Source organism: Streptomyces sp. TAA040, from assembly GCF_000424845.1.
In genome coordinates this window covers 287,864-344,609 of the sequence record NZ_AUKR01000002.1, presented here as the reverse complement: position 1 = coordinate 344,609, position 56,746 = coordinate 287,864, and the positions used below count along the sequence as shown (strand labels likewise).

The 56,746-nt window shown below is 71.8% G+C and carries 54 protein-coding genes and 1 pseudogene (2 of these 55 cut by a window edge); 33 read left to right on the top strand and 22 right to left on the bottom strand.

Annotation, left to right across the window (positions count from 1 at the left end; translation table 11 throughout):
* From H300_RS0103550 to H300_RS24725, 10 genes are all read right to left on the bottom strand, one after another.
* Positions 1-533, bottom strand: the 5' portion of a protein-coding gene (locus H300_RS0103550) for a sn-glycerol-3-phosphate ABC transporter ATP-binding protein UgpC (protein ID WP_028426337.1). It extends 658 nt beyond the left edge of the window; the window shows 533 of its 1,191 coding nt (coding positions 1-533); it begins with the start codon at positions 531-533; the stop codon falls past the left edge of the window.
* Between the two features lie 14 nt (positions 534-547).
* Entirely contained in the window at positions 548-1,453 is a 906-nt protein-coding gene (locus tag H300_RS0103545) for a carbohydrate ABC transporter permease (protein ID WP_078515684.1), read from the bottom strand.
* Complete coding sequence (locus H300_RS24730) at positions 1,453-2,337, bottom strand: carbohydrate ABC transporter permease (RefSeq protein WP_051269399.1); 885 nt, start codon at positions 2,335-2,337, stop codon at positions 1,453-1,455. The genes H300_RS0103545 and H300_RS24730 overlap by 1 nt, the downstream gene beginning before the upstream one ends.
* A 128-nt stretch (positions 2,338-2,465) precedes the next feature.
* Entirely contained in the window at positions 2,466-3,836 is a 1,371-nt protein-coding gene (locus H300_RS0103535; RefSeq protein ID WP_199779122.1) for an ABC transporter substrate-binding protein, read from the bottom strand.
* A 310-nt stretch (positions 3,837-4,146) separates the two neighbouring features.
* Entirely contained in the window at positions 4,147-5,988 is a 1,842-nt protein-coding gene (locus H300_RS0103530) for a thiamine pyrophosphate-requiring protein (protein ID WP_028426334.1), read from the bottom strand.
* 382 nt (positions 5,989-6,370) lie between these two features.
* Complete coding sequence (locus H300_RS0103525) at positions 6,371-6,634, bottom strand: DUF4235 domain-containing protein (protein WP_028426333.1); 264 nt, start codon at positions 6,632-6,634, stop codon at positions 6,371-6,373.
* A 2-nt stretch (positions 6,635-6,636) separates the two neighbouring features.
* On the bottom strand, positions 6,637-7,071 hold the full coding sequence (locus tag H300_RS0103520) for a DUF3618 domain-containing protein (RefSeq protein ID WP_028426332.1): 435 nt from the start codon (positions 7,069-7,071) through the stop codon (positions 6,637-6,639).
* Entirely contained in the window at positions 7,068-7,382 is a 315-nt protein-coding gene (locus tag H300_RS0103515; protein ID WP_486583542.1) for a phage holin family protein, read from the bottom strand. The genes H300_RS0103520 and H300_RS0103515 overlap by 4 nt, the downstream gene beginning before the upstream one ends.
* Before the next feature lie 236 nt (positions 7,383-7,618).
* On the bottom strand, positions 7,619-8,623 hold the full coding sequence (locus H300_RS0103510; RefSeq protein WP_028426330.1) for a Gfo/Idh/MocA family protein: 1,005 nt from the start codon (positions 8,621-8,623) through the stop codon (positions 7,619-7,621).
* Positions 8,623-9,036 carry an SseB family protein gene (locus H300_RS24725; protein ID WP_051269393.1) on the bottom strand — a complete coding sequence of 138 codons (414 nt, stop codon included), beginning with the start codon at positions 9,034-9,036 and terminating at the stop codon, positions 8,623-8,625. The genes H300_RS0103510 and H300_RS24725 overlap by 1 nt, the downstream gene beginning before the upstream one ends.
* Before the next feature lie 259 nt (positions 9,037-9,295).
* Between H300_RS24725 and H300_RS0103500 the strand changes: the two genes are divergently transcribed.
* Positions 9,296-9,583, top strand: coding sequence for a hypothetical protein (locus H300_RS0103500; protein WP_028426329.1), 288 nt, complete (start codon positions 9,296-9,298; stop codon positions 9,581-9,583).
* 246 nt (positions 9,584-9,829) lie between these two features.
* Here H300_RS0103500 and H300_RS0103495 read toward each other — a convergent pair whose 3' ends face one another.
* The 3 genes from H300_RS0103495 to H300_RS24715 form a co-directional block, all read right to left on the bottom strand.
* Positions 9,830-10,789 (bottom strand): permease, encoded by a 960-nt coding sequence (locus H300_RS0103495; RefSeq protein ID WP_078515682.1) that lies wholly within the window; start codon positions 10,787-10,789, stop codon positions 9,830-9,832.
* A complete protein-coding gene (locus H300_RS24720; protein ID WP_158678310.1) occupies positions 10,782-11,138 on the bottom strand; it encodes a metalloregulator ArsR/SmtB family transcription factor in 357 nt (118 codons plus the stop codon). The genes H300_RS0103495 and H300_RS24720 overlap by 8 nt, the downstream gene beginning before the upstream one ends.
* 736 nt (positions 11,139-11,874) lie before the next feature.
* Positions 11,875-14,019: a neutral/alkaline ceramidase gene (locus H300_RS24715; RefSeq protein ID WP_106966669.1), complete on the bottom strand. Its 2,145-nt coding sequence runs from the start codon at positions 14,017-14,019 to the stop codon at positions 11,875-11,877.
* A 157-nt stretch (positions 14,020-14,176) separates the two neighbouring features.
* Between H300_RS24715 and H300_RS24710 the strand changes: the two genes are divergently transcribed.
* The 25 genes from H300_RS24710 to H300_RS0103360 all read left to right on the top strand — a co-directional run bounded on the left by H300_RS24710 (position 14,177) and on the right by H300_RS0103360 (position 39,321).
* On the top strand, positions 14,177-14,689 hold the full coding sequence (locus H300_RS24710; RefSeq protein WP_078515680.1) for a response regulator: 513 nt from the start codon (positions 14,177-14,179) through the stop codon (positions 14,687-14,689).
* Positions 14,690-14,740: 51 nt separating this feature from the next.
* Positions 14,741-15,535: a DALR anticodon-binding domain-containing protein gene (locus tag H300_RS0103475; RefSeq protein ID WP_028426327.1), complete on the top strand. Its 795-nt coding sequence runs from the start codon at positions 14,741-14,743 to the stop codon at positions 15,533-15,535.
* Positions 15,536-15,552: 17 nt separating this feature from the next.
* Entirely contained in the window at positions 15,553-16,947 is a 1,395-nt protein-coding gene (gene lysA, locus H300_RS0103470) for a diaminopimelate decarboxylase (RefSeq protein ID WP_028426326.1), read from the top strand.
* 176 nt (positions 16,948-17,123) lie between these two features.
* Positions 17,124-18,425, top strand: coding sequence for a homoserine dehydrogenase (locus H300_RS0103465; protein ID WP_028426325.1), 1,302 nt, complete (start codon positions 17,124-17,126; stop codon positions 18,423-18,425).
* 14 nt (positions 18,426-18,439) lie between these two features.
* Entirely contained in the window at positions 18,440-19,555 is a 1,116-nt protein-coding gene (gene thrC, locus H300_RS0103460) for a threonine synthase (RefSeq protein ID WP_051269389.1), read from the top strand.
* A gap of 327 nt (positions 19,556-19,882) precedes the next feature.
* On the top strand, positions 19,883-20,815 hold the full coding sequence (gene thrB / locus H300_RS0103455; protein ID WP_028426323.1) for a homoserine kinase: 933 nt from the start codon (positions 19,883-19,885) through the stop codon (positions 20,813-20,815).
* Between the two features lie 357 nt (positions 20,816-21,172).
* Entirely contained in the window at positions 21,173-23,191 is a 2,019-nt protein-coding gene (rho, locus tag H300_RS0103450) for a transcription termination factor Rho (protein ID WP_028426322.1), read from the top strand.
* 445 nt (positions 23,192-23,636) lie between these two features.
* Positions 23,637-24,716 (top strand): LCP family glycopolymer transferase, encoded by a 1,080-nt coding sequence (locus H300_RS24705; RefSeq protein WP_051269386.1) that lies wholly within the window; start codon positions 23,637-23,639, stop codon positions 24,714-24,716.
* 149 nt (positions 24,717-24,865) lie between these two features.
* Entirely contained in the window at positions 24,866-25,081 is a 216-nt protein-coding gene (gene rpmE / locus H300_RS0103440) for a 50S ribosomal protein L31 (protein WP_028426321.1), read from the top strand.
* Between the two features lie 120 nt (positions 25,082-25,201).
* Positions 25,202-26,272, top strand: a complete 1,071-nt coding sequence (prfA, locus tag H300_RS0103435) for a peptide chain release factor 1 (RefSeq protein ID WP_028426320.1) — start codon at positions 25,202-25,204, stop codon at positions 26,270-26,272.
* A 32-nt stretch (positions 26,273-26,304) separates the two neighbouring features.
* Positions 26,305-27,150, top strand: coding sequence for a peptide chain release factor N(5)-glutamine methyltransferase (gene prmC / locus H300_RS0103430; protein ID WP_028426319.1), 846 nt, complete (start codon positions 26,305-26,307; stop codon positions 27,148-27,150).
* On the top strand, positions 27,150-27,797 hold the full coding sequence (locus H300_RS0103425; RefSeq protein ID WP_028426318.1) for an L-threonylcarbamoyladenylate synthase: 648 nt from the start codon (positions 27,150-27,152) through the stop codon (positions 27,795-27,797). The genes prmC and H300_RS0103425 overlap by 1 nt, the downstream gene beginning before the upstream one ends.
* Positions 27,794-28,435: a low molecular weight phosphatase family protein gene (locus H300_RS0103420; protein ID WP_028426317.1), complete on the top strand. Its 642-nt coding sequence runs from the start codon at positions 27,794-27,796 to the stop codon at positions 28,433-28,435. The genes H300_RS0103425 and H300_RS0103420 overlap by 4 nt, the downstream gene beginning before the upstream one ends.
* A gap of 90 nt (positions 28,436-28,525) precedes the next feature.
* Positions 28,526-29,899 carry an MraY family glycosyltransferase gene (locus H300_RS24700; RefSeq protein ID WP_078515679.1) on the top strand — a complete coding sequence of 458 codons (1,374 nt, stop codon included), beginning with the start codon at positions 28,526-28,528 and terminating at the stop codon, positions 29,897-29,899.
* A gap of 381 nt (positions 29,900-30,280) precedes the next feature.
* On the top strand, positions 30,281-30,712 hold the full coding sequence (locus tag H300_RS0103410; protein ID WP_028426316.1) for a Cg1360 family ATP-synthase-associated protein: 432 nt from the start codon (positions 30,281-30,283) through the stop codon (positions 30,710-30,712).
* A 246-nt stretch (positions 30,713-30,958) separates the two neighbouring features.
* Positions 30,959-31,786: a F0F1 ATP synthase subunit A gene (gene atpB, locus H300_RS0103405; protein WP_028426315.1), complete on the top strand. Its 828-nt coding sequence runs from the start codon at positions 30,959-30,961 to the stop codon at positions 31,784-31,786.
* A gap of 86 nt (positions 31,787-31,872) precedes the next feature.
* Positions 31,873-32,103 (top strand): ATP synthase F0 subunit C, encoded by a 231-nt coding sequence (atpE, locus tag H300_RS0103400; RefSeq protein WP_028426314.1) that lies wholly within the window; start codon positions 31,873-31,875, stop codon positions 32,101-32,103.
* A gap of 42 nt (positions 32,104-32,145) precedes the next feature.
* Entirely contained in the window at positions 32,146-32,691 is a 546-nt protein-coding gene (locus tag H300_RS0103395; RefSeq protein ID WP_028426313.1) for a F0F1 ATP synthase subunit B, read from the top strand.
* Positions 32,688-33,512, top strand: coding sequence for a F0F1 ATP synthase subunit delta (locus H300_RS0103390; protein ID WP_028426312.1), 825 nt, complete (start codon positions 32,688-32,690; stop codon positions 33,510-33,512). The genes H300_RS0103395 and H300_RS0103390 overlap by 4 nt, the downstream gene beginning before the upstream one ends.
* A gap of 94 nt (positions 33,513-33,606) precedes the next feature.
* A complete protein-coding gene (gene atpA / locus H300_RS0103385; protein ID WP_028426311.1) occupies positions 33,607-35,178 on the top strand; it encodes a F0F1 ATP synthase subunit alpha in 1,572 nt (523 codons plus the stop codon).
* Positions 35,179-35,180: 2 nt separating this feature from the next.
* Positions 35,181-36,116 (top strand): F0F1 ATP synthase subunit gamma, encoded by a 936-nt coding sequence (locus tag H300_RS0103380; RefSeq protein ID WP_028426310.1) that lies wholly within the window; start codon positions 35,181-35,183, stop codon positions 36,114-36,116.
* Positions 36,117-36,118: 2 nt separating this feature from the next.
* Positions 36,119-37,573: a F0F1 ATP synthase subunit beta gene (gene atpD / locus H300_RS0103375; RefSeq protein WP_028426309.1), complete on the top strand. Its 1,455-nt coding sequence runs from the start codon at positions 36,119-36,121 to the stop codon at positions 37,571-37,573.
* A 104-nt stretch (positions 37,574-37,677) separates the two neighbouring features.
* On the top strand, positions 37,678-38,064 hold the full coding sequence (locus tag H300_RS0103370) for a F0F1 ATP synthase subunit epsilon (protein WP_028426308.1): 387 nt from the start codon (positions 37,678-37,680) through the stop codon (positions 38,062-38,064).
* Positions 38,065-38,198: 134 nt separating this feature from the next.
* Entirely contained in the window at positions 38,199-38,651 is a 453-nt protein-coding gene (locus H300_RS0103365; protein ID WP_028426307.1) for a DUF2550 domain-containing protein, read from the top strand.
* Between the two features lie 229 nt (positions 38,652-38,880).
* Positions 38,881-39,321, top strand: coding sequence for a peptidoglycan-binding domain-containing protein (locus H300_RS0103360; RefSeq protein WP_028426306.1), 441 nt, complete (start codon positions 38,881-38,883; stop codon positions 39,319-39,321).
* A 279-nt stretch (positions 39,322-39,600) separates the two neighbouring features.
* Here H300_RS0103360 and H300_RS0103355 read toward each other — a convergent pair whose 3' ends face one another.
* Positions 39,601-41,202, bottom strand: coding sequence for a glycosyl hydrolase family 18 protein (locus tag H300_RS0103355; RefSeq protein ID WP_028426305.1), 1,602 nt, complete (start codon positions 41,200-41,202; stop codon positions 39,601-39,603).
* A gap of 1,049 nt (positions 41,203-42,251) precedes the next feature.
* Between H300_RS0103355 and H300_RS24695 the strand changes: the two genes are divergently transcribed.
* Complete coding sequence (locus tag H300_RS24695) at positions 42,252-43,136, top strand: MHYT domain-containing protein (protein ID WP_078515678.1); 885 nt, start codon at positions 42,252-42,254, stop codon at positions 43,134-43,136.
* Positions 43,137-43,200: 64 nt separating this feature from the next.
* Here H300_RS24695 and H300_RS0103340 read toward each other — a convergent pair whose 3' ends face one another.
* Together H300_RS0103340 and H300_RS0103335 are read right to left on the bottom strand one after the other, a co-directional pair.
* Positions 43,201-43,773 (bottom strand): cob(I)yrinic acid a,c-diamide adenosyltransferase, encoded by a 573-nt coding sequence (locus tag H300_RS0103340; protein WP_028426303.1) that lies wholly within the window; start codon positions 43,771-43,773, stop codon positions 43,201-43,203.
* Positions 43,774-43,836: 63 nt separating this feature from the next.
* Positions 43,837-44,790, bottom strand: a complete 954-nt coding sequence (locus H300_RS0103335; protein ID WP_486583521.1) for a VanZ family protein — start codon at positions 44,788-44,790, stop codon at positions 43,837-43,839.
* A gap of 216 nt (positions 44,791-45,006) precedes the next feature.
* Here H300_RS0103335 and H300_RS24690 point away from each other — a divergent pair.
* From H300_RS24690 to H300_RS0103315, 4 genes and pseudogenes are all read left to right on the top strand, one after another.
* Positions 45,007-45,646 (top strand): annotated as a pseudogene (locus tag H300_RS24690) (TetR/AcrR family transcriptional regulator).
* Between the two features lie 110 nt (positions 45,647-45,756).
* Positions 45,757-46,605, top strand: coding sequence for a 3-hydroxyacyl-CoA dehydrogenase family protein (locus tag H300_RS0103325; RefSeq protein WP_028426301.1), 849 nt, complete (start codon positions 45,757-45,759; stop codon positions 46,603-46,605).
* A gap of 296 nt (positions 46,606-46,901) precedes the next feature.
* Positions 46,902-47,213: an STAS domain-containing protein gene (locus H300_RS0103320; RefSeq protein WP_028426300.1), complete on the top strand. Its 312-nt coding sequence runs from the start codon at positions 46,902-46,904 to the stop codon at positions 47,211-47,213.
* A 120-nt stretch (positions 47,214-47,333) separates the two neighbouring features.
* Entirely contained in the window at positions 47,334-49,799 is a 2,466-nt protein-coding gene (locus H300_RS0103315; protein ID WP_028426299.1) for an ATP-binding protein, read from the top strand.
* Positions 49,800-49,913: 114 nt separating this feature from the next.
* Here the strand turns inward: H300_RS0103315 and nucS are convergent, their stop codons facing one another.
* Positions 49,914-50,573, bottom strand: coding sequence for an endonuclease NucS (gene nucS, locus H300_RS0103310; protein ID WP_028426298.1), 660 nt, complete (start codon positions 50,571-50,573; stop codon positions 49,914-49,916).
* A gap of 233 nt (positions 50,574-50,806) precedes the next feature.
* Between nucS and H300_RS0103305 the strand changes: the two genes are divergently transcribed.
* Positions 50,807-51,199: an SCO5389 family protein gene (locus tag H300_RS0103305; RefSeq protein ID WP_028426297.1), complete on the top strand. Its 393-nt coding sequence runs from the start codon at positions 50,807-50,809 to the stop codon at positions 51,197-51,199.
* 32 nt (positions 51,200-51,231) lie between these two features.
* Here H300_RS0103305 and H300_RS0103300 read toward each other — a convergent pair whose 3' ends face one another.
* Positions 51,232-52,284 carry an LLM class flavin-dependent oxidoreductase gene (locus tag H300_RS0103300; protein WP_028426296.1) on the bottom strand — a complete coding sequence of 351 codons (1,053 nt, stop codon included), beginning with the start codon at positions 52,282-52,284 and terminating at the stop codon, positions 51,232-51,234.
* Between the two features lie 232 nt (positions 52,285-52,516).
* Here H300_RS0103300 and H300_RS0103295 point away from each other — a divergent pair, with 232 nt between their 5' ends.
* A complete protein-coding gene (locus tag H300_RS0103295; RefSeq protein ID WP_028426295.1) occupies positions 52,517-52,843 on the top strand; it encodes a hypothetical protein in 327 nt (108 codons plus the stop codon).
* 103 nt (positions 52,844-52,946) lie between these two features.
* On the opposite strand, the gene H300_RS0103290 is transcribed toward H300_RS0103295, so the two are convergent.
* From H300_RS0103290 to scy, 4 genes are all read right to left on the bottom strand, one after another.
* Entirely contained in the window at positions 52,947-53,726 is a 780-nt protein-coding gene (locus H300_RS0103290) for an ABC transporter permease (protein ID WP_028426294.1), read from the bottom strand.
* 4 nt (positions 53,727-53,730) lie between these two features.
* Complete coding sequence (locus H300_RS24685; protein ID WP_037978949.1) at positions 53,731-54,690, bottom strand: ATP-binding cassette domain-containing protein; 960 nt, start codon at positions 54,688-54,690, stop codon at positions 53,731-53,733.
* A 201-nt stretch (positions 54,691-54,891) separates the two neighbouring features.
* Positions 54,892-55,833: a hypothetical protein gene (locus H300_RS0103280; protein ID WP_028426293.1), complete on the bottom strand. Its 942-nt coding sequence runs from the start codon at positions 55,831-55,833 to the stop codon at positions 54,892-54,894.
* 145 nt (positions 55,834-55,978) lie between these two features.
* On the bottom strand, positions 55,979-56,746 hold the end of the coding sequence (gene scy, locus H300_RS0103275; RefSeq protein WP_028426292.1) for a polarized growth protein Scy. The gene runs 2,664 nt beyond the window's last position; only the last 768 of its 3,432 coding nucleotides appear in the window; its start codon lies beyond the right edge, outside the window — the gene reads right to left on this strand; its stop codon occupies positions 55,979-55,981.

The following is a 56,746-nucleotide window of genomic DNA, read 5'->3' as shown; positions in this document are numbered from 1 at the left end:
GAGAGCGAGGTGCGCATCTGGCCGCGGAGTTTGGCGTCCAGGTTGGACAGCGGCTCGTCCATCAGGAACGCCTTCGGGCTGCGGACGATGGCCCGCCCCATCGCGACCCGCTGGCGCTGCCCGCCGGAGAGGTTGGCGGGCTTGCGGTCCAGGTGCTCGGTCAGGTCCAGGACGGCGGCGGCCTCGCCCACCTTCTCGCGGACGGTGTCCTCCGCGACCTTGGCCAGTTTCAGCGGGAAGGAGATGTTCTCCCGCACGGTCATGTGCGGGTAGAGGGCGTAGGACTGGAAGACCATGGCGATGTCCCGGTCCTTGGGGGCGCGTTCGTTCATGCGCGTGCCGTCGATGCGCAGTTCGCCCGCGGTGATGTCCTCCAGCCCGGCCACCATGTTCAAGGTGGTGGACTTCCCGCACCCGGAGGGGCCGACGAGGATGAGGAACTCGCCGTCCCCGACGGTCAGGTCGACCTCGGACACCGCCAGCGAGCCGTCGGGGAAGCGCTTGGACACCTTGTCGAGCACGATCTCAGCCATGGCAGAACCCCTTGTCAACCCTTCACGGCGCCGGAAGTCAGCCCCGCGACAATGCGGCGCTGGAAGAAGAGCACGAACAGGACGATCGGAACGGTGATCACCACGGCCGCCGCCGAGATGGTGCCGGTCGGATCCTCGAACTGGGAGGAGCCGGTGAAGAACGACAGCGCCGCGGGCACCGTGCGCGAGGCCTCGGACGAGGTCAGCGAGATGGCGAAGAGGAAGTCGTTCCAGCAGAAGATGAACACCAGGATCGCGGTGGTGAAGACGCCGGGCGCGGCCAGCGGCGCGATCACCCGGCGGAACGCCTGGGCGGGGGTGGCGCCGTCCATCTTGGCGGCCTTCTCCAGTTCCCAGGGGATCTCCCGGAAGAAGGCCGAGAGGGTGTAGATCGCCAGGGGCAGGGCGAAGGTGATGTACGGCAGGATCAGCCCCGGCCAGGTGTCGAACAGGCCCAGTTCCCGCTCGATGTTGAACAGCGGGGTGATCAGGGAGATCTGCGGGAACATCGCGATGAGCAGCGAGACGCCGATCAGGGCCCGCTTCCCGGGGAAGTCGAGCCGGGCGATCGCGTAGGCGGCCATGGTGGCGAGGACGACGGCGAGGAACGTCGCGATGAGCGCGATGCCGATGGAGTTGACCAGCGCCCGGATGAACTCGTCGGTCCGGAAGATGTCCCGGTAGTTGGCCAGGGTCCAGGAGCGCGGAACGAAGTTGCCGTCGGTGACCGTCTCCTTGGTCTTGAAGGAGAGCGAGGCGATCCACAGCACCGGTGTCAGGGCGTAGATCACCACGACGGTGTTGACGAACGCCCACTTGCTCCTGCGCCGGTTCAGCGCCCGCTGCCGGAGGCCGGTGCCGGGCCCGGCGGACTGCTCCTCGGCCGCCGGGCGGGCCGCGGCTGTACTCTCGGCGGACATCAGCCCCTGCCTCCCTGGTCACTGCCTGGTGCGGCGGTGCCGAACAGTTTCACGAACAGGAACGCGATGATCGCGACGGCGAGGAAGATCAGCACCGACATGGTCGAGCCGATGCCGAGGTTCAGCCCCCTGATCAGGTTGTTGTAGGTGATCATCGAGACCGAGGAGGTGTCGTTGGCGCCGGAGGTGAGGACGAAGATGTTGTCGAAGATCCGGAACGCGTCCAGGGTGCGGAACAGCAGCGCCACCAGGATGGCCGGCTTCATCACCGGCACGGTCACCTTGACGAACCGCTGCCAGCCGCCCGCGCCGTCCATCGCCGCCGCCTTCATCAGGTCGTCCGGCACCAGCGCCAGCCCGGCCATCAGCAGCAGCGCCATGAAGGGCGTGGTCTTCCACACCTCCGCGAGGATGATGATCGCCAGCGAGGCCGTCCGCTCGGTGAGCGGGGCCGAGCCGGAGGCGAAGGCCTCCGCCAGGTACCCGGTGTCGGGGGTCCAGGCGTAGAACCAGGAGAAGGCGGCGACCACGGTGACGATGCCGTACGGGATCAGCGTCACCGTCCGCACCAGTCCGCGGGCCAGCAGCGTGCGGTGCATGATCAGCGCCAGCGCCATGCCGAGCACCAGCTCCAGCACGACCGACACCACGGTGATGATCACCGTCACGCTGAACGCCGACCACCAGTAGGAGTTGGTGAGGACCACGAGGTAGTTGTCCAGCCCGACGAACTCCTGCTCGCCGGGGAAGCGCAGGTCGAAGCGGTGCAGCGACAGCCAGACCGAGTAGACGATCGGCCAGCCGGTCACCGCGACCATCACCAGGGCCGCCGGGGCGCACAGCAGCCAGCCCAGCCGCCGCTCGGCCCGCTTGCCCTCGCTCATCGCGGCCCCGCCGCGCTTCCTCCCTCCCGGCTTCCCGGCCCCGGTCGGCGGAGGCGCCGCGGTTCCGGCGGCGGCCCGGCCGCCCGCGCCGGGCCCGCCCGGGGCGCCGGGCTCGGGGGAGGAGGACGTCATGGCAGGACCCCCTGGGACTCGAGCGCCGCGTCCAGCTCCTCGCGCAGCTCGTCGGCCGTCCGTTCCGGGTCGATGGACGAGGGCGGCGAGAGGATCTTCGCGGTCACGGTGGAGAGGTTCTGGTAGACGGGCGTCAGCGGCCGGACGGCCGCGTCCTCCAGGGCCGCCCGGATGGTCTCCCGCGGCGGGTACTCGCTCGCCATCGTCGGGTTGGTCTCCGGGTCGGCGGGCTTGTCCGGGTCGAGCGGGGTCTCGTCCCCGTAGACGGTCTCGATGCTGGGCGGCAGACCGGACCGCAGCGCCTGGAACTTCTGGCTCTCCGGGCTGCGCAGGCACAGCGCCGCGTCGAACGCCTCCGGCTTGTTCTGCGAGTAGCTGCTCACGGCCAGGTTGTAGCCGCCCGCGGTGGCCCGGCTGACGTCCCCCTCCTCGACCGTGGGATAGCGGGCCCACTTGAAGTGCTCCAGGTCGTCCGGCTTCTCCTGGGCGTAGGAGGCGTAGACGAAGGGCCAGTTGAACTCGAAGGCACCGCGCCCGTTCTGGAACGCCAGCCGGACCTCGTCCTCCTGCTGGTTCGACAGCGACGGGCTGGTGATCCCGGAGGTGGAGATCTCCTTCAGGATGCGCAGCGCCTCGACCACTCCCTCGTCGACGACGGCCTCCGAACCGTCCTCGGAGAGCAACTGCCCGCCGGCCGAGGCCACCAGGCTGTTGAAGAAGACCACCAGACCCTCGTACTGCGCGCCGGTGAACAGCACCTGGTGGGGTTCACCCGCCTTCTTCAGCTCCTTGGCGGTGGCGATCACCTCGTCCCAGGTGTCCGGCGGTTCCGGCGTGATCCGGTCGTCGTACCAGAGGAGCTGGATGTTGGTGTTCTTCGCCGCCCCGTAGACGCGGTCGTCCCAGCGCGCCGTCTCCAGCGGGCCCGGTAGCACGTTCTCGACCGCCTCCGCGCGGTTCCCGCCCGTCCACTCCTCGACCCAGCCTGCCTCGGCGAACTCCGGCATCCAGGTCACGTCCAGCCCGAGGACGTCCAGCCCGGTGTCCTCCGCGGCCAGCCGCCGCACCATCTGCTCCCGCTGCCCGTCGGCGTCGCGGGGGAGCTGGTGGTAGACGATGCGGTAGCGGCCGTCGGCCTCGGTGTTGCACTTCGCCACGACGTCCGGGAGGCTCTCCTCGGGCGAGAGGTACAGGTTCACCTCGGTGGTGCCGCTGTCGCTCCCGCAGCCGGCCAGCAGGCCGGCGGCGAGCACCGCGGCGCCGGCCGCGGCGCCGATCCGGCCCCGCGGCGTCCGGCCTCCGCGCAGGCGGCCCTGTGCCCCCGCGGCTCGGCCCGGCCGCGGCTTCCTCCACGTTCTCACCCTCACCGACCAGGCCTCCTTGCCTGCGCCGTCCTGTCCGGGGGCAGTCCCTCATCCGGTGTGCGGCGGTCTCGCAGCACCCTCGTGCCGTTGCCGCCGGGCGTCAAGCGCTGCGACCCCGATGGCGTAATCCGGTGCCTCCTCGCACCGGTGTCCGCGCCGGTGTCCCGCGCGGCTCCGCGAGGGCCCCCGGCGCCCCCGTGGAGCCGCGTGGATACCACCTGTCAGCGTCCCGCGGGTCCCCCGGACCGCGCATCCCGGCGGCGGTCCGTCCAGCGCGCTCACCCGGTGCTCGGTCACTCGGCGGCGGGGCGCGTCACCGCTCCTCGCCGGTGCTGTCCTCGGTGGCGCCGGGACGGTCGTCGCGCTCCCGGTTCCCGGGCAGGAACTCCTGCGCCTTCGCCTTGACGCCCTGCCGGATCACGTCGACGCGGTCGCTGTCGCCGCCCAGGATCGCCGAGGCGGTGGACTCGATCTGCTCCAGCGAGGCGTGCGGCGGGATCGGCGGCACCGAGGGGTCGGTGCGGAAGTCGATGACGAAGGGGCGGTCGGCCGCCAGCGCCTGCCGCCACGCGTCCTCGACCTCCTCCGGCTTCTCCACCCGGACGCCGGCCAGGCCCATCGCCCGCGCGAACTCCGCGTACGGGAGATCGGGGAGATGCTGGGACTCCTCGAACTGCGGCGCCCCGGACATGGCGCGCATCTCCCAGGTGACCTGGTTGAGGTCCCCGTTGTTCAGCACCGCCACGATCAGCCGCGGATCGGCCCACTCCCGCCAGTACTTCGCGGCGGTCGCCATCTCCATCATGCCGTTCATCTGCATCGCGCCGTCCCCGACGAGCGCGATCGCCGGACGGTCCGGGTGGGCGAACTTCGCGCCGATGGCGTACGGCACGCCGGGGCCCATGGTGGCGAGGGTGCCGGAGAGCGAGCCCCGCATCCGGCCGCGCAGGCGCAGGTGGCGGGCGTACCAGTTGGCGGCGGAGCCGGAGTCCGCGCTGAGCACGGCGTCGTCCGGCAGCATCCCGTCGAGCGCGTGCACCACGTACTCGGGGTTGACGGGGTCGGCTTCCACGGCGGCACGCCGCTGCATGACCTCCCACCAGCGGGACACGTCGCTCTCCACCTTCTCCCGCCAGCGCCGGCTCTCCTTGCGGTGCAGGAGCGGCAGCAGCCGGCGCAGCGTCTCCCGGGAGTCGCCGACGAGGTTGACCTCGAAGGGGTAGCGCATCCCGATCATGTGCGGGTCGATGTCGATCTGCACCGCGCGCGCCTGGTCCAGCTCGGGCATGAACTGGGTGTAGGGGAAGCTGGAACCGATCATCAGCAGGGTGTCGCAGTCCTGCATCAGCTCGTACGACGGCCGGGTGCCCAGCAGCCCGATCGCGCCCGTCACGTACGGCAGGTCGTCGGGGAACGCGTCCTTGCCCAGGAGGGCCTTCGCCACTCCCGCGCCGAGCAGGTCGGCCACCTGCTCCACCTCGATGCGGGCGCCGCGGGCGCCCTGGCCGATCAGCACGGCGACCTTCTCGCCGGAGTTCAGCACCTCCGCGGCCCGCTCGATCTCCTCCTCGACCGGGACCGGTGCGTAGTGGGCCATGCCCATGCTGGACGGCACCATCTTGAACTCGTGCGTCGGCGGGCTGTAGTCCAGCTCCTGCACGTCGCCCGGGACGATGATCGCGGTCACCGTGCGCCGGGCGTAGGCGGTGCGCATCGCCCGGTCGATGAGGTTCGGGAGCTGCTCGGGAACGGTCGCCGTCTCGCAGAAGTCCGAGGCCACGTCCTTGTAGAGCGAGGCCAGGTCCACCTCCTGCTGGTACGAGCCGCCCATCGCGCTGCGCGCCGTCTGGCCGACGATCGCCACCACCGGGACGTGGTCCAGCTTGGCGTCGTACAGGCCGTTCAGCAGATGGATCGCACCGGGCCCCGAGGTGGCGGCGCAGACACCGACCTTGCCGGAGAACTTGGCGTAGCCGACCGCCTGGAACGCCGACATCTCCTCGTGGCGCGACTGGACGAACTTCGGCTGGTTCCCGGCCCGGCCCCACGCCGCGAGCAGGCCGTTGATGCCGTCCCCCGCGTAGCCGAAGACGTGGCTCACGTCCCATTCGCGCAACCGCTGGAGGATGTAGTCGGCAACCTTCGTACTGGCCATTGCTGGTCCCTTCTCACTGCCCGTCGCGGTCGGCCCGGACGGCTGCTGGTCACGCGTTCCGTCCGCGGCCCCCGCGCCGGCGGATTCGGCGGCGGGCGGCGGAGCACGGAGCCCCGCCGCCCCGTTCCCGCGAACTCCCCGGGTGTCCGGCGGCGGGACCCGGAAACGTCCCGCCGGGGCCGAAGGCGCGGCCCGGCGCGGAGCCACCGGGGCGGGAAGGCGGGGGCGGGCAGGGTTCAGGAGCTGCCGAAGACCTCGTGGGTCACGGCGTCGGGTCCGTCGTACCGCCGAACGTCCGCCGCACCGCCGAGCGCCCCCGGCGCCGGGGGAGCCGGTGCCGGGGGCGCTCGGTGAGTGCGGGCGGGTCGCCCGTGCGGGCGGGTCAGCCCGGCCAAGTTCCGGTGACGCGCCGGACGGCGGTGGCGCCGCCGCGGTTCACCGCTGCTCTGACCAGCGCGAACACCGCCCCCTGGAGGGCTGCCGCGGGCAACACCTCGGACCAGCTCCGCGCCTCGTCCAGGGGCTCGGGCGCCTCGGAGTCGCCGCCGACCACCTTCCAGACCTGGTTGAACACCGCTCCGGCGGCCATACCGGCGGCCATGCCGACCGCGATGCCGACGGGCTTGTAGAGGAGTCTGCTGTTCATGGTCACCGCCTGCCCTTGCACCCGCGGAGCAGCACCACGGCCACCAGGACGGCCGCGCCCGCCGCCAGCAGCGGTCCGGGGTTGCGCCGTCCGGCCTCCGCTGCCTGGAGGGCCGTGTCCCGCACCTGCTCCGGGGTCTTCTCCTGGAGGGAGTGGACGGCCTTGCCGGCCTTCTCCTTCGCCTGGGCGCCGCCGCGGGAAGCCTTCTCCCGGGCTCCCGCGGTCTTCGCCTTGGCCTGCTCGCGAGCCTCCGCCGTCTTGACCTTGGCCTGCTCGCGGGCCTCGGCGGTCCGCTGCTTGAGCTGTCCCTTCACGTCTGCCTTGCCCGCGAGGGCCTCGACCGTCTCGCCGAGCCGCTCGCGGGTGTCCTCGACCTGCGCCCGCAGTTCGGCCTGGCTGTCTGCGTCGGGGCCGCCACCCTCGGGTGTGGTCGTCATCGCCGTGCCCTTTCCTTGATCTCGTCGACGTCTGTGCGCACGCTGCTCATCGTCTGCCCCGGTGTGGGCGGAACAGCCTTGTCGATCTGCTTCTTGCCGCTCATGGCCATGACCGCGGTCACCACGAGCAGGACGGCCGCCACGACGAGCGCGGCCGCCCACACCGGCATCACGAGTGCCAGCGCGGCGCCTGCCGCGACCAGCAGCGCCTGAACGGCGAGGAACCCGGCGACTCCCGCGCCGCCGAAGAGCCCGCCGCCGAGTCCGGCTCGCTTGCCCTTCTCGGTCAGCTCCTGCTGGGCCAGCCGCATTTCGCTGCGGACCAGTTCCGAGAGCTGCTCCGAGGCCTGTTTGACCAGTGCGCCGGTGGACGCCTCGACGTCCTGGCCCGGCGCCTCGCTGTCGGTTCCACGCACCTTGCCTCACCTCTTCCGTGCGGTGACCGGCCGGGTACCCCGTCGTCCCGGGTTCACCCCTGCTGTTGCAGGCGCCGTTCCGTGGCAGGGAGGGCGGGAGGCGGCGGAGACCGCGGCCGGGCGCAGGCGTGTCAGTCCTCGCGGACCTCCGACATCGCCACCGGCCGGTGCTCGCGCAGCGAGCGGACGCAGGCCTCGGCGATCCACTCCGCCTCCACGGCGTCGGCCACCGTGCACGGCGACTCGGCACGCCCCGCCGCCATCTCGACGAAGGCGGCCAGCTCGGCGCGGTACGCACCGTGGAAGCGGTCCATGAAGAAGTGGTGCGGCGCTCCCGCGGGGAAGTGTGCTCCCGGCTCGACCGACCGCAGCGGCAACCGGTCGTCCAGGCCGACCGCGACGCTGTCCCGCAGGCCGTGCAGCTCCATGCGCACGTCGTACCCCCGCGGGTTGTGGCGGCTGTTGGAGACGAGCACCAGGGTGCCGTCGTCGAGGGTGAGCACGGCGGCGGAGGTGTCCACGTCGTCCACCTCGGCGATGTACGGGGCGCCACGGTTGCCGCCGGTGGCGTACACCCCCCGGACCTCGCGGCCGGTGACCCACCGGACGGCGTCGAAGTCGTGCACGGCGCAGTCGCGGAAGATGCCACCGGACGCGGCGACGTAGGCGGGCGGCGGTGGTTCCGGGTCGAGTGTGGTGCAGCGGACGGTGTGCAGCGGGCCCAGCTCCCCGCTGCGCACCGCCTCCCGGGCGGCGGTGAAGCCCGGGTCGAAGCGCCGGTTGTAGCCCATCTGCACCCGGCCGCCGTTCTCCCGCACGGCGCGGAGTACCTGGCGGCTCTCCTCCGCGGTGCGGGCGACGGGTTTCTCACAGAAGACGGGCAGCCCGGCCTTCACCGCGTTCCGCAGCAGCTCGGGGTGCGCGTCGGTGGCGGCCGCGATCACCACCGCGTCCACGCCCGCCGCCAGCACCGCCTCCGGGGATTCGACGGCCCGGCCGCCGAAGCGTGCGGCGGTCCCGGTGGCGGCGGCGGTGACCGGGTCGGTGACGAGGAGCGAGTCGACGGTGTCCAGGGCGGCGAGCGTCTCGGCGTGGAAGGCGCCGATCCGGCCGCAGCCCATGATTCCGATGCGCATCAGGGGCGCTCCCCTGCTGAGGTGGTGCGCGTGGTGCGTGGCCCCGCGGTGGCCTCCCCGGGCGGGACGGCCTGCACGGGCGGGAACATCATCGAACCCTCCTCGTCCGCGACGTTGAGGGCGACCCCGGCCGGCACCCCCAGCGCGGGCACCACGATGTCCAGCAGTTGCGAGCCGAGCACCGTGCGGTACTCCGACTCGGTGTCCGGCTCCTCCTCGCGCGCGAGGACGAAACGGGCGAGCGCCGGCTCGTCGGTGAACGCGTAGAGCCAGCGGATGCCGTCGAAGGACGCGGAGAGGAAACCTTCGTCCACCACCGGCGTCAGAACCGCCGTACGTCTGAACCGGCCGAGCAGGGCCTCCGGATCACCCGTTCCCGCTCGCACTGCCGCGATGTGCTCGGTCAACTCCACAACAGACCCCGTGTCCCTCGATCCCCGATGCACCGGCCGTGCGGAGCAGGTCTCGCATGGTGGCCGGTGGTCAGCACGATAGCTGTCCGGCGTGCCGCCGTCCGCCGTGATCCGGACACTGGTGCAAAGCCACCGCCGTGCTCCCGGAGGTGTCCGGGCCGCCCGCGAGCCTCCGGGCCGCGGGCAGACCGCATGCTGTTCGAGCCGGTGGGGCGGACGGAAGGGGTTTCCCCAGGAGCCGAGCGGCAACAAGGGTGTCATGTCCAGTAGGAGCAATTACGGAAGCGCGGCGAGGATCATCGCCGTGATCGCGGATGTGGCGGCCCTGATCCTGGGCCTGTGGATTCTCATGTATCTCCTCGACGCAAACCGGGCCAACGCTCTGGTGAGCTTCGTGCAGGACGCCGCCCGCTGGTTGGCGGGCTGGTCCCACGATCTGTTCACCTTCGACGAGGAGTGGGCACGCGTCGTCGCCGGCTACGGACTCGCGGCCGTGGTCTACCTCGCCATCGGGCACCTCTTCGCCTCCCGGCTGCGCCGCTCCTGACAGCGTCCTGGAGATCTTGGAAGCGCGCCCGGCTCGGACCGGTTCATGGCGAGCGACGTCTACCGGTGGTCCGGTGTGAGCCGGGCGGCCGGAGCAAGGCCTTCAGCGGTGTCTCCTCGATGGCCGGTTCCAAGGGGTTCAGTGGTCGAAGCCGGGCAGCGTGCGGGTCGGTCGCGGCATGCGGACGTCCTGCTCGGCCCTCCGGTGCCCGATCGTGCGGTGTCGCGCAGGTCGCGGGACCGGTTGTCACTGCACTGCGACGGGCACGAGGTAGCCGGCGGCCACGGCGACGCCGACGATGGCGAGAGTGTAGGCGGCCAGCAGCCGGGGCGACAGCAGCCGGCTGAGGAGGCCCAGTTCGGGGACGTTGACTCCCGCTGCGGAGATCACCAGGGCGAACACGGCGCCGAGGGCCATGCCGCCCGAGTGGAGAGCGGAGGCGATCGGCAGGAACGCCTCCGTGGAGACGTAGAAGGGGATGCCCAACAGGGCTGCGACCGGCACCGCGAAGGGGTTGTCCGAGCCGGACCAGCGGGCAACGAGGTCCTGCGGAACGAAGCCGACGACCGCGGCGGCGATGACCACCGCGAGCACCATCGGCACTGCGAGCCCCCTTATCAGATCCAGCGCGTAGCGCAGTGACGGCCGGGTCTCGGCGCGCCAGCCCCGCCAGGGGGTCTCGTCGCTGAACGGGTCCGGCCTGCGGCAGTCGTGGGCGCGGCCGGGCGTCCGCTCCTCGGCAGGTGGCGCCGCCTGCCCGGCCGGTGCCCGGGCGGGCAGCAGGTGGCGCTCCAGACGGGCGGCGTCCGCGGAGAGCGCGGCCAGCAGCACGGCGGTGAAGGTCACCACCGCGTAGGCGAGTGTGGCCTGCCATCCGAACAGGGCGAGCAGCACCACCACCACGATCGGGTCGAGCAGCGGGGAGGCCAGCAGGAACCCGGCGATCGTGGCGGTCTGAATTCGGGCATTGACCATCCCCGACACCACGGGGACCGCTGAGTACGAGCAGAAGGGCGTGACGAAGCCGAGCAGGATGCCCTTCAGCGCTCCGCGCAGCCGCCCGCCGCCGAGCCAGCCGCGCAGCCTGGCCACCCCGACCCGCCGGGCGGCGAGCGCCAGCAGCATCGCGACGGCCACCATCAGGACCGTCAGTTCGGCCAGCAGCACCACGAACTGCAGGGCCGCATCCACGATCCGCTCACTCATCCCCGACCCCTGCCTGCCACGGAGCCAGCGTGTGTCGCCTGTTCTCGGCCCGTACCGGAGCCCGTCCCATGACCACCTCGGCGGCGGAGGGGAACTCGGCCAGGCAGTCGGGGTTCACCCGCACATGGCTGGCGGTGCCCACGCGCTCGACGCACACGAACCCCAGCTCGGCGAGCCGCCGCACATGGCCGGAGACGGTGGGCTGGCCCACCCCGACCTCGGCCGCGAGCGTGCCGATGTTCACGGGCTGCCGGGCGGTCGCCAGCAGGTGGAGCAGCTGCAGCCGTGTCGGGTCGGCCAGGCACCCGAACCAGCTTGCGTACGCCTCGGCGTCGGCGCGGTCCAGCATGACAACCTCCTTTAATCGTTCATCGCCGATGGTAGATGAAAGAGTCGGCAGGCGACACATGCTGTGGGGCAGCGATGGCGGGGCTGTGCGGAACGACTGCGCGGGACGCAGACGGGGAAGCCGTTCCCAGGGGGAGTCCCCACCCTGTTCGTCCACGGCCCGCGGCAGACGCATGACCGGCGCACGGTCGCACCCGGCGGCCTACGGGCCCGTTGCCCTCCTGGCGGAGCCCGGTTCGGTTTCATGGCCTCCAGGGCCGGTACGACTCCTTGCCCGTGTCCTTGCCCGGACAGACAGAAGCACCCCCGGACGGGCCCGGGCGGCATGAGAGAGGCCGACCCCGCCAGGCGCAGGCGGGGACGAGCGGCGACGCGACGGCGACGCGTGAGGAGATCCGTGCGCCGCTCGACGGCCTGGCGCAGCAGCGCGCCCACCGCCTCGGGGTGGTCGACGGCCGCCGCCGCGGGCAGCCGCCGCAGGTAGCGGCCCTCGCCGCACAGGAGCCCCGCCGGATCGTCCAGCAGCGCGCCCTTGTGCAGCATCAGGCTCACGCCCCGGCCCGACCGCGACCGCGCAGAGCCACTGGTGCCAGTCCTCGTCCAGGGTGAAGGTCAGCCGACGCCATTTCACGGCCTCGTCCGCCGCCGGTACGTGGGCCCGCACCCGCTGGGCCAGGAGCTCCGCCAGGCGGCGCTGCTCCGGATCGCGTCCGGACGGGCCGGGGCGGCTCCCCGGTTCAGGGGGCCACGGTGAAGGTGCGGCTGGTGCCCGTGAACGGGGTGAGCGTGCCGAGAAGGCTCTTGGCGTCCCCGCGGTAGCGGAGGCGGTACACGCCGGGAGCGGCGTCGGGGGGCACGTCCCACTCGACGGTCACCCGTGAGGCGCTGACACCGTCCCTGGCCCAGCGGAAGAAGGTGGAGAAGTCGCCGTCGTCGGCGACCCGCCGCCAGTCGCCCGCCACCCGGTGCTGCACCTCCAGGTAGCTGCCGTCGTGCTTGAGGTCGTTGTTGGGGTGGGCGCCGGCGAACACCGCGGACACCCGCTCGCCCGGTGCGGCGCTCGCCGGCGGCTGGGTCAGCACGTCGCCGAACCGCCGGAAGAGCGGCGGACTGTCCAGGACCACCCCCGGCGGCCTGATGAGCTGCTTCCCGGAGAGGTCGGCCGGCCGCGGTCCGGCGGGGGCCGGGCGGCCGTCCCGCATCCGTTCGGCCAGCTCGACCGCGGTCTGCTGGAGCGCGGGCAGCTGCCAGCGGCCGAACAGGGTGCTGCCGCCCTCGTACTGCTGGGCGTCGTACTCCTCCGGGGTGGTGAGGTAGTGCAGATAGGCGTTGGAGTAGCCGGCGACGAGCACGTCACCGACGTCCGCGCCGGCGACCTCGGCGACGCTGCGCCGCAGCCGCAGCCCGGCGGCCGCCGTCACCTCGTGCGGCAGGGCGATCAGGTGCAGGCCGCCGATCCGGACCACCTGCACGGGCGCCTCCTCCTGCACCCAGGGCAGCAGCCGGTTCATCTCCCCGAGCGGGAGCAGCAGCCCCTTGGGGGACTGGCAGTCCCGCAGCTCGGGCGAGAAGCGGTAGAGGACGCCGTGCGAGACGGCGTCCCAGAAGGGGTTCCCGCCCTCCCGGAAGACGGGCAGTGCCGGGCCGTCCTCGGTGCTGCCGGCCGCGGCGCTGGTGCCGTACGCGGGCTCGCAGGTCCGGTGGGTGCGGCCGTCGCCGGTGAACTCCGGCCGGACCTCCACCTCCGACAGGTCGACGTAGGTCAGACGGGAGTCCACGCCGCCGTCGAGCACGGTGCCCTCCTCGTCCAGTTGGGCGGCGGCCGCCTCGTACTGGCGCATCCCGATGGTCCGGGTGTTCTCGAACTGCTGCGCGGGCAGCTCGTCCGCGGGGTCCAGCGCGACGTTCGGCGACATGTCGCCGGCATTGGTCTGGGCGAACGCGGACACGAAGTCGAGCGGCTGCCCGTCGGTGTAGTCGCCGCCCTCGACGTGCCGCTCCCAGTGGTGCGCGGCGAACCCCTTGTTGTCCGCACTGATCAGCCGGTTCTCGCCGGTCATCGAGGTGTTGTGGGTGGCGAACCAGTTGATCGCGCCGACCGGTCGGCCCCCGCGCTCGATCCGCAGCAGCGTGGTGCGCGGATCGCGGCCCTCGGGGAAGTACGCGCGGTCGGCGGCAGGATTGCGGTCGAAGGCGGTCCGGGAGCGGTTGACGCTGGCGTCGTGGAGTTCGCCGTGGGTGAGGGTGAGCGAGGCGGGGGCCAGGTCCTCGTGGGCGCGCTCCACCGAGGCGAGCATCCCCTCGGTGACGGCCTCGAAGGTGTCCTCGCGGTATCCGGCGCTGGTCACGTTGTAGAGGGTGTGGTGCGAGTAGCCGCCCGGACCCGAGTGCGAGTGGGTGGCGGTGATCAGCACGTTCTGCTCCGAGTACCGGTCGCCGTACTCCTCGCGGAGGCCGCCCAGCACCCGCTGGTGCACGCTCTCGAAGATCATCGGGGAGTCCGCGACGATGAGCAGCACCCGCTCGTCGGTCTCCCGGTCGGCGATCACGAACGCGCGGGAGCGCATCCGGGTGTGCAGCCCCTCGGCCACCTGGTCGGGGCGGGCGTAGCCCATCATCCCGGCCTCCGCGACCTCCCCGGTGGCGTCGGCCACCCCCCGCCCGACCAGATACGGCTCCTCGGCCCCGGAGGCCGTGTCGGAGGGCGCGTCCGAGGCCGTCCCCGAGGGCGGGCCGGAGTCGGGACCGGTGTCCGAGGGGGCCCCGGAAGCGGTGCCGGCCGCGGGCGGTGGTGCGGCCGGGGTGTCGGCGTACGCGGTCGGGGCGAGCAGCAGGGAGGCGGCGAGGGTGAGCACGAGGGAGGTGCGCGGAGTGAGAGCCACCTCACTGTCGTACCAGCGGCCGGCGACTTGTTGAAGCCCCCCGCGCACGTCGCGGGCCGGGCGGCGCACGCCGGTGGTGCGGCAGCGCTCCGGCCCGCGCCGGTGGAAATGGGGAAAACCGGCGCACGGAGAGGGCCGCCGGCCTACCCTTTGGTACGTGCCTGGGGCGTCGGGCCGGGTCCTTGTGGTGGACGACAACAAGGTCATCCGGCAATTGATCAGGGTCAACCTCGAACTGGAGGGCTTCGAGGTCGTGACCGCTGCCGACGGTGCCGAGTGCCTGGAGGTCGTACACCGGGTGAGGCCCGACGTGATCACCCTGGACGTCGCCATGCCCCGGCTGGACGGGCTGCGCACCGCACAGCGGCTGCGGGCCGACCCGCGGACGCGACGCGTCCGGGTCGCGTTCGTCAGCGGGTGCAGCCGGCTCGGTGCGGACGGCGCGGCCGTCGACGCCTTCCTGGCCAAGCCGTTCGAGCCGGCGGACCTCGTCCTGATGGTCTCGCGGCTGCGGTACGCCGCCCGCGAGGGCCTCGCCGCGCCCGAGGAGCGCCTTGCCGAACCGGAGGAGCCCGGCCCCGCCCCGGGAGGCTGCGGCCCCGCTCCGGGCGGCCGGTCGCCGTCGCGTCCGGTCACCGGCGGTGCACGGCCCGCGGCCCGGCGGTCTTGAGGAGCGAAACCGATTCGCGCCCGACCCGGCCCTCTCCCATAGTCTTGCCCCGTGACCCCCGACCAGCTCTCCCGTACGGTCCTGCGCTCGCTGGACCGTGCCGTCGCAGCGGGTCGGCTGCCCGCCGCGCAGCCGCCCGAGCGGGTCACGCTCCGTAGGCCGCCGCATGGCGGCGCCGACTATGCCTCGAACATCGCCCTCCGCCTGGCGCCCGCGCTGGGCCGCCCGGCCCGGGAGGTCGCCGAGATCCTCCGGCCGACGCTGGCCGAGCAGCCCGGCATCGCGGCCGTCGCGGTCGCCGGGCCGGGATTCCTGAACATCAGCGTCCGGGAGTCGGCGCGGACCGCGCTGGTCAGGGAGCTCCTGGCCGCCGGGTCCTCGGGCGGCCGCTCCCCGGAGCCGCCCCCCGAGGACCCGGCGGCCGACGCCGCCCGCTGGGCCGCCGTCACCGGCGCGCGGCCCAGCTGGGAGCGGCGGGCGGCCCGTCCGCTGTTCCGCGTGCAGTACGCGCACGCCAGGACGGCGGCGCTGCTCGTCAACGCACGCGACCTGGGGTTCACCCCCGAGCCGGGTGACTACGACCGGCGCGCCGAAGCCGTGCTGGTCTCCCAGCTCGCCGAGGCCGACCGGAGCGCCGCCCGCGGCGGCGATCTGCGGCTGGCCCGGCAACTCGAAGCAGTCGCCGACGCCTTCTTCGACTTCCACGACGCCCACCCCGTACTGCCCCGCGGTGACGAGAAACCCACGGCCGCCCACCGTGCCCGGCTGGCTCTTGCCGAAGCCACCGGAGCGGTGCTGGCCGGCGGCCTGGCCCGACTCGGCATCAGCGCACCACGCCACCTCTGAGGGGATCGCCACCCGCCATGAGCCGTTCCGCCCACCCCGCCGGGCCCCGCCACGCCGACGTCCTTCCCGACGGCCGGCACGCCGGGAGTCCGCCCACCGACCTCAACGCACTCAATGCCCGGATCTGGCCGCGGACGGTCGTCCGCGACGAGCGCGGCGCACTCACCGTCGGCGGGCTGAGCGCCACCGACCTCGCCGAGGAGTTCGGCACCCCCGCCTACCTGCTGGACGAGGCCGACTTCCGGGCGCGCTGCCGCGCCTGGCGCGAGGCCTTCGGCAGCGAGGCCGACGTCTTCTACGCGGGCAAGGCCTTCCTCTCCCGCGCGGTGGTGCGCTGGCTCCACGAGGAGGGGCTGAACCTCGACGTCTGCTCCGGTGGCGAACTGGCCACCGCGCTCGCCGCCGGGATGCCGGCCGAGCGGATCGCCCTGCACGGCAACAACAAGTCGACCGAGGAGATCACCCGGGCGGTCCGGGCCGGCGTCGGCCGGATCGTGCTGGACTCCTTCCAGGAGATCGTCCGGGTCGCGCACGTCGCCGAGCAGGTGGGGCGACGCCAGCCGGTGCAGCTGCGGGTCACCGTCGGCGTCGAGGCGCACACCCACGAGTTCATCGCCACCGCGCACGAGGACCAGAAGTTCGGCGTGCCGCTGGCCGGCGGCCAGGCCGCCGAGGCGGTGCGCAGGACCCTCGCGCTGGACTGGCTGGAGCTGATCGGCGTCCACTCGCACATCGGCTCGCAGATCTTCGACACCTCCGGCTTCGAGGTCGCCGCCCACCGGGTCGTCGGGCTGCTGGCCCAGGTGCGCGACGAGCACGGAATCGAGCTGCCGGAGATCGACCTCGGCGGCGGTCTGGGCATCGCCTACACCGCCGAGGACGACCCCAGCGAACCGCACGACATCGCGAAGGCGCTCTTCGAGATCGTCACCCGGGAGTGCGAGTCCGCCGCACTCGCCGTGCCGCGGCTCTCGGTCGAGCCGGGGCGGGCGATCGTCGGGCCGACGGCGTTCACGCTCTACGAGGTCGGCACGATCAAGCCGCTGGAGGGGCTGCGCACCTACGTCAGCGTGGACGGCGGGATGTCCGACAACATCCGCACCGCGCTCTACGACGCGGACTACACCGTCTCCCTCGCCTCCCGCACCTCGACGGCGGAGCCGATGCTCAGCCGTGTGGTGGGGAAGCACTGCGAGAGCGGCGACATCGTGGTCAGGGACGCCTTCCTCCCCGCCGACACCGCTCCGGGCGACCTGCTGGCCGTGCCCGCGACGGGTGCCTACTGCCGGTCCATGGCGAGCAACTACAACCACGCGCTGCGTCCGCCGGTGGTCGCGGTGCGGGACGGCGCGGCGCGGGCCATCGTGCGCCGGGAGACCGAGGAGGACCTGCTCGGCCTGGACGTCGGCTGAGACCGGCGCCCGCGCGGCACGGCACCGGGAGCCCCCGGGGGCCGTACCGCACCGGACACCAGGTGGGACAGCCGTTCCACATCATGGACGGAACGGGGGATCACCCGGTACGTGCGTGAGACTTGCACCGTTGAACCTGCCGGTGCACCAGACGACAACCGAGTGAACGAGGTCAGATGATGCGTACGCGTCCGCTGAAGGTGGCGCTGCTGGGCTGTGGGGTCGTCGGCTCAGAGGTGGTACGCATCATGACGACGGACGCGGAGGACCTCGCCGCCCGGATCGGCGCCCCGGTGGAGCTGGCGGGTGTCGCGGTCCGCCGCCCCGGGCGGGTCCGCGCGGGGGTCCCCGAGGAACTCGTCACCACCGACGCGGCGGCGCTCGCGGCGCGCGAGGACGTCGACGTGGTGGTCGAGGTCATCGGAGGCGTCGAACCGGCGCGGGCGCTGATCACCAGCGCCTTCGAGCACGGGGCCAGCGTGGTGTCCGCGAACAAGGCGCTGCTCGCCGAGGACGGCCCCGCCCTCCACGAGGCGGCCGAGAAGTACGGCGCCGACCTCTACTACGAGGCCGCGGTCGCCGGGGCGATCCCGCTGGTGCGCCCGCTGCGCGAGTCGCTCGCCGGGGACAAGGTCAACCGCGTGCTCGGCATCGTCAACGGCACCACCAACTTCATCCTCGACCGGATGGACTCCTCCGGCGCCGGCTACAGCGAGGCGCTCGACGAGGCCACCGCGCTGGGCTACGCGGAGGCCGACCCGACGGCCGACGTCGAGGGCTTCGACGCGGCGGCGAAGGCGGCCATCCTGGCCGGCATCGCCTTCCACACCCGGGTCGGCCTGGACGACGTGCACCGCGAGGGCCTGACCGAGGTCACCGCCGCGGACATCGCGTCCGCCCGCCGGATGGGCTGCACGGTCAAACTGCTGGCGATCTGCGAGCGGGCCGCCGACGGCCGCTCGGTCACCGCCCGGGTGCACCCGGCGATGATCCCGCTGAGCCATCCGCTCGCCTCGGTGCGCGAGGCGTACAACGCGGTCTTCGTCGAGTCGGAGGCCGCCGGCCGGCTGATGTTCTACGGCCCGGGCGCCGGCGGCGCGCCCACCGCCTCGGCGGTGCTCGGCGACCTGGTCGCGGCCTGCCGCAACAAGCTGAGCGGGGCACGCGGGCCGGGCGAGTCCGCGTACACCCGGCTGCCGGTGAGCCCGATGGGCGAGGTGGTCACCCGCTACCACATCAGCCTGGACGTCGCGGACAAGCCCGGCGTGCTCGCCCAGTGCGCGCAGATCTTCGCCGAGCACGGGGTCTCCATCGACACCGTCCGGCAGCAGGGCAAGGAGGGGTCGGAGGGTGACGCGTCGCTCGTCGTCGTCACCCACCGTGCCTCCGACGCGAGCCTGAGTGCGACGGTCGAGGCGCTGCGCAGTCTGGACACCGTACGGGGTGTCGCGAGCATCATGCGGGTCGAAGGGGAGTGAGGGCCATCAGCACCATGTCCGGAACATCAGTCGGTCAGGCGGGCGCCGCCGGAGTGGCCGGCCGCTCGCGCACCAGCGCCCAGTGGCGCGGCATCATCGAGGAGTACCGGGACCGGCTGCCGGTCGGCCCGGACAGCCCCGTGGTCAGCCTCCGGGAGGGCGGCACCCCGCTGGTGCCCGCGCAGGTGCTCTCCGAGCGCACCGGCTGCGAGGTGCACCTCAAGGTCGAGGGCGCCAACCCCACGGGCTCGTTCAAGGACCGCGGGATGACGATGGCCATCTCCGAGGCGAAGGGCCGCGGAGACCAGGCCGTCATCTGCGCCTCCACCGGCAACACCTCGGCCTCGGCCGCCGCCTACGCGGTCCGGGCCGGCATGGTCTGCGCGGTGCTGGTGCCGCAGGGCAAGATCGCCCTGGGCAAGATGGGCCAGGCCCTGGTGCACGGCGCGAAGATCCTCCAGGTGGAGGGCAACTTCGACGACTGCCTCACCCTCGCCCGTGAGCTGTCGGAGAACTACCCGGTGGCGCTGGTCAATTCGGTGAACCCGGCCCGCATCGAGGGGCAGAAGACCGCTGCCTTCGAAGTGGTCGACATGCTCGGCGACGCGCCCGACATCCATGTGCTGCCGGTCGGCAACGCGGGCAACATCACCGCCTACTGGCGCGGCTACCAGGAGTACGCCGCTGACGGCACCGCCTCCCGGGCTCCCCGGATGTGGGGCTACCAGGCCTCCGGGTCCGCCCCGATCGTGCGTGGCGAGCCGGTCAAGGACCCCCACACCATCGCCACGGCCATCCGGATCGGCAACCCGGCGTCCTGGACGTCCGCGGAGCAAGCCCGGGACGAATCCGGCGGTTTCATCGACGAGGTGACAGACCGTCAGATCCTCGCCGCGTACCGGCTGCTCTCCTCCCAGGAGGGGGTGTTCGTCGAGCCCGCCTCGGCGGCCTCGGTGGCCGGGCTGCTGAAGGCGGCCGAGCAGGGGAAGGTGGAGCCCGGCGGGCGCATCGTCTGCACCGTCACCGGGAACGGACTCAAGGACCCGGACTGGGCGGTGGCGGGAGCTCCGCAGCCGGTGACCGTGCCGGTCGACGCGGCCGCGGCCGCCGAGCGTCTGGGCCTGGCCTGAGGCCCCGGCGGGCAGTGCCGCACGGTGCCGTACCCCGTACACATCACCCCACACGCCCTCAAGGAGCACAGAACAGACGTCGACACGCATCGTGCGCCTCCCGTGCGCCCTGTGTCGTGACTGAACCTTCCTTCGATAGGCTGGGATTCATCCCACCCGGCACACTCGCATGTGCCACGGGTACGTGCCGCGCTGCCTCGAAGCTTCCCGCGGCGCGCCGCGCCTCACCGCGGTGCCTCGGCCGGGTACGCCCGGCGCGGTAGTCCGGTACCCGGCCGCGGTACCGGGGGAGTTGCTCGCACATCAACCAAGGAGAGTCATCGAGCGATGGCCGGTCCAGCGTTCCGCGCCGCCGCCGTCCGGGTGCGCGTACCCGCCACCAGCGCCAATCTCGGTCCGGGCTTCGACGCCCTCGGGCTGGCGCTGGGGCTCTACGACGACGTGGTCGTCCGCGTCGCCGAGTCGGGTCTGCACCTCGACATCGCCGGGGAGGGCGCCGACAACCTCCCCAGGGACGAGAGCCACCTGCTGGTCCGCTCCCTGCGGACCGCGTTCGACCTGCTCGGCGGCCAGCCGCGCGGGCTGGAGGTCGTCTGCGCCAACCGCATCCCGCACGGGCGCGGCCTGGGCTCGTCCTCGGCGGCCATCTGCGCCGGCATCGTCGCCGCCCGCGCCGTGACCACCGGGGGCGCGGAGAAGCTCGACGACACGGCACTGCTGGAGCTGGCCACCGAGATCGAGGGCCACCCCGACAACGTCGCCGCCTGCCTGCTGGGCGGTTTCACGCTCGCCTGGACGGACGGCGGCGCCGCGCGGGCGATCCGGATGGACCCGGACCCGTCCGTCGTTCCGGTGGTCTTCGTGCCGGCGGACCCGGTGCTCACCGAGCGCGCCCGCGGGCTGCTGCCCCGGACGGTCCCGCACGTGGACGCCGCCGCCAACGCGGGCCGCGCCGGACTGCTCGTGGAGGCATTGACCAGGCGGCCCGAGCTGCTGCTCGCGGCCACCGAGGACCGCCTGCACCAGGAGTACCGGGCCCCCGCGATGGCGGAGAGTTTGGAGCTGGTGAACCGTCTGCGGGCCGACGGCGTTCCCGCGGTGATCTCCGGCGCGGGGCCGACGGTCCTGGCCCTGACCTCCCGGGACGCCGCGGACAAGCTCGCCGCGGCCGCCGGCGAGGGCTGGGCGGCCAACCGGCTGGAGATGGACGCCGACGGCGCCGGAGTGCTGCCGCTCGCCGCTCCGGACCCGGTGCGGTGACGCGGATGCCGGCCACGGAGAGGGGGAATGTTTGGCGGATCCGGTAGTGTTAACCTCATGTCTGCACTCGCAGCCGAAACGCTGCGGTGCACGGTGTCCCACTCCGGGACCACCCCCCTCTTCCGGGAGCTCCCCACACTGTCTGAGCAACCTGCCGAGCAGTGTTGATCACGCTCCGGAACCGGCGCGACTGACGCATGTCATCCTCTCGCGCCACTTCAGTGAATTGATTCCTCTGCTGTAAGCACAGGCGGGACCACCGCCCCGGCCCGGTCAGCCACACCAGGACCGCCGCCGGACAGCACAACCGGTCGCCGAGCCAGACAGGCCGACGTCCGCTCCAGGGAAGGACCCTTCGTGAGCGACACCACCGATCTGATGGGCGTGAACGCCGACGCGCCTGCCAAGGACGCCTCCGCCACGCCTGCCTCGGGCGCCGGCTCCACGACCGCCGGCCGTCGGCGCCGCTCCGGTACCGGCCTTGAGGGCATGGTCCTGGCCGAGCTCCAGCAGGTCGCTTCCGGCCTCGGTATCAGGGGCACCGCACGGATGCGAAAGAGCCAGCTCATCGACGTCATCAAGGAGAAGCAGGCCGGGGCCGGCGGCCAGAGCGCTGCCGCGGCCGCGCCCGCCGCCTCGGACGAGCCGGCGGCTGAGACCAAGCCCAAGCGCCGCGCCACCTCCAAGGCCCGAACGGGCGACTCGGCCGAGGCCGCGCAGTCCGAGCAGCCCGGCTCCCAGCAGCAGATCGACATCCCCGGTCAGCCGGTGAACGAGGAGCAGCCCGCGGGCCGTCGTGCCAAGCGCGGCGACCGGGACAACGGCGACGCGCCGCAGGCCTCGGACACCACCGGTTCCGCCGGTGAGGGCGACACCCGCGGGAGCGACCGCGACAACCGCGGCGGCGACGGCCGGAACGCCGACGCGCGCGGCGGGGACAACCGCGGCGGCGACGGCGGCGGCAAGGGCGGCAACCAGAACCAGCAGAACAACCAGGACCGCCAGAACAAGCGCGACCGCCAGCGCGACCGCCGCAAGGGCGGCGACGGCGGCGGCAACCAGAACCAGAACCAGAACCAGCAGCAGGGCGGCGGCCAGGGCGGTCGCCCGTCCCGCAACGACGATGACGACTTCGGCAACGGTCCCGACGGGCGCCGCGGGCGCCGCGGCCGGTACCGGGACCGGAGGGGCCGCCGCGGACGCGAGGACTTCGCCGCCGAGCCGCAGGTCTCCGACGACGACGTGCTGATCCCTGTCGCAGGGATTCTCGACATCCTCGACAACTACGCCTTTGTGCGCACCTCCGGCTATCTCCCGGGCCCGAACGACGTGTACGTCTCGCTCGCCCAGGTCCGCAAGAACGGCCTGCGCAAGGGCGACCACGTCACCGGCGCCGTGCGGCAGCCCAAGGAGGGCGAGCGTCGCGAGAAGTTCAACGCACTGGTGCGCATGGACTCCGTCAACGGCACGGAAACCGGCCGCGGCCGCCCGGACTTCACCAAGCTGACGCCGCTGTACCCGCAGGACAGACTCCGTCTGGAGACCGACCCGGGGGTGCTGACCACCCGGATCATCGACCTGGTCGCGCCGATCGGCAAGGGGCAGCGGGGGCTGATCGTGGCGCCGCCGAAGACCGGCAAGACCATGATCATGCAGGCGATCGCCAACGCGGTCACCCAGAACAACCCCGAGTGCCACCTGATGGTCGTCCTGGTCGACGAGCGGCCGGAAGAGGTCACCGACATGCAGCGGTCGGTGAAGGGCGAGGTCATCTCCTCGACCTTCGACCGCCCCGCCGAGGACCACACCACGGTCGCCGAGCTCGCCATCGAGCGGGCCAAGCGGCTGGTGGAGCTGGGCCACGACGTCGTGCTGCTGCTCGACTCCATCACCCGTCTGGGCCGCGCGTACAACCTCGCGGCCCCGGCCTCCGGGCGCATCCTGTCCGGTGGTGTGGACTCCACCGCGCTCTACCCGCCGAAGAAGTTCTTCGGCGCGGCGCGGAACATCGAGGACGGCGGCTCGCTGACCATCGTGGCCACCGCGATGGTGGAGACGGGCTCCCGGATGGACGAGGTCATCTTCGAGGAGTTCAAGGGCACCGGCAACATGGAGCTCAAGCTCGACCGGAAGCTCTCCGACAAACGCATCTTCCCGGCGGTGGACGTGGACGCGTCCGGCACCCGCAAGGAGGAGATCCTGATGGGCAACGACGAGCTGGCCATCACCTGGAAGCTGCGCCGGGTGCTGCACGCCCTGGACCAGCAGCAGGCCATCGAGCTGCTGCTGGACAAGATGAAGCAGACCAAGTCGAACGCCGAGTTCCTGATGCAGATCCAGAAGAACACCCCGTCCCCCGGCAACAGCGGGGACTGACCCGGCACCGCGCGGGGGTTTTCCCCGCGCCCGACCGGCACACCGACGGCCGCCTCACCCTCCACGGGTGGGGCGGCCGTCGCCGTAGCGGCCGGTGGCGCTCCCGGTCGGCGCTCCCGGCCGTGGGGACGCGGAGACTCCCGGGGCGGCATCTCACGGGGCGGGATCTCCCGGGCGCCTCCGGGGCCCGCTCACCGGACGTCGCCGGCCCGTCTCCGGGCGGCGAGTCCGGGACTGCGGCATACTCGCAGGTGGGAGCCTCCAACTGGGAGTACGACCCCCGGCGGGACAGCCGGGCCCGACCGCACCGGTGACCGCGCGTGGAACTTTTCCGTCGTTCGGGGCGTCATACCGGAGAGATGGGGGCAAAACGTCTCTTCCCGGCGGAAGTGCCGCATGCCGTGGGGAGCGCCCCGCGGCGGAGGAACGGAGCGCAGGACCAGCGATGAGCGAGGACACCAGCGGCGCGCCCGTCCCGGGGCGGGCGCCGCTGCGCCGCCGGCTCCTGTGGGCCGCCTCCTGGGCCGTGGCCGGAGTGCTCCTCGTGGGCCTCGTCGGCACGGGGTACGCCTACGTCCGCCTCGACGGCAACCTCTCCGGCGTCGACATCAACGCCATGCTCGGCACCGACCGTCCTGAGGACGCCCCCGGCGGCTCGCTGGACATCCTGGTGCTCGGTTCCGACTCCCGTCAGGGCGACAACGCCCGGTACGGCGAGGACGACGGCTCCGCCCGCTCGGACACCGCCATGATCTTCCACCTCGACGCGGACCGCCGACGGGCGGACGTGGTCTCGATCCCGCGCGACACCCTGGTGCAGCGCCCCGCGTGTGCCGTCCCCGGAGGCGGCACCACCCGGCCCGCCGCCCGCGCCATGTTCAACGAGTCGTACGCGCTCGGCGGCCCGGCCTGCGCGGTGAAGACGGTCGAGACGATGTCCGGCATCCGGATGGACCACTACGTCGAGGTGGACTTCACCGGCTTCGAGGAACTGGTCGACGGCCTCGGCGGTGTCGAGGTCACCACCAGCCGGGCGATCACGGATGCCGGAAGCCGCCTCGACCTGCCCGCCGGCACCCACACCCTGGACGGCGAGCAGGCCCTCGGGCTGGTCCGCACCCGCAAGAGCCTCGGCGACGGCAGCGACCTGGGCCGGATACAGCTCCAGCAGGAGTTCGTACGCGCCCTGATCGACCGGGCCGGGGACATCGGCGTGCTCAGCGACCCGGGGGGACTCTTCGCTCTCGCCGACACCGCCACCTCCGCCCTCACCACCGACTCGGAACTGGCCTCCGTGCGCAGACTGGCCGCCCTGGCGCAGTCGCTGAAGCGCGTCGCCTCGGGCGACGTCAACCTGGTGACCCTCCCGGTGTCCTACGATCCGGCGGACCCCAACCGGGTGCTTCCGTTGCCGGAGCAGACCGCCCAGGTCTGGCGCGCCCTCCGGGCGGACCGCCCGGTCCCCGCCTCGGCCACCGAGGGCACGGCCGCCGACCGGACGGACGACCCGGACCTGCTGCGCTGACGCCTTCCGGCGGGAGCGCGGGGAATACCACGACCCGCACCCCGGTTTGGGGAGGTGGAGCCAGAAGTGGCAGACTGGTCCGTCGGTCCCGGTTCACGTCGCACCAGCAGGTGGGACGACCCGGCACCCTCCCGAACCTAGGAGACACCGTGAAGCGCGACATCCACCCCGAGTACACCGAGACCCAGGTGAGCTGCACCTGCGGAGCCTCGTTCACCACGCGCAGCACCATCGACGGCTCGATCCGCGCCGATGTGTGCTCCGAGTGCCACCCCTTCTACACCGGCAAGCAGAAGATCCTCGACACCGGTGGCCGCGTGGCCCGCTTCGAGGCCCGCTTCGGCAAGAAGGCCGGGACGAAGTAGCGACCCGAGGAGCGCCGGTTCCCGACCGCCAGGCGAAGGCGGTACGGGACCGGCGTTTTGTCGTCCCCGGCCGTGGACCCTCCGGCCGGGCTCCTTCATCATCAGTGAGGAAAACCGACGATGTTCGAGGCGGTCGAGGAACTGATCGGCGAGCACGCCGACCTCGAGAAGCAGCTCGCCGACCCCGCGGTGCACGCCGACCAGTCGCGTGCCCGGGCGCTGAACAAGCGCTACGCCGAGCTGACCCCGATCCTCGCCGCGTACCGCGCGTGGCGGCAGAACGCCGACGACATCACCGCCGCACGCGAGTTCTCGGTCGACGACACGGACTTCATCGCCGAGGTCAAGCAGCTGGAGGCCCGGCACGAGGTGCTCACCGAACAGCTCCGGCTGCTCCTCGTGCCGAGGGACCCCAGCGACGACAAGGACGTCATCCTGGAGATCAAGGCGGGCGAGGGCGGCGACGAGTCGGCCCTCTTCGCCGGCGACCTGCTGCGGATGTACCTGCGGTACGCGGAGCGCCAGGGGTGGAGGTCCGAGGTCATCGAGTCCACCGCCTCCGACCTGGGCGGCTACAAGGACGTCCAGGTCGCGGTGAAGACGAAGGGGCGCCAGGAGCCCGGCATGGGCGTCTGGGCCCGACTGAAGTACGAGGGCGGTGTGCACCGGGTGCAGCGGGTGCCCGCCACCGAGTCGCAGGGCCGTATCCACACCTCGGCAGCGGGCGTGCTGGTGCTGCCGGAGGCCGAGGAGGTCGACGTCGAGATCAACGCGAACGATTTGCGGATCGATGTCTACCGCTCCTCCGGACCGGGCGGGCAGTCGGTCAACACCACCGACTCCGCGGTCCGCATCACGCACCTGCCGACCGGCATCGTCGTCTCCTGCCAGAACGAGAAGAGCCAGCTCCAGAACAAGGAGCAGGCGCTGCGCATCCTGCGCGCCCGGCTGCTGGCCGCCGCCCACGAGGAGGCCGACCGCGAGGCGTCCGACGCCCGCCGCAGCCAGGTCCGCACCGTGGACCGGTCCGAGCGGGTGCGCACCTACAACTTCCCGGAGAACCGGATCTCCGACCATCGGGTCGGGTTCAAGGCGTACAACCTGGACCAGGTGCTCGACGGCGAACTGGACCCGGTCATCCAGGCGTGCGTCGACGCCGACTCCGCCGCCAAGCTGGCCGCGGCCGGCTGAGCCGCTGACAGGGGACGGGTGAGAACAAGACCATGAACGTGCTTCTGGCCGAGGTGGCGCAGGCCACCCAGCGGCTGGCCGACGCGGGGGTTCCCTCCCCGCGCTTCGACGCCGAGGAACTCGCGTCCTACGTCCACGACGTCAAGCGCGGCGAACTGCACCGCGTCGCCGACTCCGAGTTCGACGCCCGGTACTGGGAGGCCGTCGCACGCCGCGAGGCGCGCGAGCCGCTCCAGCACATCACCGGGCGCGCCTTCTTCCGCTACCTGGAACTCCAGGTCGGCAAGGGCGTCTTCGTCCCCCGCCCGGAGACGGAGTCCGTGGTCGGCTGGGCCATAGACGCGGTGCGGGCGATGGACGTCGCGGAGCCGCTCATCGTCGACCTGTGCACCGGATCGGGCGCGATCGCGCTGGCGCTGGCACAGGAGGTCCCGCGGGCCCGGGTGCACGCGGTCGAGCTGGACGAGCCGGCCTGGCGCTGGGCGCGGAAGAACACCGAGGGGTCCCGGGTGCGGCTGGTCCGCGGCGACGCGCTGACGGCGTTCCCCGAACTCGACGGCCAGGTGGACCTGGTCATCTCCAATCCGCCGTACATTCCGCTGACCGAGTGGGAGTATGTCGCTCCGGAGGCCCGCGACCACGACCCGGAGCTCGCGCTCTTCTCCGGCGAGGACGGTCTGGACTTCATCCGCGGTCTGGAGCGCACCGCCCACCGGCTGCTGCGCCCCGGCGGGGTCGTCGTCGTCGAGCACGCCGACACCCAGGGCGGGCAGGTGCCCTGGATATTCGCGGAGGACCGCGGGTGGTCCGACGCGGCCGACCACCCCGACCTGAACAACCGCCCCCGATTCGCCACAGCCCGCAGGGAGGTGCCGTAATGGCACGGCGCTACGACTGCACCGAAGCAGACGACCGCAGGACCGGCCTGCGTGAGGCCGCCTCAGCCGTACGGCGGGGCGAGCTCGTCGTCCTGCCGACCGACACCGTGTACGGCGTGGGAGCAGACGCGTTCAGCACGGAGGCCGTGGGCGACCTGCTGGAGGCCAAGGGGCGCGGCCGGGGGATGCCCTCGCCGGTGCTGGTCGGTTCGCCCAACACCCTGCACGGGCTGCTGACGGACTTCTCCGAGGATGCCTGGGAGCTGGTGGACGCCTTCTGGCCCGGCGCCCTGACCCTGGTCGCCCGGCACCAGCCCTCCCTCACCTGGGACCTGGGCGAGACCCGCGGCACGGTGGCGGTGCGGATGCCGCTGCACCCGGTCGCGATCGAACTCCTCACCGAGGTGGGCCCGATGGCCGTCTCCTCCGCCAACCTCACCGGCCACTCCGCCCCGCAGACCTGCGACAGCGCGCAGGGCATGCTCGGCGACTCGGTCGCGGTGTACCTCGACGGCGGTGCCACTCCGGACGCCGTTCCCTCCTCGATCGTCGACGTCACCTCCGAGGTCCCCGTCCTGCTGCGGGCGGGCGCCATCGGGATCGAGGAACTGCGCACGGTGGTACCGGGCTTGAGGGAGGCCAGTTGACCACGCCCGAAGGGCGTGGCATACCGGCTCCCGGGGCCTTCCGGATTCTCCACGTCTCCACCGGCAACGTCTGCCGCTCGCCGATCACCGAGCGGCTGACCCGCCATGCCCTGGCGGTCCGGTTGGGGGACGCGCTCGGCGGCGGCCTGTTCGTCGAGAGCGCCGGCACCTGGGGGCACGAGGGCGCTCCGATGGAGGAGCACGCGGCGACGGTGCTGGCCGACTACGGCGCCGACCCGGCCGGCTTCACCGGCCGCGAACTGCTCGACGAGCACGTCATCCGGGCCGATCTGGTGCTCACCGCCACCCGCGACCACCGGGCACAGGTCATCTCGATGGGCCACTCCGCCGGCCTGCGCACCTTCACCCTCAAGGAGTTCACCCGGCTGGTGCGGGCGATAGACCCCGCGACCCTTCCGGCCCCCGAGTCCGCGGGCGGGGTGGCCGAGCGCGCCCGCGCGCTGGTGCAGGCGGCCGCGGCACTGCGGGGCTGGCTGCTGGCGCCGAGCCCGGACGCCGACGAGGTCTACGACCCGTACGGCGCGCCCGTCACGTACTTCCGCAGCGTGGGCGAGGAGATCAGCCTGGCGCTCGACCCGGTGGTGACCGCGCTCACCGGGGTACCCGCACCGGCGTAGGCTGGCCCGAACCGGCCCAGCGGTCCGCGCGCGTGCGCCGGTGTCCTGCCCATGTGCGCCACAGCCGCCTGACAGACCCCTGGGGATACCGTGCGTGAGTACCTGTTGACGCTCTGCGTCGCAGCAGCGGTCACCTACCTGCTGACCGGACCGGTGCGGAAGTTCGCCATCGCGGCCGGTGCGATGCCGCAGATCCGGGCCAGGGACGTGCACCGCGAACCCACGCCCCGGCTGGGCGGCATCGCTCTGTTCGGCGGGCTGTGCGCCGGCCTCCTGGCGGCCTCGCAGCTCACCAACATCGGCGACGTGTTCACCCTCTCCGACCAGCCCAGGGCGCTGCTGGCCGGTGCCGGGATCATCTGGCTGCTGGGCGTGCTGGACGACAAGTGGGGGGTGGACGCCCTGGTGAAGCTCGGCGGCCAGATGATCGCCGCGGGCATCATGGTCTGGCAGGGCCTGACCATCCTGTGGCTGCCGATCCCGACCGTCGGCATGGTCGCCGTGACCCCGCTCCAGGGCACGCTGCTGACCGTCGCGCTCGTCGTCGTCACCATCAACGCGGTGAACTTCGTGGACGGTCTGGACGGCCTCGCGGCCGGCATGGTCTGCCTCGCCGCCACCGCGTTCTTCATGTACACCTACCGCATCTGGTACAGCTACGGCATCGAGGCGGCCGCCCCGGCCACCCTGTTCGCCGCCGTCCTGATGGGGATGTGCCTGGGCTTCCTGCCGCACAACATGCACCCTGCGCGGATCTTCATGGGCGACTCCGGGTCGATGCTCATCGGCCTCGTCCTGGCGGCCTGCGCGGTCTCCGTCACCGGGCAGGTGGACCCGGACGCCATGAAGCTGTTCAGCGGCTCCGAGAAGTCCGCGGTCAAGGCGATGGTGCCGGTGTACATGCCGCTGCTGCTGCCGCTGACCATCCTGGCGGTGCCGATGGCCGACCTGGTGCTGGCGATCGTGCGCCGCACCTGGAACGGCCAGTCGCCGTTCGCCGCCGACCGCGGGCACCTGCACCACCGGCTGCTGGAGATCGGGCACTCTCACAGCCGGGCCGTGCTGATCATGTACTTCTGGTCGGCGCTGCTGGCCTTCGGTGCGGTGGCCTTCTCCGTGCAGTCCGCGAGCCTGGTGATCGTGCTGATCATCGTGCTGCTCAGCGCGGTCGGCCTGGTGGTGCTGCTGCTGCCGCGCTTCACCCCGCGGGCTCCCCGCTGGGCGGAGCGCTTCGTGCCGCCGCGCTACCGGCGGCACAAGAGCGACGAGGTGCCCGCCGCCGAGGACACCAGGGCCGCGCGGGCGGCGGGGCTCAACGGCGCGACGGCGCTGGAGAAGGGGGTCGGTGCGGCCGGCGACCGGCGCTCCGACGATGCGGAGGGTGCGCGCCCGGGCCGGGCGGAGGCCTCGTCCGCAGGGGCGGCGGGTCACGTCGGTGAGCGGCGGGTGGACAGCCGTTCCTGAGCTGCGGCGCGAGGCCGCCGCAGCGTCGGAGGAGGCACGCGCCGCGGGGCGCGGCCCCGGCCCTCTGGGGCGTCCGACGGGCTCGCGCACGTCCCCCGGGCGCCGTTCGGAGCGGCGGCCCCGGATCGGCTCCGAGGGCGCAACCACTTGCGGGGACTGGTCAATTCGGCCCATCGTCATTAGCCCGTCAGTGTGATCGCGACCACACAAACGAGGTAAAGACCTCATCAAATAGTTTGTGATACCGTTCACGAGAACCGGCGAGGGAGTCGGCGGATCGTGGAGCGACGGTCCCCGCCCGGCGTGGTCAACGCGGCCGGGGATTAGGCTCAGCCACGTTTTCCGTCCGACCCTTACGCCCCCTGTGCTGGAGCACCCATCATGCAGTCGAACGACGCCCGGATTCTCCGCGGCGCCGCGGTTCCCACAGCCTGCGTCGGCTTCGCCGGTGTCGCTGTCGGCGCGGTGACCGCCGGTGCCGAGGGTGCCCTCGGTGCGGCGCTCGGCACGGTGCTCGTGGTCGCCTTCTTCGCGACCGGCCTCTACGGGCTGAGCAAGATCGGCGAGAAGTGGCCGGAGCTGCTGCTCGGAGCGGGCCTGCTCGTGTACACGACGCAGGTACTGGTCATGCTGATCCTGCTCCGCGTCTTCCGCGACGCCACTTTCATGGACGGGCTCGTCTTCGGGCTCACCATGCTCGTCTGCATCATCACCTGGCTGGCCGCGCAGTCGTGGGCGAACGTCCGGGCCAAGACCCTGTACGTCGACCCCCAGCAGGCGAAGGACCCCTCCGCCGCAGAGCCGGGAACATGACGCGGCCGGTCGCCGTCCCCGAGGCAGGGGCGGAAAGAGAGCACTCCCGCCGGACTGCTATCGTCCGACGCCGAGAGTGTGGCGAGCAATGGAGCGTGCGCTGTGCGGGACAGCGTGGCGTGTTCCCCTTCTCCGTTCAGGGCGGCCTGCCGCGCCGGCTGCCCTTGTTCTCCCGCGATACCCAGTCCAGTGCCGCTCCGTGGTCTGAGCCACGCCGACACATCGAGGTAGCCGTACCTATGCGTCATACCGAAGGAGCTCGCGGTGAGTAGTGACCAGTTGCTCGCCTTCGAGACCGACTGCCACCTGTTCAAGGGGTGCGGCTTCGAAGCCCCGAGCGTGTGGTCGTTCATCTTCGACCCGATCTTCACCGTCGGCCCGATCGAGTTCAACAAGCCGATGCTGCTCGCGATCATCGGCACCGTCGCGATCATGAGCTTCTTCTGGGTCGCGTTCTCGAAGCCGAAGGTCGTCCCCGGCAAGGTGCAGATGGTCGGCGAGGCCCTGTACGACTTCATCCGCCGGGGTGTCGCCCGCGAGGTGATGGGCAAGAAGGGCGAGCCGTTCGTACCGCTGCTGGTCTCGCTGTTCTTCTTCGTCTGGATGTTGAACCTGTGGGCCCTGATTCCGGTGGCCCAGTTCCCGGTCAACTCGGTGATCGCGTACCCGGCGGGCCTCGCGCTGGTGGTCTGGGTCACCTACATGACGGTGACCTTCCGGACCAACGGCTTCGTCGGCGGCATCCGCAACCTCTGCGTACCGTCGGGCCTGCCCAAGCCGATCTACCTGATCCTGACCCCGATCGAGTTCGTCTCGAACATCTTCGTGCGGCCCTTCACCCTGGCCGTCCGGCTGTTCGCGAACATGTTCGCCGGCCACGTGCTGATCCTGATCTTCACGATCGCGACCTGGTACATGCTCGGTACGCTGCTCGGCACCGTCTACGCCAGCGCGTCCTTCGTGCTCACCCTGGTGATCACCGTCTTCGAGATGTTCATCCAGGCGCTCCAGGCGTACGTGTTCACGGTGCTGACCGCCACCTACCTCTCCCAGGCGCTCGAAGAAGCGCACTGAGAGCCCCGAGCCACAACTCCCTCACCTCCCCAGACGTCCGGTGGACCAACCTCCACCGGCCCACCAAGAGAAGGAACTACGGATCCATGTCTGAGACCCTTGCCGCCGTTACGGGCAACATCGGCACCCTCGGTTACGGTCTGGCCGCGATCGGCCCCGGTATCGGCGTCGGTTACATCTTCGGCAACGGTGTGCAGGCGATCGCCCGTCAGCCCGAGGCCTCCGGCCTCATCCGCCAGAACATGCTTCTCGGCTTCGCGGTCGTCGAGGCGCTGGCGCTGATCGGCTTCGTCGTACCGTTCATCCTCACCGACTGATCTGCCGACCTGACCGGTTCTTCATTCCACGAAAGGTCCACCATGATGTACCTGGCAGCAGAGGAGCCGCAGAACCCGCTGCTCCCGGTCTGGCCCGAGGTCGTCATCGGCCTGCTCTGCTTCGGCATCATCTTCTTCGTCTTCTCCAAGAAGCTCCTCCCGTCCATCAACAAGACGCTGGACGAGCGGCACGAGAAGATCGAGGGAGGTATCGAGAAGGCCGAGGCCACGCAGGCCGAGGCGCAGCAGACGCTCGAGGAGTACCGCGAGCAGCTCAAGGACGCCCGCCACGAGGCCGCGCGTCTGCGCCAGGAGGCGCAGGAGCAGGGCGCCGCGCTCATCGCCGAGATGCGCACGGAGGGTCAGCGGCAGCGTGAGGAGATCATCGCTGCCGGTCACACCCAGATCGAGGCCGACCGCAAGCAGGCGTCGCTGGCTCTGCGCCAGGACGTCGGCAAGCTGGCCACCGAGCTGGCCGGCCGGCTCGTGGGCGAGTCCCTTGAGGACCACGCCCGCCAGAGCCGGGTGATCGACCGGTTCCTCGACGAGCTCGAGGACTCCGCGGCGAACACCGAGGCCGCCCGATGAACGGAGCGAGCCGCGAGGCACTGGCCGCCGCCCGGGAGCGACTCGAAGCGCTGACGGACAACACGTCCGTCGACGCGGCGAAGCTCGCCGACGAGCTGGCCGCCGTCACCGCGCTTCTCGACCGTGAGGTGTCGCTGCGCCGGGTCCTCACCGACCCGGCGCAGGCCGGCGAGCGCAAGGCCGAGCTGGCGGGGCGTCTGCTGAGCGACCAGGTGAGCGGCGAGACCGCCGACCTGGTGGCCGGTATGGTCCGTCCCCGCTGGTCCCGGTCCCGCGACCTGGTCGACGCGATCGAGCAGCTCGCCGACCTCGCCGACCTGATCGCCGCGGAGCGGGCGGGCGCGCTGGACGACGTCGAGGACGAGATCTTCCGGTTCGGCCGGATCGTCGCCTCCTCGACCGAGTTGCGTGCCGCACTCAGCGGGAAGAACAGCGAAGCCGCGTTCAAGAGTGCGCAGGGCGGCCTGGTCCACCAGCTGCTCGGCGGCAGGGCCCGGCCCGCGACCGAGCGACTGCTCGGCCGGCTCGTGGTCCAGCCGCGGGGCCGTAGCCTGGAGGGCGGGCTGGAGTCCCTCTCCAAGCTCGCCGCGGAGCGCCGGAACCGTTCGGTCGCCGTCGTCACCTCCGCGGTGCCGCTCAGCGACGGCCAGCGGGAGCGCCTCGGCGACGCCCTGGCCCGTCTCTACGGCCGTCGGGTGCACCTCAACCTCGACGTGGACCCCGCGGTCCTCGGCGGGATCTCGGTGCGGGTCGGCGACGAAGTGATCAACGGAACCGTCGGCGACCGGCTGGACGAGGTCGAGCGGCGGATGGCCGGCTGACATCGGCCACACCAACTCAACAAGCAGTACACAGCGGCCCGAGTTGGGCCGTAGCAGATACGTACGGGCCCAACAAGGAGAGCAGGGAACCCAGATGGCGGAGCTCACGATCCGGCCGGATGAGATCCGGGATGCGCTGGAGAACTTTGTCCAGTCGTACACGCCGGACGCGGCCTCGCGCGAAGAGGTCGGGACGGTCAGCGTTGCCGGCGACGGCATCGCGAAGGTCGAGGGACTCCCCTCGGCCATGGCGAACGAACTGCTGAAGTTCGAGGACGGCACCCTCGGCCTCGCCCTCAACCTCGAGGAGCGGGAGATCGGCGCCGTCGTCCTCGGCGAGTTCAGCGGCATCGAGGAGGGCCAGCCGGTGCAGCGCACCGGCGAGGTGCTCTCCGTCGCGGTCGGAGAGGGCTACCTCGGCCGCGTCGTCGACCCGCTGGGCAACCCGATCGACGGCCTCGGCGAGATCGCGACCGAAGGCCGTCGCGCCCTTGAGCTGCAGGCCCCCACGGTGATGGACCGCAAGTCGGTCCACGAGCCGATGGAGACCGGCTACAAGGCCGTCGACACCATGACCCCGGTCGGCCGCGGCCAGCGTCAGCTGATCATCGGCGACCGGCAGACCGGCAAGACCGCCCTCGCGGTCGACACCATCATCAACCAGCGCGATAACTGGCGCTCCGGTGACGTGAACAAGCAGGTGCGCTGCATCTACGTCGCCGTCGGCCAGAAGGGCTCCACCATCGCGTCCGTGCGCGGTGCGCTGGAGGAGGCGGGCGCGCTGGATTACACCACCATCGTGGCGGCTCCGGCGTCCGACCCGGCGGGCTTCAAGTACCTCGCGCCCTACACCGGTTCGGCCATCGGCCAGCACTGGATGTACGAGGGCAAGCACGTCCTCATCATCTTCGACGACCTGTCCAAGCAGGCCGACGCCTACCGCGCCGTCTCCCTGCTGCTGCGCCGTCCGCCGGGCCGCGAGGCCTACCCGGGCGACGTCTTCTACCTGCACTCCCGGCTGCTGGAGCGCTGCGCCAAGCTGTCGGACGAGCTCGGTGCCGGGTCGATGACCGGTCTGCCGATCGTCGAGACGAAGGCCAACGACGTCTCGGCGTTCATTCCGACCAACGTCATCTCCATCACCGACGGCCAGTGCTTCCTGGAGTCCGACCTGTTCAACGCGGGCCAGCGGCCGGCGCTGAACGTCGGTATCTCGGTCTCCCGGGTCGGCGGCTCCGCCCAGCACAAGGCTATGAAGCAGGTCTCCGGCCGGCTCCGGGTGGACCTGGCCCAGTTCCGTGAGCTGGAGTCCTTCGCGGCCTTCGGTTCGGACCTGGACGCCACCTCGAAGGCGTCCCTGGAGCGCGGCCAGCGCATGGTCGAGCTGCTCAAGCAGTCGCAGTACGCCCCGTTCCCCACCGAGGACCAGGTCGTCTCCATCTGGGCCGGCAGCAACGGCCTGATGGACGAGGTCCCGGTTCCGGACGTACGCCGCTTCGAGCGCGAGCTCCTGGACTTCACGCACCGTGAGCACCAGGATCTGATGACCTCGATCCGCGACGGCGCCAAGATGTCGGACGACACCCTCCAGAAGCTGGGCGAGGTCGTCAAGAGCTTCAAGCAGCAGTTCGAGACCTCGGACGGCAAGCTGCTGGGCGAGGGCTGAGCATGGGTGCCCAGATCCGGGTCTACAAGCGGCGGATCAAGTCCGTCACTGCGACCAAGAAGATCACCAAGGCGATGGAGATGATCGCCGCCTCGCGCATCGTCAAGGCGCAGCGCAGGGTGGCGGCCTCCACTCCGTACGCCGAGGAGCTCACCCGTGCGGTGACCGCCGTGGCGCAGGGCGCCTCGGTCAAGCACACCCTGACGACCGAGGTGGAGAGCCCGCAGCGGGCCGCGGTCCTGCTCGTCACGAGCGACCGCGGGCTGGCCGGCGGGTACTCCAGCAACGCCATCAAGGCCGTCGAGCAGCTGACGGCGGAGCTGGCGGAAGCCGGCAAGGAGGTCGACACGTACGTCATCGGCCGCAAGGGCGTGGCGTACTACACCTTCCGCGAGCGCAAGGTCAGCGGGTCCTGGACCGGTTTCACGGACAGCCCGAGCTACGCGGACGCCAAGCAGGTGGCCGCACCGCTCATCGAGGCCGTTCAGCGGGACACCGCCGAGGGCGGCGTGGACGAGCTGCACATCGTCTTCACCGAGTTCGTCTCGATGATGACGCAGACCCCGGTGGGTCGCCGGATGCTGCCGCTCTCCCTCGACGAGAACGCCGAGGGGGCGGTGGAGCAGGGCCAGGCGCCCGCCGGTGACCGCATCCAGCCGCTCTACGACTTCGAGCCGTCGGCGGAGGAGGTGCTCGACGCACTGCTTCCGCGGTACGTCGAGAGCCGGATCTACAACGCTCTGCTCCAGGCCGCCGCTTCCGAGCACGCGGCCCGCCGCCGGGCGATGAAGTCGGCGACCGACAACGCCGAAGACCTCATCAAGTCGCTCACGCGGCTTGCCAACGCGGCCCGTCAGGCCGACATCACCCAGGAAATCAGCGAGATCGTCGGTGGTGCCAGTGCGCTGGCCGACGCGTCTGCGGGGAGTGACCGATAACTATGACCACCGCTGTTGAGACGGCCTCCGTGCCCGGCGTGGCCACCGGCCGCGTAGCACGGGTCATCGGCCCGGTCGTCGACGTGGAGTTCCCCGTCGACGCCATGCCCGACATCTACAACGCCCTGACCACCGAGGTCCTGGACCCCTCGGAGGAGGGCAGGACCAAGACGCTGACCCTTGAGGTGGCGCAGCACCTCGGCGAGGGCGTCGTGCGCGCCATCGCCATGGAGCCCACCGACGGCCTGGTCCGCCAGGCCGCGGTGACCGACACCGGCAACGGCATCACGGTGCCCGTCGGCGACGTCACCAAGGGCCGGGTGTTCAACACCCTCGGCAAGATCCTGAACGAGCCGGAGGCCGAGTCCGAGGTCACCGAGCGCTGGCCGATCCACCGCAAGGCCCCGGCCTTCGACCAGCTCGAGTCCAAGACCGAGATGTTCGAGACCGGCCTGAAGGTCGTCGACCTGCTGACCCCGTACGTCAAGGGCGGCAAGATCGGTCTGTTCGGTGGTGCGGGCGTCGGCAAGACGGTCCTCATCCAGGAAATGATCATGCGTGTGGCGAAGCTGCACGAGGGCGTCTCGGTGTTCGCCGGCGTCGGCGAGCGCACCCGTGAGGGCAACGACCTCATCGCCGAGATGGCCGAGTCCGGTGTGCTGCCGCAGACCGCACTGGTCTTCGGCCAGATGGACGAGCCGCCGGGGACCCGCCTCCGCGTCGCGCTGGCCGGTCTGACCATGGCGGAGTACTTCCGCGATGTGCAGAAGCAGGACGTGCTGTTCTTCATCGACAACATCTTCCGCTTCACCCAGGCCGGTTCCGAGGTCTCCACGCTGCTCGGCCGGATGCCCTCCGCGGTGGGCTACCAGCCGAACCTGGCCGACGAGATGGGTGTGCTCCAAGAGCGCATCACCTCGACCCGCGGCCACTCGATCACCTCCATGCAGGCGATCTACGTTCCCGCGGACGACCTGACCGACCCGGCCCCGGCGACCACCTTCGCCCACCTGGACGCCACCACGGTGCTGTCCCGGCCGATCTCCGAGAAGGGCATCTACCCGGCGGTGGACCCGCTGGACTCGACGTCCCGGATTCTGGACCCCCGGTACATCTCGCAGGAGCACTACGACTGCGCCTCGCGCGTCAAGGGGATCCTGCAGAAGTACAAGGACCTCCAGGACATCATCGCCATTCTCGGCATCGACGAGCTGGGCGAGGAGGACAAGCTCACCGTCCACCGCGCCCGCCGGATCGAGCGCTTCCTGTCGCAGAACACCCACGCGGCGAAGCAGTTCACCGGTCTCGACGGATCGGACGTCCCGCTGGACGAGTCGATCGCGGCCTTCAACGCGATCGCGGACGGCGAGTACGACCACTTCCCGGAGCAGGCGTTCTTCATGTGCGGTGGCATCGAGGACCTCAAGGCCAATGCCAAGGACCTCGGCGTCTCCTGACGCGGAACCCCGTACGACGGGTGAGGGGCGGGGCGACCCGTCCCTCACCGGCCGTACCCCTTATCCTGTGAAAACCCCAGCAACCCCAGCAATGAGGAGCCACTGTGGCTGAGCTGCACGTCGAGTTGGTCGCCGCCGACCGCAAGGTCTGGTCGGGCGAGGCCGGCCTGGTCGTCGCGCGCACCTCTTCGGGTGAGATCGGCGTCATGCCCGGCCACCAGCCGCTGCTCGGCGTGCTGAAGTCCGGGCCGGTCACCATCCGGACGACCGGTGAGAGCGGCGACGGCACCGTCATCGCCGCGGTGCACGGCGGATTCATCTCGTTCGCGGACAACAAGCTCTCGCTGCTGGCGGAGATCGCGGAGCTGAGCTACGAGATCGACGTCCAGCGGGCGGAGCGCGCGCTGGAGTCGGCGCAGACGGAGGCGGACACCGCCGCCGAGCGCCGCGCCGACGTGCGTCTGCGGGCCGCGGCGGCGGGCGCCCGCTGATCGCGCCCGGAAACGAGAATCAGCCGCGGACGGCCCCGGAGCACAGCTCCGGGACGGTCCGCGGCTGACGGCATCATTGGTGCGGTCCGCGCCTGTGCGCGGCACGCGGGATTGAGCGAGGAGGTCGGTGAGAGATGGTCCTCGCTCTGCTGCTGTGCGGACTGTTCCTGCTGCTGGTCCTGCTGGCGCTGTTCGTCTTCGGCCTCCGCCGGCGGCTGATCCAGCGCTCCGGCGGGACCTTCGACTGCAGCCTGCGCCGGGACGTCCCCGAGGAGGAGACGGCCGACCCCAAGGGCAAGGGCTGGAGCTACGGGGTGGCCCGCTACAACGGCGACCGCATCGACTGGTTCCGTGTCTTCTCCTACGCACCGCGTCCGCGCCGCACGCTCGCGCGCGACGCCATCGAGGTGCTGGAGCGCCGCGACCCGCGTGGCGAGGAGGAGCTGGCGCTGCTCTCCGACGCCGTCGTCCTCGCCTGTCGGCACCGCGGCACCCGCGTCGAGCTGGCCATGAGCGAGGACGCCCTGACCGGTTTCCTGGCCTGGCTGGAGGCCGCACCCCCCGGCCAGCGCGTCAACGTCGCCTGACCCCGCGGCCGTGTGGCGGCGGGATCCGCCGCGCCCGCGGCAGGATGTCCCTCCCGTCTCGGACGTCCCACCACGCCCCCGCGGCGGACGGTGTCCCCGCAGGTCAGGAAGTGGGACGTCCCGGGTGCCCCTCACCTCGGCGGCGACGGTGGCCGACGGGTGCCGAGGGGCCGCAGTCTGGTGGCGAGCCGGCCGGTGCGGTCGGCTCCGGTCATCGGAAGGGAAACCCATGCGCGCCTCGACGAGAGTCCTCGTCAGTGTCACCACCGCCGCCGCCCTCGCCGGAGGAAGCCTGGCAGCGGCCGGCAGCTCCGCCGCGTCCGCGCCGTCCCCGCAGCCGTCGGCGAGCGCCGAGTCCGCCGCCGCGCTCGCGGTGGTCAATCTCGGCCTGACCAGTGCGGAGGCCAGGGCGCTCCAGGGGTGGCTGCGGACGTACTACGGCTACACCGGCGCGATCGACGGCCGGCTCGGCACCCACAGCTGGAAGGCGATGCAGCGCTACCTCCAGGGGTACTGGGGCTACGAGGGGGCGATCGACGGCATCGTCGGCCCCAACACGATCAAGGCGCTCCAGCGTCTGCTGGTCAAGTCGTTCTACACGGGCCCGATCGACGGCATCGCCGGACCGGGGACCCAAGCGGCGTTCAAGTACTTCGCCAACCAGCTCTAGTCCCGGACCGGTCCCGCTGCGGGGGCCGGTCGCGCCCCGCGGTCGCCCGTCCGTGTGCCTTCCGTGCGCCTTCCGTGCGCGGACGGGCGCTGCCGGTGCAGCCCGAGCGGGCGAGTCGGGGGCCGGGGTGGTCGTCGTCCTCGCCCGGGCGTGCGGGGGAGTGGACCGCCCCCGGGCCCCCGGGGGTGAGCCGGGGAGCCGGGGGCGGAGAACGGACCCGGGGAGGCAGCGGGCGGTGCTGCCTCCCCGGTTGGGGGGCGTCCGTGGGGGCTTCGGCCGTCAGCCGTTGAGCCCGTCGTCGATGGCGCTGATCAGTTCACCGTCCGAGGTGTCCCCACTGGTCTCCCAGAAGAAGGCGCCGCCGAGTCCCTGCTCCTTGGCGTAGTCCATCTTGCCGAGGATCGTCTGCGGGGTGTCGTAGCTCCACCAGTCGTTGCCGCAGTGGGCGTAGGCGGTGCCGGCGAGGGTGCCGGTGACCGGGCAGGTGTTCTTGAGGACCTTGTAGTCCTCAATGCCCGTCTCGTAGGTCCCCGGGGCGCCGCCCGTCGCGGAGCCGCCCGGCTCGCTCTGGCTGACGCCGGTCCAGCCGCGGCCGTAGAAGCCGATGCCCAGCAGCAGCTTCTGCGCCGGAACGCCCTGCGCCTTGAGCTTCTGGATCGCGGCGTCCGAGTTGAAGCCGTCCTGCGGGATGCCGTCGTACGAGGTCAGCGCCGAGTGCGGGGCGGTGGGGCCCTGCGCGTTGAAGGCGCCGAAGAAGTCGTACGTCATGACGTTGTACCAGTCGCTGTACTCTGCCGCGCCGGCGTAGTCGGTGGCGTCGATCTTGCCGCCGTCGGAGGCGTCGGCGGTGATGGCGGCGGTGACGAGCTGATCGTCACCGAACTGCTGGCGCATCGCGCGCATCATCTTCTCGAAGGCGGCGGGGCCGCTCTCGTCGCAGCTCGCACCGCAGGCGTTGGGGTACTCCCAGTCCAGGTCGATGCCGTCGAAGACACCCTCCCAGCGCGGGTCGTACACCAGGTCGTGGCAGGACTGCGCGAACGCGTCGGCGTTCTGCACGGCCTCACCGAAGCCGCCGGAGTACGTCCAGCCGCCGAAGGACCAGAGGATCTCGATGTGCGGGTACATCTCCTTGAGCTTCAGGAGCTGGTTGAAGTTGCCGCGCAGCGGCTGGTCCCAGGTGTCGGCCTCGCCGTCCACGCTCTCGGCCGCGCTGTACGCCTTGTCGGTCGCCGCGTAGGAGTCGTCGAGCTTGCACTCGCCACCCTGGACGTTGCCGAAGGAGTAGTTGATGTGAGTCAGCTTCTCCGCCGAGCCGTTCGTCACCAGGTCCTTGACGTGGAAGTCGCGGCCGTAGACGCCCCACTCGGTGAAGTAGCCGAGGTTGACGTACTCGCCCGGCGGCTCCGGGTCGGGACCCGGCTCCTCGGGGTCGGGCTCCTCCGGGTCCGGCTCCTCGGGGTCGGGGTCCTCCCCGCCGGGGTCGCCGGAGCCGTCGCAGGCGGCACCGTTGAGGGTGCAGCCGCTCGGTTCGCCGGAACCGCTGCCGTTGAAGCCGAAGCTGGCGGTGGCGCCCGGCGCGAGGGTGCCGTTCCAGGCCAGGTTCACGGCCTCGTAGTGGTCGCCGCTGCTGGTGACTTCGGCGTCCCAGGACGAGCCGACGGACGTGCCGGAGGGGAAGTCCCACTCCAGCTCCCAGCCGTCGATCGTGGTGTCGCCGGTGTTCTCGATCGTCCACTTGCCGCCGAAGCCGGAGCCCCAGTTGGACGTCTTGGTGAAGGTGGCCGTCGCCTCTTCGGCTGCCTGTGCCGGTGAGGCGACGGCCACCAGGCCGCCGAGGGGGAGCAGCAGTGCGGCGGCGGCCCCGAGGGCCCCGCGCATCGTGCGTCTGGCGGTCGTGCGTGTCGTTCTCAAGGGCGCTCCTCGAGCTGTGTCCGGCTCGGTGTCCGGATTGTTCGGGGGGTACCTGCGCCGCCCTGACCGTGCCTGCCTGTACATGACACGATCGCCGCAGTGAGATGTGAGCGTATGGAGGTCTGGACCAATGGTCAATAGGTCTGGACCACTTGTCCGTGAATAAGCGCGGTACCCGCTCGGGGGAGCATCGGCGTCCCGGCGGGTGCTGTGCCGGTCGAGAGACCGCGCCAGCCGCGCGGGCCGCCCGACGGCGGAGCGCACTCCCGTCCCAGTCGGGACGCGAGCGGCAGGTGGCGGACACCCGCCCGCTGCCGCCACCCCCCCGCGGCGGCAACTGAACCACCGGCACGAGCGCCGCGGCCACCACCTCGCCCAGCGCCCGGACCCCCGGCCCGGGCCGGCGGTCGCCGGAGCCGGTCCCGGAGCCGGTCCCGGCACCGGGACCCCGCCGCGGCGGGTCGAGCCGCACCACCGCGTCACCCGGTCCTGGTCGTGGACCGCCCTGGCGGCCGGTGCGGCCTTCTTCGCCACCGGCGTCGAGGTCGTCGGCCCGCCCGGACTCCGCACCGGGTTCGCCCGCATGGTCGACCGCTGCGCCACCGCGGCCGGCGACTGGATGGCTTCGCCGCTGGTGGCGATCAAGGGGGCCGACTCGACCGCCTGCCCGGCTGCTGACCGGGGACGCCGCGTCCGTGTCGTCCGTTCCGGTCGGCGCGGGCACGCGCCCCAGGGCGGCACCGGACGTGCGAGGCGGGGCTGTGCTGTGACGAAGCGGGCGCGCGCGGCGCTGATGGGTGTACGGCGCACGGGTGCGGGGCCGCAATCGGATGACTACGGAGTGCTGATGGTGTGAATTCAGCCACCGGGACGGTATCGATTTCGCCTCAGGCCCCCTCTTGAGCCTTTTCGCAGTGGCAGGACCGGTGTAATTTGGCCAAAACGCTGTGGTTGTACACGGTCGGTATCCAGTAATCGAGGTCCGCGGGACGGGCCGGAACAGGGGGCGCTCGCTCATGCAAGGCACCATTGACGGCTTCAACTACGGTGCGTTCACGCCGGTGGCGGCGTTCCTGATGGCCTGCCTCGGCAGTGCGCTCGGCCTCCGCTGCACCACGCGGTCGCTGCGCACCGGGGACACCCGGAAGTTCGGCTGGCTGGCCCTGGGGGCCGCGGCCATAGGCTCGGGGATCTGGACGATGCACTTCATCGCCATGTACGGCTTCCAGGTCGAGGAAGCCCCGATCAGCTACGACATCCCGCTCACCCTGCTGAGCCTGGTCGTCGCCATCGTCATGGTCGGCGTCGGCGTGTTCATGGTGGGTTACCGGGGAGCGAACCGTCTCACGCTGCTGACCGCGGGCACCCTCACCGGCCTCGGGGTCGCGGCCATGCACTACATCGGCATGGCCGGGATGCGGCTGCACGGACGGATGGAGTACGACACCGTCATCGTCGGGGTGTCGATCGCCATCGCCGTGGTGGCCGCCACCGCCGCGCTCTGGGCGGCCGTTTCGGTGCACGGGCTGCTGCCGAGCCTCGGCGCGAGCGTGGTGATGGGCATCGCGGTGACCGGTATGCACTACACGGGCATGGCCGCCATCAGCGTCCAGGTGCAGGGGGCCGGTTCCCACCACGCTCCCACCGCCGGTGGTGCGTCGACGTCCGTCCTCTTCCCGATGCTCATCGGGCCGCTGGTGTTCCTCGTCCTCGCCTGTGTGGTCGTGATGTTCGACCCGCTGCTGGTGTCGGGCGAGGAGGGCTGGAACGACGGCCGGTCGCGCCCCGCCGCCTCCGGTCGCGGCGCGTTCGACGATGCTCCCCCGAGGAGCGGGCGGATCCCGGCCCAGGCCTCCGGCCGCGAGGACCCCTGGGCGGGCTCCACCGGCACCCACCGCTGAGGGGACCGTCCGGCCGGTGGCGGCCCTCCCCCCGCTGCGGGCCCCCGAGGGTCGGCAGCGATGGTCAGCGTTCGCCGCCCGGCACCCAGAGCACGTCGCCGACCTCCTTGTTCGCGCTGCGCGCGAGGATGAACAGCAGGTCGGAGAGGCGGTTGAGGTAGGTGGCGGTGAGCGGGTTCATCAGCGCGCCGTGCTCCTCCATGGCGGCCCAGGTGGACCTCTCCGCCCGGCGCACGACCGTGCAGGCCTGGTGCAGCTGGGCGGCTCCGGCAGTCCCGCCGGGGAGGATGAAGCTGCGGAGCTTCTCCAGCCGCTCGTTGAAGCGGTCGCAGTCCGCCTCCAGCTTGTCGACGTAGCTCTGCTCGACGCGCAGCGGCGGGAACTCCGGGTTCTCCACCACAGGAGTGGCGAGGTCCGCGCCCACGTCGAACAGGTCGTTCTGCACGCGCAACAGCACCTTGCCGATCTCCTCGCCGAGGTCGCCGAGCGCCAGCGCCACGCCGATGGCCGCGTTCGCCTCGTTGGCGTCGGCGTACGCGGAGATCCGGGAGTCGGTCTTGGCCGTACGGCTCATGTCGCCCAGGGCAGTGGTTCCAAAGTCGCCGGTGCGGGTGTAGATGCGCGTCAGGTTCACCATGTCCCCGAGCCTACGGGCCGCCTCCCGACGCGCGCGGCCGCGCGGTCGCTCGGCGCGGGACGCTCATGCCGCGGAGGCGTCGTCGGCCGGTTCGGGGCGCGGCTTCCGCTGCCACCAGTGCCGACGCGGCGGATGCAGGGCCCGGCCGAGGCACCGGCCGATGAGGAGGTAGCCGATCACCGCGCCGGAGGTGTTGAGGATGATGTCGTCCACGTCGAAGGCGCGGCCGACGATCAGCGCCCCCTGCACGAGTTCGACGAGCAGCACCACACCGGCCGTCAGTACCGTCACCCGCAGCAGGCCGCGGGCGCGCGGTACCATCGCGGGCAGCAGGATGCCGAAGGGCACTCCGAGCACCACGTTCCCGCCGATCTGTTTGACCGTGTCCAGGAACACCGGCCTGCTCAGGTAGTGGGTGATCGACGAACCGGGGTCGGTGTTGTTGTGGGTCAGCTCCTCCGACGCGGGGGAGGGGTCCAGCGTGAGCCGGGACAGCACCACGGCGAAGGCGACCATGCCGACGAAGGCCAGCGCCGTCACCAGCACCCGGACCGCGGTGGGGGGTCCGTGGCGACACGGGGCGGCGGCGCCCTCCGTCGCCGGTTCCGCCGCCTTGCCCCTGCCCTTCCCGGAAGCCCCGCCCTTGCCCGCGGTCCCCGCCCTGCCCGCCGTGTGGCCGCCGCCCTTGCCGGACCCCGCACGGGAGACTCCGCCCCCCGGCATCGCGCTCGTCCCGTCCTCGGAGGGGCCGGGCGAGCGGCCCAGGTGCCGGAGCCGGTCCCGGACGGATCGCGACTGCGGTTCCCCGGAGGACTGCCGGGTGCCCCGGTCCGCCGACGCGCCGCCGCCCTTGTCCGCCGGCGCGGTGCCCTTCGGCTTCCTCTCCGGTCGCGGCGACCCGGATCTGCCTCCCGCTCCTCCGGCCGGGTCGCGCTTGCGCGCGGTCGCCCCGGTCACCTTCCCGGCACCGTCGGCACCGCTCTTCGCTGTGTTCCTGCGGGACCAGTCGGCGAGCACGCGGGGCTCCAGGGGTCGGCGCGGCCTTGGCTGGGACAGCAGTTACCCGCCCGCCCGCCGTCCATGCACGAGGCCCGCTTCTTGTCGTGAACGTGCCGGAGTGGGCCCCGGGGCGGGCGTACGCGGGGTGGCCGCGGGGGACGGCTCGGCTGCCGGCGCGAGCGCCATCGGGAGCAGGATTCCGGAGAGCGGAAGAAGCGGCAGACCCGGAAGCACATCTCCGACGCGGCGACCGCGCTGTTCCTGGAGCGCGGTCTCGACGCCGTCACCGTCGCGGAGGTCGCCGACGCCGCCGAGGTCTCGGTGAACACCGTCTACAACTACTTCCCGGCCAAGGAGGACCTCTTCTTCGACCGCGGGGAGGTCGTCGACGACCTGCTCTCGGCCTTCGTCCGGGAGCGGCGCGCGGGGGAGTCCGCCGCGGAGGCCGTACTGCGCCGACTGCGGCAGGACGTGTCCGAGCGTGCCCGGCGCGTCGGCGCGTTCGGCGACCGGGAGCGCTTCGACCGCTGCGTCCACGCGTCACCCCGTCCTCATCGCCGGGCACTGGCGCATGATCCGGGCCGGAGCCGACCGGCTCACCGCGACGCTGCGCGAGGAGGCCGGGGCGGCGGCCGACGACCCGGTGCCGGAACTGGTGGCCGGTCAGTTGAACGTGCTGCGCGGCCTGGTGTTCCGTAGCGCCGGTGCCGGTGCGGCCGAGGACCGGGACCCGGACGCCGTCCTCGCCGAGGTGCTTCGACGGCTCGGCGCCTCCGAGGAGTTGCTGAGCGCCATGGTGCTCGGCTACGCCAGGAGACCGAGCGCCGAGGGGGCCGAGAGCGGCTCCGCATACGAGTCGGACAAGCGGATGTGATGTCCATCTGATGAGACGTGACGCGCATCTCTTCGCCGCCCACGGGCCGCCCACGGAGGCTATGGTCCCGCTGAGAGCACCTCCGCACGCACCGCCAGAGGGGAAAGCACGTGGCCAAGAAGCTCGCTGTCATCGGCGCCGGACTGATGGGTTCCGGGATCGCCCAGGTCTCTGCCCAGGCCGGGTGGGACGTGGTGCTCCGCGATGTCACGGAGGAGGCGCTCGCGCGCGGCAGGGGTGGGATCGAGTCCAGTTGGGCCCGGTTCGTGGCCAAGGGCAAGCTCACGGAGGCCGACGCCGAGGCCGCGCTGGCCCGCATCACCACGAGCACCGACCTGGACGCGGTGGCGGACGCCGACATCGTCGTCGAGGCGGTTTTCGAGAAGATCGAGGTCAAGCAGGAGATCTTCCGCGCGCTCGACGAGGTGGTCGGGGACGAAGCGGTGCTCGCCTCGAACACCTCCGCCATCCCGATCACCAAGATCGCGGCGGCCACCCGCCGGCCCGAGCGGGTCGTGGGCACGCACTTCTTCTCCCCGGTGCCGATGATGCAGTTGTGCGAGCTGGTCCGCGGTCTCAAAACGAGTGACGAAACCCTCGCCACAGCAAGGGAGTTCGCCGAAGACGTCGGCAAGACCTGCGTGGTGGTCAACCGCGACGTGGCCGGATTCGTCACGACCCGGCTGATCACCGCGCTGGTGGTCGAGGCGGCCCGACTGCACGAGTCCGGAGTGGCCACGGCCGAGGACATCGACACCGCGTGCCGACTGGGCTTCGGCCACGCGATGGGCCCCCTGGAGACGGCGGACCTCACGGGCGTGGACATCCTGCTGCACGCCGCCGACAACATCTACACCGAGTCGCAGGACGAGAAGTTCGCCGCTCCGGAGCTGATGCGACGGATGGTGGACGCCGGGGACTTCGGCCGCAAGAGCGGTGAGGGCTTCTACCCGCACTGAACACCGCGCCGCCCGTGTCCGCGCCGACGGCGCGGACACGGGCGGCGCGAGGGGCGTACCACCCGCACCACCCGCAGTGCTTCGCACCACGTGCCGCCTCCGGCTCGACGACCGGTTCTCGGAACGCAGGCATCTTTGCCCACATGCTTACGCAGAGATGGGAAGCAGTCACCCTTACGAGTGAAATTCCGTATCGGTTCGCGCACAGACGGCAACTCCACCGCGTGACATGCAGTCAGTTGTAGTGGAGATCCAGTCAAGAAGTTCCGCGTCACGTCATTTCCGGGGAGAGCTTTATGCACATCAGGGGCGACCACGCGGAGATGGTCGTCGGGGGCCGCCTCGACGTCCGTACTGCCGCGGACGCCCGTACGGTCCTGCACGGCGCCCTCGACTCCGGTGCGGGCGACCTCGTGCTCGACCTCGCCGCGCTCGACTCCTGGGACGCCACCGGCCTCGGCGTGATCATGGGCGTGCACCGCAGAGCCGGTCGCTGCGGCCGCCGGCTCGTGCTGCGCGACGTCCCGCCGCAGATGCAGCGGCTGCTGGTCGCCACCCGGCTGCACCGCATCCTGGCCATTGAAGGCGGAACCCTCACAAAGCCATGACGATTCCGCCCCTCCCGCCGCCCCCGTCTGCCCCGCAGGCGGGGGACGGTCTAGGGTTCGGTTCACTGTCAAATGGAACAGGGAGCGGACTGCACGCACCGCGACTGGGGGCATACGCGCATGGATCTTCCCAACGACCGCGGACCGGAAGGCCGAGGCGACCACGACAGCGGAGCCCTGGCCCGCATGGTCCAGCTGATCGCCGGCGAGTACGTCCTCACCGTCAACCCGGTGGACGGCAGCGAGATCGAGGCCTGCCCGCCCGGCCGTGCGCCGGGTCCGCCACAGCGCTACTCACCCGAGGACCGCGCCGACCGCCGCCGCAGCAGCCGGCCGCAGGTGCTCTCCGCCGGGCTGCCGCTGCTGGAGCGCGACGAGGAGCGCGAGCGGCTGGTCAGGCTGCTGGCCCGCGGCCGTTCCGTCCGGCTCACCGGCCCTCCCGGTGTCGGCCGCACCGCACTGCTGGACGCGGTCGCCGAGGACTGCGCGGAGCTCGCCCCGGACGGCCTTATACGTCTGAACGGATACCACCGCACCCCCACCGACCTGCTGCACGAGCTGTACAGCATCGTCTTCCGTTCCGACCGGCACCGCCCGGACCGTGAGGAACTGCTCCTCGCCCTGGCCGGTGTCGGCGCCATCGTGGTGCTCGACGACATCGAGTTCGGCGGGGCGGTGCTCGACGAGCTGGTCCGGGCGACCCCCGAGTGCGCCTACCTGGTAGCGGCCACCCCGCAGGTGGCCGCCCCCTCGGCCGACTCCCACCTGGAGGAGGTCTTCCTCACCGGGATCACGCGCACGGGCTGCCTGGAGCTGCTGGAGCACGCCGTCGCGCGGCCGTTGAGCGATGCCGAGGCCGACTGGGCCGCCGACCTCTGGTTCGAGTCCGAAGGCCTCCCGCTGCGCTTCGTCCAGGCCGGCGCCGTGCTGCGGCAGCGCGACGCACTGCCGCGCGAGGCCGGGGAGAGCGGGGACGAGGCCGCGGGTACCGGGCTCCCGGAGCTGTCGGTCGCGACCATCACCGCCGCCGAGCTGGCCGCCGGACTGTCCGGGAACGCCCAGGAGGTGCTGCGCTTCGGCGTCGCACTCGACGGTGAACTCCCCAACCTCGCCCACCTGCCCGCGCTCCTGGACGAGCCGGTCGCCGACGCCGCGCTGGGCGAGCTGGTCTCGGCGGGCCTCGCCACCTCGGTCGGGGCGCACCATCGGCTCGCCGCCGGTGTCGCGGTCCAGCTCGCGGCCGAGGGCTACGGCGAGGGCGGCGACGCCCGGGCCCGCACGGCGGCCCAGCACTACGCCTGGTGGTCCGGCCACCCCTCCGTCACCCCGGACCAGGTCGGGGACGAGGCGGAGACCGTGCTCGCCGTGGCGCTGAACGCCCAGCGCGCCGGTCACGCCAGTTCCGCCGTCCTGCTCGCGCACACCGCGGCCCCCGTCCTCGCCTCGGCGCTGCGCTGGTCCGCCTGGGAGCGGATGCTGCGGGCCGGGCTGGAGTCCGCCAAGGAATCCGGCGAGGTCGGCGAAGAGGCCTACTTCCACCACGAGTTGGGTGTGCTCGCGCTGTGCGCGGGCAACCTGGACCGGGCCCGCGCCGAACTGGAGGCGGCTATCGGGCTGCGTGGCGCCCTCGCGGACCGCGGCGGCGCCGTCGCCGGGCGCCGGGCGCTGGCGCTTGTCGAGGACCGCGCCGTGCAGCCGGAGGGCGGCGGCCTCACTCCGGCGGAGTACCTCGCCGCCGACCCCTTCGCCGGCGTCGAGGACGACGTGACCGCCGTGTTCGGCTCCGAGCCGACCCGGGCGGAGACGGGCGCGTCGGCGCCGCGCGAGGCCTTCCCCGAGGTGCACGACACCTGGAACACGGCCGCCCTGGCCGCCGGACCCGCCGCGAAGAGCGAGCCCGCCGGTGCCGGCCGCTCGCTCATCGGCGGCGCCCGGCGCAACCTGGCGGCCACCGGAGCGGGCGTGCTGCTCGTGGCGCTGCTGGGCACCGTCGTGACCCTGGGCAACACCTCCGGCGAGGAGGACGGCACGGCCGACCACGTGACCTCGGACCGCTCCACCAGCCGCCAGGACGACGACGGCGCGCCCGCCGACGAGGCGGTCGAGGACGCCGATGACCGCGAGGAGCCGGCCGGTTCCGACCCCGTCGAACCGCAGCCCTCCGGGACGACCGGAGGGGAGGCCGCCGGCCCGAGCGACAGTGCGTCCGTCGAGGAGCCCGGCAGCGAGGACTCCGACCCGCCTGCCGGTGGTGGCGGCGGCCAGAACGACGGGGACCCCGGCGGTGACGACGGCGGCGGTTCCGACGACGCTGGACCGGGCGGTGACGGCGGCGGCGGGAACGGCGGCGGAGGCGAGTCCGACGATCCGGGCGAGGACGAGGACCCGGGGGCGTCCCCGAGTGACGGTTCCTCCCAGCCCGTGGAGCCCACCGACTCGCCCACCGGGCCCGGCGACGACGAGTCCGACGGCTCCACCTCGTCCGCCAGCGGTCCGCCGCCGAGTTCGGCGTCCGCCGACGGCACTCCCTCCGCGGGAACGGCCTCCGGCACGACTTCCGGCAGCGTCAGCCCCACCGTCGCCTGATACGCGTCCGGCAGCCCGCTCCGCACCGTCCGGCGCGGACGGCAGCGCACGTCGGCGGCGCCCCTGTTGGGGAGCGCCGCCGAGACGCGGCCGGGAACGGCCCGGGGGCCGGGGTCAGAACAGCCGGAGCTTGTCGTCCTCGATGCCGCGCAGCGCGTTGTAGTCCAGGGTGACGCAGCCGATGCCGCGGTCGGTGGCCAGCACGCGCGCCTGGGGCTTGATCTCCTGAGCCGCGAACACGCCCTTCACCGGGGCGAGACGGGGGTCCCGGTTGAGCAGCTCCAGGTAGCGGGTGAGCTGTTCCACGCCGTCGATCTCGCCGCGCCGCTTGATCTCGATGGCCACCGTGGCGCCCTCCGCGTCCCGGCAGAGGATGTCCACCGGACCGATCGCGGTGGGGTATTCACGCCGAATCAGGGACCAGCCCTCGCCGAGCGTCTCCATTCGGTCCGCGAGCAGCTCCTGGAGGTGCGCCTCGACGCCGTCCTTGATCAGACCGGGATCGGTGCCCAGCTCGTGCGAGGAGTCGTGCAGCACCTCCTCCATGGTGATGAGGAGCTTCTCCCCGGCCTTGTTCACCACTGTCCAGACACCGTCCGCCTCCTTGAGGGTGCACGGCGGGGACATCCAGTTGAGGGGTTTGTAGGCCCGGTCGTCGGCATGGATCGAGACCGATCCGTCAGCCTTCACCAGGATGAGTCGGGGAGCCGACGGAAGATGGGCGGTGAGCCTGCCGGCGTAGTCCACGGAGCAGCGGGCGATGACGAGACGCATGGTCGGTCACGCTACTCGACGGCCGTCCCCCGGCGCGATTCGCCCCTGCTTCTCCCCGTTCATGCCTGGCCGGTTGTGTGCGCAACCATATGGTCGCAAACTGCATCCGGCCTTACCGTTGGTAGTGGAGGCGTCGCCCAACGGGATCACCGTGCGAACGGGCCGCGGGACGGCGGGCCTCCTGCCCCGTCCGTAAGGCCCCGGCTCGGCCGGGGTCGCGAGAGGAGAACCCCATGTCGCTCGACGTCTCACCGGCCCTGTTGGAACAGGCCGAGCGAGGCGAGGTGGACGAAGCGGTATTCGTCGACTGCGTCAAGAACTCCCTCCCGTACGCATGGGAGATGGTCAGCTCGCTGGTGGCAACCCTGCAGGTCGACGGCGGCGAGTTCGCCGACAACCAGACGCCGCCGCCGGACGAGCAGGCCCGAGGCCAGCTTCTGCGGGCGCTGGCCAGCGACGCGATACGGGGGGCGATGGAGCGGCACTTCGGGGTGCGGCTCGCCTTCCAGAACTGTCACCGGGTCGCCGTGTTCCCGCTGGACGCCTCGTCGGATGAGCGGTTGAAGAGGTTCACCTCCATCCGCGGCCAACTGCTGAATCAATCGCCGCTGTTGCGCGACTGCTGAGGAGTCCCCCCGGCAGCTGGCAGTTCGTCGCCTCAGCGCGGGTGCTGCCGCTCCCCGGACCCGAGGAGCGGCAGCACCTCGCCTCCGAGGCGCTGGATGTTGTGCTGTGTCCCGGCCACGTCGCCGGACCCTTCCACCAGCAGCGCGAAGCGCCGGATTCCGGTGCGCTCCGCGCTCGCGGCCAGCCGGTCGGCGCACTCCCGCGGGGTGCCCACCGGGTGCAGGTCGCAGAGCAGTTCCGTGTAGGCGAGCGGATCGCGCATGCTGCGCCGACGGCCGTCGACGGTGACGTGGGCGCCGAGCCCCTGGCGCAGCCAGCCGGGCATCGCCTTCGTCAGCGTCTCGGTGGCCGCGGCCCTGCTGTCGGCGACCTGCGTGACACCCGCGGAGACGTGGCCGGCGTCCGCGGCCGGATTCACCTCGTGTCCGGCCTCCCGGGCCTCGCGCTGCCAGAGCCCGGTCATCTCGGCCTTCTCCTCGTCGCCGCAGTGCATCCCCAGCAGCATCGGCAGTCCGCGCCGGGCCGCGAGCCGCACCGAGCCGGGGGAGGTGCAGGCGACGACCACCGGCGGGGCCGGGGGCCCCTCCAGGGTCTCCGACGGCCGCGGCACCACCGGCACCGGCCGGAAGCGGAACCGCTCGCCCGAGGCTCCGACCTCCGGTTCGCGGAGCCAGCGCAGCAGCAGGTCCAGTGCCTCGGGGAAGCCCTCCTCGTACGCGGCGAGTCCGCTGCCGAAGACCTCCAGGTCGACCCACGGGCCGCCGCGGCCGACGCCGAGCGTGAAGCGGCCGCCGGTGGTCAGGTGCAGCAGCGCCGCCTGCTCGCCCAGCGCCACCGGGTGGGCAGTGGGCAGCACGCTCACTGCTGTGCCCACTCCGATCCGCCTCGTCCGACCGAGCAGCAGCGCGGCCAGCGTCACCGCGGACGGGCAGGTGCCGTACGGCACGAAATGGTGTTCGGCCAGCCAGATCGCGTCGAGGCCGGACTCCTCGGCCGCCTCCGCGGACCGCACCGTCCGGTGCAACGCCTCCGCCTGTCCCTGGCCCGGGAACTGGGCGGACAGCACAAAAGCCCCTACACGCATCGCCATTGCCTCCTCGTCGGCCGACACGGCATCCCCACCGGAATTAACGTCTGACACGTGCCCAGGGCACGGGCCGACGGCGATGTTCTTTCCGGGACTGCCCGGTTCTCTTGCGCTCATCATCGGAAAGGGTGACGCGCGGTGGCCGGAACCCCGCACCCGGCCGCGGTGCGTACGCTTGGTGGGCAGCCCCGTCGGGCCCCGTGCGGCCCCCGAACCACCGAGGTGACCTGTGTCCCCGCGACGAAACCGCCCGCGCGGTGCGAGCCCGGAGCGTAGCCGCACGGCGGTCGGCAACACGGAGCGCTACGGGCTGGAGAGCACCGAGAGCTGGCAGGGGGAGGAGTGGGCGGTCCGGCAGGTGGGCGGGGGAGCGGCGGGCAAGCACTACCGCTGCCCCGGATGCGACCAGCAGATCCCGCCCGGTGTTCCGCACGTGGTCGTCTGGGCCCGCGACGGCGGGGTGGACGACCGTCGGCACTGGCACCGCGCCTGCTGGAACGCCCGGGACCGCCGGGCGGCACGGGCGCCGCGCTCCCGCAACGCGCCCCGCTACTGATCCGTCCGGACGTCCGGAACCAGGACACCCGCCCGGCCGGCTCTGCGCGAGCGGCGGGGCGGGCGTCCGGTGCGGCAGGGGCCCGGGGGGCGGGCCCGCGGGCTCAGGCGTCGCGGCGCTTGAGCACCAGGTACCCGCCGATCATCGAGGCGAGCGTCCAGGCGGCCATGATCAGCAGGCCGCCCCAGGGGCCGTAGTCCCGGTCCAGGCCGCCGCCGTTCTCCACGACCGTCATGATCATGGTGCCCGCCTGGTCCGGCAGATACTGGGCCACGTCCCGGGTCGCCGGCACGGCGCCGAGAATCGAGGAGATCAGGAAGAAGAACGGCATCAGAGTGCCGAACGCCAGCATCGGACTGCGCAGCATCCACGTGACGCCCATCGCGAACAGCGTGATCAGCGTCATGTAGAGACCACCGCCGATCACCGCCCGGAGGACGCCCGGGTCACCGATCGAGACGTTCAGCTCGCTGCCCAGCACCATCTGCCCGAAAAAGAAGGACAGGAAGCTGGTGACCATGCCGACCAGCAGCACCAGGCCGGTGGCCACGGCCGTCTTGGCCGCCATGAACACCCCGCGCTGCGGGACCGCGGCCAGCGAGGTGCGGATCATGCCGCTGCTGTACTCGCCGGAGACGACGAGCACGCCGAAGGCGATCATCGCCAACTGACCGAGCGTCATCCCGGAGAAGCTGGTGAAGGTCGCGTCGAAGGTGACCCGCTGCTCGTTGGGCAGGTCGTCGTAGCTGGTCCGGAGCACCAGGCTGATCAGAACACCGATGCCGACGGTCACCAGCAGGGCGCTGAGCAGCGTCCACAGTGTCGACCGGACGGTGCGCACCTTGGTCCATTCCGACTGGAGAACCCGTGTCGTGTGGGCCATGGCTTCAGAGTCCCTTCTGCTGCGGGGCCGGAGCCGCAGCCGGCTGCGGGCTGCTCTGGCCCGCGGTGGCGTGGTACTCGACCGACTCCGCGGTGAGCTGCATGAAGGCCTCTTCCAGCGAGGCCTGCTGCGGGCTGAGTTCGTGCAGCACCAGCCGATCGCGTGCGGCGAGTTCACCGATCCGGACGGCGTCCGTGCCGTCGACCTCCAGCGCGCCCTCGGCGCCCTGGACCGCGGTCAGGCCTTCCCGGGCGAGCGAGTCCCGCAGCTTCTCCGGTTCCGGGCTGCGCAGCCGCACGTAGGAGCGGGAGTTCTCCGCGATGAAGGCGTGCATCGAGGTGTCGGCGAGCAGCTTGCCCTGACCGATCACCACGAGGTGCTCGGCGGTCAGCGCCATCTCGCTCATCAGGTGGCTGGAGACGAAGACCGTCCGCCCCTCGTCGGCCAGCTGCTTCATCAGGTTGCGGACCCAGTGGATGCCCTCGGGGTCGAGTCCGTTGACCGGTTCGTCGAACATCAGGATGCGCGGGTCGCCCAGCAGCGCGGCCGCGATGCCGAGGCGCTGCCCCATGCCGAGGGAGAAGCCCTTGGGCCGCTTGTTCGCCACGGCCGTCAGCCCGACCAGTTCGAGTACCTTGTCGACCCGCGCCAGCGGGATGCCGTTGGACTGCGCCATCCACAGCAGGTGGTTGCGCGCGGAGCGGCCACCGTGCAGAGCCTTGGCCTCCAGCAGCCCACCGATGGAGTCCAGCGGGTCCTGGAGGTCGTGGTAGTGCTTTCCTTCGATGCGGACGTCTCCCGAGGTCGGCCGGTCGAGGCCGAGCATCATCCGCATGGTGGTGGACTTGCCGGCGCCGTTGGGCCCCAGGAACCCGGTGACCATTCCGGGCCGGACGGTGAAACTCAGACCGTCCACGGCCGTCTTGGCGCCATAGCGTTTGGTCAGCCCCGTTAGCTCGATCATGCGACGACGCTAGCCGGGCGGGGAGCGCCCTGCAAGGAGGGGCATGGCCCGCCCTGCAGTTCGTCCCATATGGCCGTTCCGTCGCCGGTCGTGATGACGGGCCGTGGCCGGGCATGCACATGCCCGGCCCCCCGCACGAAGGGAGACCGGGCACGCGGGGGCCGGTGACGGCACCGGACCGAGTCGCCGGGCGGAGTCCGCTCAGCGCGACTGCTGGGCCGGAACGCCCTTCGACAGCCCTTCCTCCTCCTCCGCCGGCTGGCCGGCGGCGGCGACCGCGGCACCCGTCAGGGTGGCCAGCATCTCGCGCACGTTGGTGAGCTGGGCGTTGATGCTGTCGCGGCGGTTGGTCAGCGCCGCCAGCTCGCGCTCGGACTCGCTGCGCACCCGGTCGGCCTTGGCGTTGGCGTCGGCGACGATGTCCTCGGCCTGGCGCTGAGCGGTCTCGACCGTCTGGCGGGCGCGGCGCTCGGCGTCCGTCCGCAGCTTCTCGGCCTCCAGCCGCAACTGCTCGGCGCGGTGCTCGATCTCGGCGAGGCGCTTCTCCGCCTTGGCCTGACGCGAGGCCAGGTCGCGCTCGGACTGCTCCCGGCGCTTGGCCAGGTTGGTCTCGAAGTCCGCGGCGGCCTGGGCGGCCTTGGCGCGGGTGTCCTCGAAGAGGGCGTCCGCCTCCTCGCGCTTGGACAGCGCGTCCTTCTCGGCGTCGGAACGCGTCTGGGAGGCCTCGCTCTTGGCCTTCTCGACGATCCGGACGCCCTCGTCCTCGGCCTTCGACTTGCGGTCGGAGGCGAATGCCTCGGCGTCGTCGCGGACCTGCTGAGCGGCGCCCTCGGCCAGCTCGCGGTGCTGCTCGGCCGCGTGACGGGCCTCCTCGCGCAGATCCTTCGCCTCCTCCTCGGCGAGGCGGAGGATCTTCTCGACCCGGGCGCCGAGCCCGGCGTAGGAGGGCTCGGCGTCGTTGACCTGGGCCTGGGCGTTCTGCGTTTCGAGGTGCAGCTCCTCGATGCGCTTTTCCAGAGAGGTGATACGGGCCAGTGCGCTGTCACGGTCGGCGACGAGCTTCGTGATGCGGTCGTCCACCTGCCCGCGGTCGTAACCACGCCGCACGAGCTCGAAGCCGAAGGGTGAGGAAGTGTCGCTCATGGGGTTCCTGTCGAATGAGACCGGTGAGGTGATAGGGGAATCCTAGGTGCCAGGGCGCCGTGTCATCGAGGGGATGCGGGATTGATGGGCAATCCGATACGGAAATCGCCCCGCCCGTCCAGCACCCATCTACTCGTTCGCGTGACTAACGGCCCGAAGGCTTGCCACCCGAACGTGTGTTGCTCGCTCCTGCGCCCGCCTTGACAGGACCGTTTGGCCCGCCGCCCGTACCACCCCTGGGGTTCTTGTCGTCCTTGTTGTCCGGGGCCGCCGTGCCCGAGGCACTGCCGGACTGGTCGCCCTTGCCGCTCCCGGCGCCGGGCGCCTCAAAGCCTTCCAACGCCTCCAGGACGTCCTGGACACGGGAGATCTCCGCATTGATGTCCTTGCGGCGACGCACCAGCACATCGAGTTCGCGCTGCCCCTCGTCGACCTTCGCCTTCGCCTCCTCTTCCGCGTCGGAGCGCAACCTCTCCGCTTCCCGGAGGAGTTCCGCCTTCTTCTGCTCCGCCTCCTTGAGCAGGCCCTCGGCCTTGCGCACCGCGGCGATCCGCACCCGGCTCGCCTCGCTGCCCGCGTCGGCCACCAGTTCCTTGGCCTTCGCCTCGGCCTCGGCCAACTGCTCCTCGGCCGCCTTGACCAGGTTGTCGCACCGCTCGCCGGCCGACTTCATCGCCTCGGAGGACTCCCGACGGGCGCGGTCGTGCAGATCCTCGACCTCGCCCTCCACCCGGGTGCGCAGCTCCTCCGTCCGCTCGCGTATTGCCGCGGCGTCCCGACGGGCCTCCTCCAGCATGGTATTGGAGTCCCGGCGGGCCTTCTCCACCCGCCCGCTGCTCTCCTCGCGCGCCTGCGCCGTGAGCCGCTCCGACTCCTGGCGGGCGGCACCGACCATCGCGTCCGCCTGTTCCTC

Coding starts and splice junctions, on each gene's coding strand:
- H300_RS0103495 (WP_078515682.1), bottom strand. CDS start 10,789: ATGAGTGAGCGGATCGTGGATGCGGCCCTGCAGTTCGTGGTGCTGCTG.
- H300_RS0103290 (WP_028426294.1), bottom strand. CDS start 53,726: ATGGCCCACACGACACGGGTTCTCCAGTCGGAATGGACCAAGGTGCGC.
- H300_RS0103390 (WP_028426312.1), top strand. CDS start 32,688: ATGAACGGAGCGAGCCGCGAGGCACTGGCCGCCGCCCGGGAGCGACTC.
- H300_RS0103395 (WP_028426313.1), top strand. CDS start 32,146: ATGATGTACCTGGCAGCAGAGGAGCCGCAGAACCCGCTGCTCCCGGTC.
- H300_RS24695 (WP_078515678.1), top strand. CDS start 42,252: ATGCAAGGCACCATTGACGGCTTCAACTACGGTGCGTTCACGCCGGTG.
- H300_RS0103320 (WP_028426300.1), top strand. CDS start 46,902: ATGCACATCAGGGGCGACCACGCGGAGATGGTCGTCGGGGGCCGCCTC.
- thrB (WP_028426323.1), top strand. CDS start 19,883: ATGGCCGGTCCAGCGTTCCGCGCCGCCGCCGTCCGGGTGCGCGTACCC.
- H300_RS24720 (WP_158678310.1), bottom strand. CDS start 11,138: ATGCTGGACCGCGCCGACGCCGAGGCGTACGCAAGCTGGTTCGGGTGC.
- H300_RS0103300 (WP_028426296.1), bottom strand. CDS start 52,284: ATGCGTGTAGGGGCTTTTGTGCTGTCCGCCCAGTTCCCGGGCCAGGGA.
- H300_RS0103515 (WP_486583542.1), bottom strand. CDS start 7,382: ATGCGGCTGGCCCAGCAGGAGCTGACCGAGAAGGGCAAGCGAGCCGGA.
- H300_RS24705 (WP_051269386.1), top strand. CDS start 23,637: ATGAGCGAGGACACCAGCGGCGCGCCCGTCCCGGGGCGGGCGCCGCTG.
- thrC (WP_051269389.1), top strand. CDS start 18,440: ATGTCCGGAACATCAGTCGGTCAGGCGGGCGCCGCCGGAGTGGCCGGC.
- H300_RS0103500 (WP_028426329.1), top strand. CDS start 9,296: ATGTCCAGTAGGAGCAATTACGGAAGCGCGGCGAGGATCATCGCCGTG.
- H300_RS0103280 (WP_028426293.1), bottom strand. CDS start 55,833: ATGAGCGACACTTCCTCACCCTTCGGCTTCGAGCTCGTGCGGCGTGGT.
- H300_RS0103425 (WP_028426318.1), top strand. CDS start 27,150: ATGGCACGGCGCTACGACTGCACCGAAGCAGACGACCGCAGGACCGGC.
- lysA (WP_028426326.1), top strand. CDS start 15,553: ATGAGCCGTTCCGCCCACCCCGCCGGGCCCCGCCACGCCGACGTCCTT.
- H300_RS0103545 (WP_078515684.1), bottom strand. CDS start 1,453: ATGTCCGCCGAGAGTACAGCCGCGGCCCGCCCGGCGGCCGAGGAGCAG.
- H300_RS0103315 (WP_028426299.1), top strand. CDS start 47,334: ATGGATCTTCCCAACGACCGCGGACCGGAAGGCCGAGGCGACCACGAC.
- H300_RS0103525 (WP_028426333.1), bottom strand. CDS start 6,634: ATGAACAGCAGACTCCTCTACAAGCCCGTCGGCATCGCGGTCGGCATG.
- H300_RS0103510 (WP_028426330.1), bottom strand. CDS start 8,623: ATGCGCATCGGAATCATGGGCTGCGGCCGGATCGGCGCCTTCCACGCC.
- nucS (WP_028426298.1), bottom strand. CDS start 50,573: ATGCGTCTCGTCATCGCCCGCTGCTCCGTGGACTACGCCGGCAGGCTC.
- H300_RS0103465 (WP_028426325.1), top strand. CDS start 17,124: ATGATGCGTACGCGTCCGCTGAAGGTGGCGCTGCTGGGCTGTGGGGTC.
- atpD (WP_028426309.1), top strand. CDS start 36,119: ATGACCACCGCTGTTGAGACGGCCTCCGTGCCCGGCGTGGCCACCGGC.
- atpE (WP_028426314.1), top strand. CDS start 31,873: ATGTCTGAGACCCTTGCCGCCGTTACGGGCAACATCGGCACCCTCGGT.
- H300_RS0103410 (WP_028426316.1), top strand. CDS start 30,281: ATGCAGTCGAACGACGCCCGGATTCTCCGCGGCGCCGCGGTTCCCACA.
- H300_RS0103355 (WP_028426305.1), bottom strand. CDS start 41,202: ATGCGCGGGGCCCTCGGGGCCGCCGCCGCACTGCTGCTCCCCCTCGGC.
- H300_RS0103340 (WP_028426303.1), bottom strand. CDS start 43,773: ATGGTGAACCTGACGCGCATCTACACCCGCACCGGCGACTTTGGAACC.
- H300_RS0103305 (WP_028426297.1), top strand. CDS start 50,807: ATGTCGCTCGACGTCTCACCGGCCCTGTTGGAACAGGCCGAGCGAGGC.
- H300_RS0103520 (WP_028426332.1), bottom strand. CDS start 7,071: ATGACGACCACACCCGAGGGTGGCGGCCCCGACGCAGACAGCCAGGCC.
- prmC (WP_028426319.1), top strand. CDS start 26,305: ATGAACGTGCTTCTGGCCGAGGTGGCGCAGGCCACCCAGCGGCTGGCC.
- H300_RS0103380 (WP_028426310.1), top strand. CDS start 35,181: ATGGGTGCCCAGATCCGGGTCTACAAGCGGCGGATCAAGTCCGTCACT.
- H300_RS24685 (WP_037978949.1), bottom strand. CDS start 54,690: ATGATCGAGCTAACGGGGCTGACCAAACGCTATGGCGCCAAGACGGCC.
- H300_RS0103360 (WP_028426306.1), top strand. CDS start 38,881: ATGCGCGCCTCGACGAGAGTCCTCGTCAGTGTCACCACCGCCGCCGCC.
- prfA (WP_028426320.1), top strand. CDS start 25,202: ATGTTCGAGGCGGTCGAGGAACTGATCGGCGAGCACGCCGACCTCGAG.
- H300_RS24730 (WP_051269399.1), bottom strand. CDS start 2,337: ATGAGCGAGGGCAAGCGGGCCGAGCGGCGGCTGGGCTGGCTGCTGTGC.
- atpA (WP_028426311.1), top strand. CDS start 33,607: ATGGCGGAGCTCACGATCCGGCCGGATGAGATCCGGGATGCGCTGGAG.
- H300_RS0103530 (WP_028426334.1), bottom strand. CDS start 5,988: ATGGCCAGTACGAAGGTTGCCGACTACATCCTCCAGCGGTTGCGCGAA.
- H300_RS0103365 (WP_028426307.1), top strand. CDS start 38,199: ATGGTCCTCGCTCTGCTGCTGTGCGGACTGTTCCTGCTGCTGGTCCTG.